This is a genomic window from Streptomyces sp. NPDC047028 (assembly GCF_040644095.1).
Taxonomy (GTDB): Bacteria; Actinomycetota; Actinomycetes; order Streptomycetales; family Streptomycetaceae; genus Streptomyces.
This window is the reverse complement of sequence record NZ_JBEYVS010000001.1, coordinates 1-53585: the sequence shown is the minus strand read 5'-3', so window position 1 is coordinate 53585 and position 53585 is coordinate 1. Positions and strand designations below refer to the sequence as shown.

The 53585-nt window shown below is 71.4% G+C and carries 57 protein-coding genes (1 of these 57 running past the window's edge); 20 read left to right on the top strand and 37 right to left on the bottom strand.

Going from position 1 to position 53585, the window contains the following annotated elements; translation table 11 throughout:
• Nucleotides 1-18, top strand: partial view of a hypothetical protein gene (locus ABZ854_RS00285; protein WP_361202122.1) — the 3' portion only. Its footprint begins 945 nt before the window's first position; 18 of the gene's 963 nt are visible here — the last part of the coding sequence; the start codon falls outside the window, past its left edge; its stop codon occupies nt 16-18.
• Nucleotides 19-94: 76 nt separating this feature from the next.
• Here ABZ854_RS00285 and ABZ854_RS00280 read toward each other — a convergent pair whose 3' ends face one another.
• A complete protein-coding gene (locus ABZ854_RS00280) occupies nt 95-550 on the bottom strand; it encodes a MarR family winged helix-turn-helix transcriptional regulator (protein ID WP_361202120.1) in 456 nt (151 codons plus the stop codon).
• A gap of 106 nt (nt 551-656) precedes the next feature.
• On the opposite strand from ABZ854_RS00280, the gene ABZ854_RS00275 reads away from it, so the two are divergent.
• Nucleotides 657-1520 (top strand): NAD(P)H-binding protein, encoded by an 864-nt coding sequence (locus ABZ854_RS00275; RefSeq protein ID WP_361202118.1) that lies wholly within the window; start codon nt 657-659, stop codon nt 1518-1520.
• Between the two features lie 67 nt (nt 1521-1587).
• On the opposite strand, the gene ABZ854_RS00270 is transcribed toward ABZ854_RS00275, so the two are convergent.
• Nucleotides 1588-2214: a TetR/AcrR family transcriptional regulator gene (locus tag ABZ854_RS00270; protein ID WP_361202116.1), complete on the bottom strand. Its 627-nt coding sequence runs from the start codon at nt 2212-2214 to the stop codon at nt 1588-1590.
• 108 nt (nt 2215-2322) lie between these two features.
• Here ABZ854_RS00270 and ABZ854_RS00265 point away from each other — a divergent pair, with 108 nt between their 5' ends.
• Nucleotides 2323-2982 carry a hypothetical protein gene (locus ABZ854_RS00265; protein WP_361202114.1) on the top strand — a complete coding sequence of 220 codons (660 nt, stop codon included), beginning with the start codon at nt 2323-2325 and terminating at the stop codon, nt 2980-2982.
• Between the two features lie 124 nt (nt 2983-3106).
• Here ABZ854_RS00265 and ABZ854_RS00260 read toward each other — a convergent pair whose 3' ends face one another.
• Genes ABZ854_RS00260 through ABZ854_RS00235 form a run of 6 tightly spaced genes read right to left on the bottom strand, consistent with a single transcriptional unit; the run spans nt 3107 to nt 7547 of the window.
• Nucleotides 3107-3682 carry a dihydrofolate reductase family protein gene (locus tag ABZ854_RS00260; protein ID WP_361202112.1) on the bottom strand — a complete coding sequence of 192 codons (576 nt, stop codon included), beginning with the start codon at nt 3680-3682 and terminating at the stop codon, nt 3107-3109.
• A 32-nt stretch (nt 3683-3714) separates the two neighbouring features.
• A complete protein-coding gene (locus tag ABZ854_RS00255) occupies nt 3715-4305 on the bottom strand; it encodes a hypothetical protein (protein ID WP_361202110.1) in 591 nt (196 codons plus the stop codon).
• Complete coding sequence (locus ABZ854_RS00250; RefSeq protein WP_361202108.1) at nt 4305-4943, bottom strand: hypothetical protein; 639 nt, start codon at nt 4941-4943, stop codon at nt 4305-4307. The genes ABZ854_RS00255 and ABZ854_RS00250 overlap by 1 nt, the downstream gene beginning before the upstream one ends.
• Complete coding sequence (locus ABZ854_RS00245) at nt 4940-5845, bottom strand: hypothetical protein (RefSeq protein ID WP_361202106.1); 906 nt, start codon at nt 5843-5845, stop codon at nt 4940-4942. Before ABZ854_RS00245 ends, ABZ854_RS00250 begins: the two co-directional genes overlap by 4 nt.
• Nucleotides 5842-7254 (bottom strand): hypothetical protein, encoded by a 1413-nt coding sequence (locus tag ABZ854_RS00240; protein ID WP_361202104.1) that lies wholly within the window; start codon nt 7252-7254, stop codon nt 5842-5844. Before ABZ854_RS00240 ends, ABZ854_RS00245 begins: the two co-directional genes overlap by 4 nt.
• Complete coding sequence (locus tag ABZ854_RS00235) at nt 7251-7547, bottom strand: hypothetical protein (RefSeq protein WP_361202102.1); 297 nt, start codon at nt 7545-7547, stop codon at nt 7251-7253. Before ABZ854_RS00235 ends, ABZ854_RS00240 begins: the two co-directional genes overlap by 4 nt.
• A 305-nt stretch (nt 7548-7852) precedes the next feature.
• Here ABZ854_RS00235 and ABZ854_RS00230 point away from each other — a divergent pair, with 305 nt between their 5' ends.
• The 4 genes from ABZ854_RS00230 to ABZ854_RS00215 all read left to right on the top strand — a co-directional run bounded on the left by ABZ854_RS00230 (nt 7853) and on the right by ABZ854_RS00215 (nt 10946).
• Nucleotides 7853-8521: a hypothetical protein gene (locus tag ABZ854_RS00230; RefSeq protein ID WP_361202100.1), complete on the top strand. Its 669-nt coding sequence runs from the start codon at nt 7853-7855 to the stop codon at nt 8519-8521.
• A 26-nt stretch (nt 8522-8547) separates the two neighbouring features.
• The gene (locus ABZ854_RS00225) at nt 8548-9534 is read left to right on the top strand and encodes a hypothetical protein (protein ID WP_361202098.1); all 987 of its coding nucleotides are present in this window, start codon (nt 8548-8550) and stop codon (nt 9532-9534) included.
• Between the two features lie 247 nt (nt 9535-9781).
• Nucleotides 9782-10462 (top strand): hypothetical protein, encoded by a 681-nt coding sequence (locus ABZ854_RS00220; RefSeq protein ID WP_361202097.1) that lies wholly within the window; start codon nt 9782-9784, stop codon nt 10460-10462.
• Entirely contained in the window at nt 10455-10946 is a 492-nt protein-coding gene (locus ABZ854_RS00215; RefSeq protein ID WP_361202095.1) for a hypothetical protein, read from the top strand. The genes ABZ854_RS00220 and ABZ854_RS00215 overlap by 8 nt, the downstream gene beginning before the upstream one ends.
• Here ABZ854_RS00215 and ABZ854_RS00210 read toward each other — a convergent pair.
• The 4 genes from ABZ854_RS00210 to ABZ854_RS00195 form a co-directional block, all read right to left on the bottom strand.
• Complete coding sequence (locus ABZ854_RS00210) at nt 10936-12417, bottom strand: putative T7SS-secreted protein (protein ID WP_361202093.1); 1482 nt, start codon at nt 12415-12417, stop codon at nt 10936-10938. The two genes, ABZ854_RS00215 and ABZ854_RS00210, sit on opposite strands and share 11 nt — an antisense overlap.
• Before the next feature lie 5 nt (nt 12418-12422).
• A complete protein-coding gene (locus ABZ854_RS00205) occupies nt 12423-13127 on the bottom strand; it encodes a hypothetical protein (protein ID WP_361202091.1) in 705 nt (234 codons plus the stop codon).
• Nucleotides 13117-13434: a hypothetical protein gene (locus tag ABZ854_RS00200; protein ID WP_361202089.1), complete on the bottom strand. Its 318-nt coding sequence runs from the start codon at nt 13432-13434 to the stop codon at nt 13117-13119. The genes ABZ854_RS00205 and ABZ854_RS00200 overlap by 11 nt, the downstream gene beginning before the upstream one ends.
• A 161-nt stretch (nt 13435-13595) precedes the next feature.
• Nucleotides 13596-13904 (bottom strand): WXG100 family type VII secretion target, encoded by a 309-nt coding sequence (locus tag ABZ854_RS00195; protein WP_361202087.1) that lies wholly within the window; start codon nt 13902-13904, stop codon nt 13596-13598.
• 275 nt (nt 13905-14179) lie between these two features.
• On the opposite strand from ABZ854_RS00195, the gene ABZ854_RS00190 reads away from it, so the two are divergent.
• Nucleotides 14180-18745 (top strand): FtsK/SpoIIIE domain-containing protein, encoded by a 4566-nt coding sequence (locus ABZ854_RS00190; RefSeq protein ID WP_361202085.1) that lies wholly within the window; start codon nt 14180-14182, stop codon nt 18743-18745.
• Here the strand turns inward: ABZ854_RS00190 and ABZ854_RS00185 are convergent.
• Nucleotides 18732-18884, bottom strand: a complete 153-nt coding sequence (locus ABZ854_RS00185) for a hypothetical protein (protein ID WP_361202083.1) — start codon at nt 18882-18884, stop codon at nt 18732-18734. The genes ABZ854_RS00190 and ABZ854_RS00185 overlap by 14 nt on opposite strands.
• 28 nt (nt 18885-18912) lie before the next feature.
• On the opposite strand from ABZ854_RS00185, the gene ABZ854_RS00180 reads away from it, so the two are divergent.
• Nucleotides 18913-19341 (top strand): hypothetical protein, encoded by a 429-nt coding sequence (locus tag ABZ854_RS00180; RefSeq protein WP_361202081.1) that lies wholly within the window; start codon nt 18913-18915, stop codon nt 19339-19341.
• A gap of 9 nt (nt 19342-19350) precedes the next feature.
• On the opposite strand, the gene ABZ854_RS00175 is transcribed toward ABZ854_RS00180, so the two are convergent.
• Nucleotides 19351-21294, bottom strand: a complete 1944-nt coding sequence (locus ABZ854_RS00175; protein WP_361202768.1) for a protein kinase — start codon at nt 21292-21294, stop codon at nt 19351-19353.
• Between the two features lie 385 nt (nt 21295-21679).
• Nucleotides 21680-22528: a menaquinone biosynthesis protein gene (locus ABZ854_RS00170; protein WP_361202079.1), complete on the bottom strand. Its 849-nt coding sequence runs from the start codon at nt 22526-22528 to the stop codon at nt 21680-21682.
• Nucleotides 22529-22815: 287 nt separating this feature from the next.
• On the opposite strand from ABZ854_RS00170, the gene ABZ854_RS00165 reads away from it, so the two are divergent.
• Nucleotides 22816-23019, top strand: a complete 204-nt coding sequence (locus ABZ854_RS00165; RefSeq protein ID WP_003974443.1) for a cold-shock protein — start codon at nt 22816-22818, stop codon at nt 23017-23019.
• Nucleotides 23020-23128: 109 nt separating this feature from the next.
• Here the strand turns inward: ABZ854_RS00165 and ABZ854_RS00160 are convergent, their stop codons facing one another.
• Nucleotides 23129-23695, bottom strand: coding sequence for an XRE family transcriptional regulator (locus ABZ854_RS00160; RefSeq protein ID WP_361202077.1), 567 nt, complete (start codon nt 23693-23695; stop codon nt 23129-23131).
• A 77-nt stretch (nt 23696-23772) separates the two neighbouring features.
• On the opposite strand from ABZ854_RS00160, the gene ABZ854_RS00155 reads away from it, so the two are divergent.
• From ABZ854_RS00155 to ABZ854_RS00140, 4 genes are all read left to right on the top strand, one after another.
• On the top strand, nt 23773-24519 hold the full coding sequence (locus tag ABZ854_RS00155) for an AzlC family ABC transporter permease (RefSeq protein WP_361202075.1): 747 nt from the start codon (nt 23773-23775) through the stop codon (nt 24517-24519).
• Nucleotides 24516-24830: an AzlD domain-containing protein gene (locus ABZ854_RS00150; RefSeq protein WP_361202073.1), complete on the top strand. Its 315-nt coding sequence runs from the start codon at nt 24516-24518 to the stop codon at nt 24828-24830. Before ABZ854_RS00155 ends, ABZ854_RS00150 begins: the two co-directional genes overlap by 4 nt.
• Before the next feature lie 90 nt (nt 24831-24920).
• A complete protein-coding gene (locus ABZ854_RS00145) occupies nt 24921-25595 on the top strand; it encodes a class I SAM-dependent methyltransferase (RefSeq protein WP_361202071.1) in 675 nt (224 codons plus the stop codon).
• 194 nt (nt 25596-25789) lie between these two features.
• Entirely contained in the window at nt 25790-25987 is a 198-nt protein-coding gene (locus ABZ854_RS00140; RefSeq protein WP_361202069.1) for a hypothetical protein, read from the top strand.
• 94 nt (nt 25988-26081) lie between these two features.
• Here the strand turns inward: ABZ854_RS00140 and ABZ854_RS00135 are convergent, their stop codons facing one another.
• The 5 genes from ABZ854_RS00135 to ABZ854_RS00115 form a co-directional block, all read right to left on the bottom strand.
• Nucleotides 26082-29102 (bottom strand): BTAD domain-containing putative transcriptional regulator, encoded by a 3021-nt coding sequence (locus tag ABZ854_RS00135; RefSeq protein ID WP_361202067.1) that lies wholly within the window; start codon nt 29100-29102, stop codon nt 26082-26084.
• Nucleotides 29103-29381: 279 nt separating this feature from the next.
• Nucleotides 29382-30176, bottom strand: coding sequence for a BTAD domain-containing putative transcriptional regulator (locus ABZ854_RS00130; RefSeq protein ID WP_361202065.1), 795 nt, complete (start codon nt 30174-30176; stop codon nt 29382-29384).
• Nucleotides 30177-30498: 322 nt separating this feature from the next.
• On the bottom strand, nt 30499-31320 hold the full coding sequence (locus ABZ854_RS00125) for a hypothetical protein (protein ID WP_361202063.1): 822 nt from the start codon (nt 31318-31320) through the stop codon (nt 30499-30501).
• 204 nt (nt 31321-31524) lie between these two features.
• On the bottom strand, nt 31525-32451 hold the full coding sequence (locus ABZ854_RS00120; protein WP_361202061.1) for a LysR family transcriptional regulator: 927 nt from the start codon (nt 32449-32451) through the stop codon (nt 31525-31527).
• Nucleotides 32452-32602: 151 nt separating this feature from the next.
• Nucleotides 32603-34555: an AMP-binding protein gene (locus ABZ854_RS00115; protein WP_361202059.1), complete on the bottom strand. Its 1953-nt coding sequence runs from the start codon at nt 34553-34555 to the stop codon at nt 32603-32605.
• Between the two features lie 531 nt (nt 34556-35086).
• Here ABZ854_RS00115 and ABZ854_RS00110 point away from each other — a divergent pair.
• Both ABZ854_RS00110 and ABZ854_RS00105 read left to right on the top strand, forming a co-directional pair.
• Nucleotides 35087-36403, top strand: a complete 1317-nt coding sequence (locus ABZ854_RS00110; RefSeq protein ID WP_361202057.1) for a 3-oxoacyl-ACP reductase — start codon at nt 35087-35089, stop codon at nt 36401-36403.
• Nucleotides 36403-37263: a MaoC/PaaZ C-terminal domain-containing protein gene (locus ABZ854_RS00105; protein ID WP_361202055.1), complete on the top strand. Its 861-nt coding sequence runs from the start codon at nt 36403-36405 to the stop codon at nt 37261-37263. Before ABZ854_RS00110 ends, ABZ854_RS00105 begins: the two co-directional genes overlap by 1 nt.
• 108 nt (nt 37264-37371) lie before the next feature.
• Here the strand turns inward: ABZ854_RS00105 and ABZ854_RS00100 are convergent, their stop codons facing one another.
• From ABZ854_RS00100 to ABZ854_RS00055, 10 genes are all read right to left on the bottom strand, one after another.
• Nucleotides 37372-38028 carry a TetR/AcrR family transcriptional regulator gene (locus ABZ854_RS00100; RefSeq protein ID WP_361202053.1) on the bottom strand — a complete coding sequence of 219 codons (657 nt, stop codon included), beginning with the start codon at nt 38026-38028 and terminating at the stop codon, nt 37372-37374.
• 57 nt (nt 38029-38085) lie between these two features.
• Nucleotides 38086-38385 carry a DUF4229 domain-containing protein gene (locus tag ABZ854_RS00095; protein ID WP_361202051.1) on the bottom strand — a complete coding sequence of 100 codons (300 nt, stop codon included), beginning with the start codon at nt 38383-38385 and terminating at the stop codon, nt 38086-38088.
• 85 nt (nt 38386-38470) lie between these two features.
• Nucleotides 38471-38995, bottom strand: coding sequence for a GNAT family N-acetyltransferase (locus tag ABZ854_RS00090; protein ID WP_361202049.1), 525 nt, complete (start codon nt 38993-38995; stop codon nt 38471-38473).
• A gap of 41 nt (nt 38996-39036) precedes the next feature.
• Nucleotides 39037-39690: a UdgX family uracil-DNA binding protein gene (locus ABZ854_RS00085; protein ID WP_361202047.1), complete on the bottom strand. Its 654-nt coding sequence runs from the start codon at nt 39688-39690 to the stop codon at nt 39037-39039.
• Nucleotides 39691-40234: 544 nt separating this feature from the next.
• Nucleotides 40235-41398 (bottom strand): aminofutalosine synthase MqnE, encoded by a 1164-nt coding sequence (gene mqnE / locus ABZ854_RS00080; protein WP_361202045.1) that lies wholly within the window; start codon nt 41396-41398, stop codon nt 40235-40237.
• A gap of 41 nt (nt 41399-41439) precedes the next feature.
• On the bottom strand, nt 41440-41895 hold the full coding sequence (locus ABZ854_RS00075; RefSeq protein ID WP_129307546.1) for an Lrp/AsnC family transcriptional regulator: 456 nt from the start codon (nt 41893-41895) through the stop codon (nt 41440-41442).
• Nucleotides 41896-41969: 74 nt separating this feature from the next.
• Complete coding sequence (locus ABZ854_RS00070; protein WP_361202765.1) at nt 41970-42614, bottom strand: UbiX family flavin prenyltransferase; 645 nt, start codon at nt 42612-42614, stop codon at nt 41970-41972.
• A gap of 209 nt (nt 42615-42823) precedes the next feature.
• Nucleotides 42824-43246 carry a hypothetical protein gene (locus tag ABZ854_RS00065; RefSeq protein ID WP_361202043.1) on the bottom strand — a complete coding sequence of 141 codons (423 nt, stop codon included), beginning with the start codon at nt 43244-43246 and terminating at the stop codon, nt 42824-42826.
• Nucleotides 43247-43363: 117 nt separating this feature from the next.
• Nucleotides 43364-44266 carry a menaquinone biosynthesis prenyltransferase MqnP gene (gene mqnP, locus ABZ854_RS00060; protein ID WP_361202041.1) on the bottom strand — a complete coding sequence of 301 codons (903 nt, stop codon included), beginning with the start codon at nt 44264-44266 and terminating at the stop codon, nt 43364-43366.
• Complete coding sequence (locus ABZ854_RS00055) at nt 44263-45714, bottom strand: menaquinone biosynthesis decarboxylase (RefSeq protein WP_361202039.1); 1452 nt, start codon at nt 45712-45714, stop codon at nt 44263-44265. Before ABZ854_RS00055 ends, mqnP begins: the two co-directional genes overlap by 4 nt.
• A 155-nt stretch (nt 45715-45869) precedes the next feature.
• Here ABZ854_RS00055 and ABZ854_RS00050 point away from each other — a divergent pair, with 155 nt between their 5' ends.
• Nucleotides 45870-46178, top strand: coding sequence for a PLD nuclease N-terminal domain-containing protein (locus tag ABZ854_RS00050; protein ID WP_361202037.1), 309 nt, complete (start codon nt 45870-45872; stop codon nt 46176-46178).
• Between the two features lie 24 nt (nt 46179-46202).
• Here ABZ854_RS00050 and ABZ854_RS00045 read toward each other — a convergent pair whose 3' ends face one another.
• A complete protein-coding gene (locus ABZ854_RS00045) occupies nt 46203-46529 on the bottom strand; it encodes a transcriptional regulator (protein WP_361202035.1) in 327 nt (108 codons plus the stop codon).
• A gap of 118 nt (nt 46530-46647) precedes the next feature.
• Here ABZ854_RS00045 and ABZ854_RS00040 point away from each other — a divergent pair, with 118 nt between their 5' ends.
• From ABZ854_RS00040 to ABZ854_RS00030, 3 genes are all read left to right on the top strand, one after another.
• On the top strand, nt 46648-47628 hold the full coding sequence (locus ABZ854_RS00040) for a zinc-binding dehydrogenase (protein ID WP_361202033.1): 981 nt from the start codon (nt 46648-46650) through the stop codon (nt 47626-47628).
• Between the two features lie 103 nt (nt 47629-47731).
• Nucleotides 47732-47986: a hypothetical protein gene (locus tag ABZ854_RS00035; RefSeq protein WP_361202031.1), complete on the top strand. Its 255-nt coding sequence runs from the start codon at nt 47732-47734 to the stop codon at nt 47984-47986.
• A gap of 80 nt (nt 47987-48066) precedes the next feature.
• Entirely contained in the window at nt 48067-48516 is a 450-nt protein-coding gene (locus ABZ854_RS00030; protein ID WP_361202029.1) for a nucleoside deaminase, read from the top strand.
• Between the two features lie 26 nt (nt 48517-48542).
• On the opposite strand, the gene ABZ854_RS00025 is transcribed toward ABZ854_RS00030, so the two are convergent.
• From ABZ854_RS00025 to ABZ854_RS00005, 5 genes are read right to left on the bottom strand one after another with little or no spacing between them, the layout of a single operon-like run.
• On the bottom strand, nt 48543-49007 hold the full coding sequence (locus ABZ854_RS00025) for a hypothetical protein (RefSeq protein ID WP_361202027.1): 465 nt from the start codon (nt 49005-49007) through the stop codon (nt 48543-48545).
• 25 nt (nt 49008-49032) lie between these two features.
• Nucleotides 49033-50136: a c-type cytochrome biogenesis protein CcsB gene (gene ccsB, locus ABZ854_RS00020; protein ID WP_361202025.1), complete on the bottom strand. Its 1104-nt coding sequence runs from the start codon at nt 50134-50136 to the stop codon at nt 49033-49035.
• The gene (locus ABZ854_RS00015; protein WP_361202023.1) at nt 50133-51962 is read right to left on the bottom strand and encodes a cytochrome c biogenesis protein ResB; all 1830 of its coding nucleotides are present in this window, start codon (nt 51960-51962) and stop codon (nt 50133-50135) included. Before ABZ854_RS00015 ends, ccsB begins: the two co-directional genes overlap by 4 nt.
• Nucleotides 51963-51966: 4 nt before the next feature.
• Entirely contained in the window at nt 51967-52731 is a 765-nt protein-coding gene (locus tag ABZ854_RS00010; protein WP_361202021.1) for a cytochrome c biogenesis protein CcdA, read from the bottom strand.
• A gap of 1 nt (nt 52732) precedes the next feature.
• On the bottom strand, nt 52733-53323 hold the full coding sequence (locus ABZ854_RS00005) for a TlpA disulfide reductase family protein (protein WP_361202019.1): 591 nt from the start codon (nt 53321-53323) through the stop codon (nt 52733-52735).
• Nucleotides 53324-53585: the final 262 nt, after the last annotated feature.

The following is a 53585-nucleotide window of genomic DNA, read 5'->3' as shown; positions in this document are numbered from 1 at the left end:
CAGGCCGTCAACAGGTAGTCCCCGGGCGGCAGTCGGCTCCAGGTTCCCTCAAGAGCCGGGCCGCACCATGAGCCCGTGAATTGCCCGGGAAAGCTCAGCCGCCGGCCGAGTCGCCGTAGTCGATCGGCTCTTTCAGCAGGTCGCTCGCCGCGCGGTGGACCTTGGCCAGGGCGGTCATGAGGGCTTCGCGTTCGGCCGCGGTGAGGTCCGCGGTGACCTTCTCCTCGATCAGGCGCCGTTCCGTCTCCACCGGCGTCCGCAGCGCGCGCCCCGCGTCGGTGAGCCAGAGGCGGACGAGGCGGTTGTCCCGGTCGTCTCGGCGACGGGTGAGGAGGCCGGCCGCCGTCATCCGGTCGGCCATCTTGACGACCGTGGGCGTCGTGACGTTCAGCGCGGCGGCGATCTCGCCAGGGGTGCTGCCGTCCCGGTCCCACAGCGCGGCGAGCAGGTGGTTCTGGCCGACGTGCAGGCCGTGGCGTCGCATGGCCGCGTCGGCCAGCGCTCGGAGCACCTTCGACGTTCGGCCGTGCAGGTCCAGGAACTCTGACATCGCGGCCCTTCGGTGACGACCCAGCATTTCGATTGACGGCTAATCATTCACCGGCTAACTTTCGCAGCGGCAGCTCGCTAGACGGCAAACGACTTTGGGAGCCACGATGATACTGGTCACCGGAGCAACCGGACACATCGGCCGGGAACTCACCCGCGAACTCGACGCGACCGGCGCGCCGTTGCGGCTCCTCGTCCGCGACCCCGCCCGCACCGTCGGACTGCCCGAGCGCGCCGAGCGTGCCGTCGGCGATCTCGGGGACCCCGCGACACTGACTCCCGCGTTCGCCGGCGTGGACAAGCTCTTCCTGCTCACCCAGGGCATGGGCACCGCCCACGCCGAGGCCGCCCTCGCCGCCGCTCAGGCCGCCGGGGTACGGCACATCGTGCACCTGTCCTCCGCGCACGTCACGTTCGATCCGATCCCCGCCATGGGCCGCTGGCACCACGAACGCGAGAAGCTGGTCCGCGCCTCGGGCATCCCCGCCACGTTCGTGCGACCGGGCGGCTTCATGACCAACGCCCTCGACTGGCTGCCCACCATCCGCGCGGACAACTACGTCCTCGACCCGGTGGGGCCAGGCCGCTACGCCCCGATCGACGCGGCGGACATCGCGGCGGTCGCCACCCTCGCCCTCACCGAGGCCGGGCACGAGGGCCAGGAGTACGTCATCACCGGCGACGAGACGTTCACCATCGCCGAGCAGGTCCGGATCATCTCCGAGACGATCGGCCGCGACATCGAGGTCCGGAAGGCGGCGACCCCGGCCGAGGCCGTACGGTTCCGCTTCCCCGACGGGGCTCCGCCGGCCCTCGCCGCAGCCCTCACCGAGGGGCTGACCCTCATGCGCGCGGACACCGTCGGCTTCCGGACGGACACCGTGGAGCGGCTGCTCGGTCGCCGGCCACGGACGTTCGCCGAATGGTGCACCCGTAACGCCCACGTCTTCCGGGCTACGGCGGCCGCCTGAACGGGCCGACGACCACACCTTCTTCCCCGCTCTTTGTTCCTCCTGCCCCTCTTCTCCCTTCGGCCGACTACGCGAGGGCGGTGAAGCCGGTGCAGAGCAGACGAACGCTCAGCGTGAACTTCTCGTCGGGGCTCAGGCGGGGGATCAGCGGGCCCATCACGAGCGGGAACCGCGCGCGCAGGTCGGCGTGGAGTTCGGCGGTGACGGCCGGTGGCGTCACCGGCTGGTTCTGCTCCTGGAGCACGAAGCCGGTGACGTGGCTGAGCAGCGTGTCGGCGGCGATGCCGCAGTGGTCGGCCGGCAGGCCCGCGTCGACGAGGGTGCGCAGCAGGCGTTCCATCAGCGAGAGGGCGCCGGGGCTGAGCATCCCTGGGCTCTCGGCGAGGAGTTGGGCGCCTCCGGGGTGCTGCTTGATGCTCAGGCGCAGGGCAGCGGTCTGGGCCTCGACCCGGTCCTGCCAGCCGACGGTGGGCGCGAGGGCGGCAAGGGCGGCGGTTCCGGCGTCGTAGGCCTGACGGCAGACCCGGTCGGCCATCAGGGCGAGCAACTCGTCCTTGTCGCGAACGTGGTAGTAGAGACTGCCCGCGTGGGCGTCCAGGCGCTCGGCGACCTGGCGCATGGAAAGGTTCTGATAGCCGACCTCGGCGAAAACGGCCATCCCCGCATCGACGATGCGCTCCTTGGTGAGCTTCATGCATACCACCGTACGCCTCTTTCAAACACTGTTCGAAAATCGTGCTACCTTGACGTCGACAGATTTTCGAACGGTGTTGGAATCACCGTGACAGGGGGAGGGGCCGACATGGAGGCGATCGTCTTCAACGTGACCACGGCCGCGCTGATGGTCATGATGTTCAACTGCGGGATGGGCGTCGTCGGCCGCGACACCCTGCGCGAACGGCCGCTACCCTGGGCGGCAATCGCCCTGACCACGCTCGCCGTGAGCGGTGTGCTGCTCCAACTGGCTTGGCCCGGCGCCATGGACGCGCTCGACGCGGACCCCTCCAAGTCCGGCTGGTGGCGCGAGCTCACCTCGGTGTTCATGCAGAACGGCGGCTTCTTCGGCGGCCTGTGGAACCTCGTCACCCTCGCCGCCGTCGCCGCACTCGCCCAGTGGTACTGGGGCGGCCCGCTCACCCTCACCTTCTTCCTCGCCGGGATCCTGCTGCCCGGCCGCATCGACACCCTGCTCGGCCTCGGTGACGGTCCCAGCACGGACCCCCGCAACTTCGCCGGCAGTTCCGGGGCCACCTACTTCCTCGGCGCCACCCTCGCCCTGGCGTTCCTCACCCGTACCCGCATCCCCAAGGAAATCGCCCTGGCAGCCGGCGTCCCGGCACTCGGCCTCGCGATGTGGATCGCCCAGGACAACGGCCACGGACTGGTGTCGGTCTACGGGTTCGCCCTCGCAGCGGTCGCCTGGGCCGTCCGACGCCGGGCCGGCCTGGTCCGCCCGGCCTGACCCGCGGCGCTCCCGCCCGCGGCGCTCCCGCCCGCGCCGGTTCAGCCGGCGGCCGCCCGACGTCCCACCGCGCCGACTACGGGGCCGGGGAGCCGCCCCCCTGCGCGGCGCGGAGGCAGCGTTCTCACGGCATGGGCCCGTGCACGACGCGGTGCCGGAGGTACACGACTCCCGAGGCGAAGGTGCGGGTCTCCACGAGTTCGAGATCGACCCGGCGCTCGTTCCGGGGGAAGAACGGGATGCCGCCGCCGAGCAGCACCGGGTGGACCCGGGCCCGGTACTCGTCGATCAGACCCAGCTCGGCCGCCCCGGCGGCGAGCATGGCGCCGCCGATCGCGATGTCGCCCTCCCCCGGCTCGGCCCGCAACCGCCCGATCTCCTCCGCCAGGCCGCCGGACGCCAGGCGGGCGTTGCCCTGGACCGCGGTCAGGGTGCGGGAGAACACCACCTTCGGGAGCGACGTCCAGAGGTCGGCCCACTCCAGCGTCGAGAAGCCGAGCGCGGGATCCTGGCCGGCGGTCTCCCAGTACAGCATCGTCTCGTACAGCCGCCGCCCCAGCAGGTGGACGCCGACCTCCCGGATCTCGTCGGTGGCGAACCGGAACAGCTCCTCGTCGGGCGCCGTCCAGTCGATGCCGCCGTCCGGCCCGACGATGTAGCCGTCGAGCGAGACGTTCATCGAATAGGTCACCCTGCGCATCAGCGGACCTCCTCCTCGGTGAGGAGAGCCTCTCAGATCCCGGCTGTGACGGTCGCCGCGAGCTCGTCCGTCAGGGCGCACAGTGCGTCCGTGTGGGCCAGCGCCCGCCAGGAGGCGAGGAGGACCAGCGCCCAGGTCTCGTCGGCGCGGATGCCGTACGCACACGTCTCCAGGATGGTCCCGGTGCCGTCGCGGCCGACGTCCTGGACGTAGGCGTGCCGCACGCGTACCGCGGGGCCGGCGGGCAGGGTGCGGTGCTCCGCCTCGGGCGGGCGGTAGGAGACGGGGGTAGGGGCGGCCAGGTAGCGGTGGAGCAGGTCGACGGTGAGCGTCGGGTGGGTGTCGTCGGCGACGAGCGCGGAGAGTTCGATCCGGGCCTGCTCGCCGAGCCGTGGCTCGGGGACGTACGACAGTGCCGTGATCGGAGCCCGGGTGCGGGAGTCGGCGGCGGCCTCCCGGAGTTCCTCGGCGAGAGCCGCACGCACTTCCGGGTCGTCGCCGCTCAGCAGCCGGCGCGCCTCGCCCGTGGCCCACGCGCCGAGGTCCACCAGCTCGCGTACCGGCAGGGAGACCGCCTCCTGCGGCGCGCTCATGCGGACGGTGGCGGCGGAGAGCGCGGGCATCAGGCCATCCATTGCAGGGTGCGGGCGACGGAGTCGAAGAGGGTGACCAGGGCGTCCGCCAGCGGCTCCATGGGCGTGGAGAAGGAGAGCAGCAGGCGCAGGTCGCTGTGCGGTACGGCGAGGTAGACGTCGAGGTGGGTGACGGCCAGCTTGTTGCCGTCGGGGTCGTCGGGGGCGGGTCGCCGCAGGTACCGGTGGCGTACGGCGGGCCCCGCGGGGAGGTCGGCCAGGGTGACGTCCTCCTCGCCCTTCATCCCGAGGGACAGCGCGATGTCCGACAGGTCTCCCGGCTTTGTGCCCGGTGACGGCCGTAGCACGCTGACGACGAGACCGGCGGAGACCGGCACCTGGCCGAGCACCTGGTTCATCACGTACAGCTCGACGCCGCCGTTCGCGTGCGCGGCCTCCGCCTGCTCCCGCATCCGCTCCGCGACCGCGGCCTTCAGCTGCGGGGTGGCCTTCGTACGGCGCAGACCGCGGTTGACCACCTTGTCGATGCGGTGCGTCCAGCGGTCGGGATCGAGAACGATGCGTTCCCAGCCCTCGGGGACGGCGAGGCGGTAATCAGAAGGCGGCGGGGGCGGATCGGCCGGTATTCGTTCCTCGGGCGATTCCGCGGCGGTCGTGTTCTCACTCATACGGTGGCTCCGCTCGCTCCGTTCCGTCGGGTCCGACTCCGGCCCAGCGCGACGGCGCACGCCGGAGCGAGGACGAGGACGCCGAGCGCGCCCAGCGCCACGACGGTCTCCACGGTGTCGTCGATCTCGGACTTGGTCCCCAGGAAGGGGCCGTAACGGCCGGACGGGTCGACGACAGCCGTCGTCCGCTCACCGACGCGGTCGGCGCAGTTCTCCCTGTTGCTGAACACCCGGTGCACCGAGCCGTCCGGCAGCCGCACCCTGCAGTAGGTCTGCCGGGCCCCGTGGGACCACTCGTGGCTCGGCTCGGCGACGGTGACCGTCTGTTCCGTGCCGCGCAGTTGCAGGTACCACTCCTGTGCGGCGTACGACGCCACGACGATCAGCACGAAGTAGGCGGCGACCGTCGCCCAGCGCAGGACCAGGCCGCCCCCCGACTCCCGGGTCCTGAGCGCCGCCATGATGACGCCGACCCCGCAGGCCACCCCCACGAGCAGGGCGAGCCCGCCGAGCACGAGGTGGAAGACCCCGCATACGACGGCTCCGGCGACGGCGACGAGGAACAGCCTCAGCCAGGGCCACACCGCGGCCCGTTGGACGGGCCCCTCGTCGTCGCCGCGCCGTCGTCGGTCCGCCGTCGCGGTGAACTCGGACAGGATGCCGCGCACCTGTCGCATGCCGCCCTCGCCGGCGGCGATGCGGCGCAGTTCGGGCAGCCCCATGCCGACCTGCTCCAGCGTGCGCCGCCCGTCCTCGGGCAATTCCGCGAAGAGGTCGTCGACGCTCCGCTCGTCCTCACTCGCCACGTCGTCCTGGCTTTCCTCGCCGAAGTGCTTTTCCTGCTCGAAAGGTTCTGTGGGTTGCGCCCTGCCGTCCTGGCGGCCGCGGCCGGTCGGGTTCATCCATCGGAACTGACGTTCCACTTGCCGTTGTAGAACGGAATGCCGTTCGCTCCCAGTCCCGGGATCTCCTTGACCCCGCTGAACATGTCGGGCCCGGTCACCCACGGCTCCCCGGAATGGACGTGCGCCAGGTTCAGCCAGCCGGCCGCGAGTGGCAGGGTCTGGCTGCCGTAATACAGGGCCTGGCCGGTGCGGGCCATGCTCTTGAACGAGGAGTCCGCGATCTGCGACAGCTTCGGGGCACTCTCGGTGAGAAGGCTTTCCTCACCGGGGAGTTTGCCCGCGGCGACCCGAATGTCGTCCAGATACGCCTTGGCGTTCAGCGATTCCTTGACCACCGAACGCATCCGCGGCAACAGCGTGGAGGGGCCCTCGGCGAGCGCCTTCCCGATCTGTCCGGGCTTGATCCCGTTGAGGGACTCGGCCAGGCCCCGAGCCGCCTCCGGGTTGAGCCCCACCTCCCGTGCCAGCTGCACGTCCTTGACGGCAGACGCTCCGCGCGCGGCGACCGAGGCTTCCTTGGCCGCCGTGCCCAGCACCCGGCCCGCGCCGAACGACAGCACGCCGACGGCGTCGATGGCGACGTCCAGCCAGGTGCCCTTGCCGTCCAGGGCGGAGACCGTGTCGCAGACGAGGGCGACGACCGAGGCGATCAGCGCCAGCGCCCCCAGCACCTCTCCGAGTACGGGGACCCAGCTCAGCACGAGCGCCAGCACACCGAGCGCCGCGGCGGCGACTCCGGCCCAGTGCCCGACCTCGGCGACCCAGTCCTTCCAGTTGTCCCACCAGTGGTGCTTGGGATCCTTCAGGCCGTCGTGGTCGGCGGCGTCGCGGATGGCCGAGGCCGCGTAGCCGGCCTGGGTGTCGCGGTAGTCCAGGGCGTGATCGAGGTCCTTCTTGGCGGCGTCCAGCGCGCTGTCCGCGGCCTCCTTCTGCCGTTTCAGTTTCTGCTTGTCGGGGTGGTCATCCGGTGCCGGGTGCTTGTCGAGCTGCCCCTGGTAGTGGCTGCTGTCCGCGTCCGCGGTCTTCGCCTTCTTCAACGCGGTGCGGACGAGGCTCTGGGCGTGTTCGAGGGCGGTGGCCCAGTCCACGTGGATCTGGTCGTCGGCGGGGGCGCCGCCCACCTTCGCGCCGAGGGCACCGCCGGCGGCGGCGTACCGCTTGTGCGTCTTGCCGAGCAGGCCGACCGTGTCCTCGGTCTTCTTCCTGAACTCCCTGCCGGCGTCGGAGTCCCAGCCCTTGCCGTCGACGAGGTTGTCCAGCTTGGTGGCCTGGTCCTGGATCAGCTTGGCCGTGTCGGAGATGCGCTTGCCGAGCCGGGCCACCTCGTAGGGGTCGCCCGGCGCGAAGTCCTTGTCGTCGTAGCGGGCCGTCTGCCAGTCGACACCGGAGAAGTCACGGTTGCTCACTTGCCCTTGCCCCCGTCCTTCGGCTGGGCCTTGAGCAGCGCGTCGGCGAGGTGCTGGTCGAGCCCGTCGTAGGCCTTGGCCGCGGTGCCGGCCGTCTTGCCCAGGAACTCCAGCCCGTCGCAGAGCTGCTTGCGCTTCTTCTTCCAGTCGTCCGCGAACTCGTCCAGCGCGGAGGCGACGTCACCGGATCCCATCTCGGTGTCGTACGAGTCCACGATGTCCTTGGCATGCTCGAAGTTCGACTTCAGCTTCGCCACGGACCGGCTGATCTCCTTCAGCTCCGACGTGGACACCCTGACGTGCTCCGCCACTTCGACCCCCGTGCACAGACAGCTTTCGGCCACCTCGGGCAGGGGGTGGCCGAAGTTACCATCCTTCGATGTTTTCGCTGCTGCAACCAACAAACCGCAAAGGGTCGGACTCAAGATGGACACGGGTCCACGTCGTCGGGACGGAGATTTCGGTAATTACGGTGAATCAGGCACGAGCCGGATGGGGAGATCCGGCGCACTTCGCTCCCCTGCCCTCACGGAACCAACTCCCGCCTCGATAACGTCTCTTTGCCAGCCCGAAGTCTCAGCCCCACCAGGAGTCATTCGTGAAGCCCCTCCGTTCCCTCTCACTCGCCGCTTCGCTGACGGCCGCGGCCGCATTGCTGCTCAGCGGGTGCGGGGGTGGTGACCACGACTCGGGCAACGGCAAGATCAAGGGGGCGTCGGAGAAGCCGTCCACTGCGGCGCCGTCGGCGTCGGCGAGCAAGGGGCCGAAGATCGACCGGCCGCGGATGGCCTTCCCGGCCGACGTGAAACTTGTCTTCGCCCCGGCTCAGGTGGGCCCCGGGCAGGAAGCTCCGCTCAACGACGCGGAGAACTATCTGAGGTCCATCGAATACGGCATCGTCAAGCAGGATCCCAAAGATCCGGCGCACACGTTCTACAGCGAGTTCGAGGGCACGGCCCTGAAGTATGCGCGAGATCAGATCCAGGGCCACGTCGACGCCGGCGTCACGGTCACCGGCGAGCGCGATTACTACAACGCCGCGGTCAAACTGTCGGACAGCAAGAGCACAGCGTTCGTGAGCATGTGCAGCGATGGCTCCAAGTACTTCAGCAAGGAGGTGAAGAGCGGGAAGGTCCACCGCACCCAGAAGAGCGTCAAGGACTTCTATCTCTGGCAGATCCAGATGGCGCCGTCCGAGAAGACGAAGGGGCTGTGGCGGGCCAAGGAGGTCCAGGTCACGGGGGAGGCAAAGCAGTGCGTGCGATAAACCGGCGCCGTGTATCGGCTGTTGCCGTGGCAGGAGCGATGGTCGCCTTGGCCACCATCGTGCCGGCGGCTGCCGAAGATGACTACGGAAGAGCAACGGGCACCGCGAAGCACAACGACAACGCCACCGGCACCATCGGCGCCCAAGTCAAAGTGCGGTACTCCGGGTCCACCCACTCGGGACACGGCTCCGGTGCGCTGACGTCCGCCGACAGCAACTGGACCCCGCCCGGCTGCTGGTACGCGCCGACCTACACATCCGCCGAGTTCCGGAAGGTCCGGCAGAGCATCTACTTCGCCGTCGTGCACGACCCCGACGGGGACGACTTCCGCGGCGAGATCTCCGACGAGAACCAGAAGTACGCCAAGGACGAGTACCACGACGGGGACAAGGGGAGGTACTGGGCCGCCGTCCAGAACCCGGACGCCCCGTACGAGGAGCAGTGGGCCTGCGACAAGCCGCCGTTCTGGGTTCCGCAGGGCAAGAAGCCGCCGGTGAAGGAGGCGGTCAGCCCGGAGATCCTCGCGGGGCTCGCCTACCAGCAGATCCAGGTGCCCGGCACCAGGGTGAGCCTGGCGCCCGCCAAGGCCAGCAAGGTGAACCTGCCGACGTGGGTCTGGCTGGACAAGGGCAGGTTCAAGCCGGTCTCCGTCACGGCGTCACTCAGCGTCCCCGGGTTCAGCATCTCGGCGACGACGACGGCCACACCGAGCGGTCTGACGATAGAGGCGGGCACCGACGACGCCGACCTGCTGCCGTCCTCCGGCACATGCCCGGCGAACAGCGACGGGTCCATCGGCCGGGAGTACACCGCGGGCAGCGCCGACGAGACGCCCCCGTGCGGGGTGACGTACCTGCGCTCGTCCGGCGACGGCACCTTCGACCTGCGCGCCACCGCCACCTGGAAGATCTCCTGGAAGGGCTCCGACGGCACCGGCGGCGACTTGCCCGACGGCCAGTACGGCAGGAATCAGGCGGTCAAGGTCCGGGAGGTGCAGGCGGTCAACCGCTGAGACTCCCCCCTCGCCACGATCGAACTGCAAAGGGAACGTTCAGCGGGCAGCACGCCGGGCGCAGGTCAGCCCAGCGGTTCTGGGGTTCCGGGTAGGGCCGGGTGCGGTCGTGCGCGCCTCTTCGCCCCATCTGGGCTGCAAACGTGCCTGCTGGTACCGTCGGCCTGTCGCGCGGCGGAACCTGGCGGTCCCCCGCCATGCCCGCGACGGTCGGATCAGACAGCCCAGCCGTGGGGAGGCTCACCGCATGGGGGACGAAACGCCCCGCAGTGCATTCGACGATCCGGGCACCTTGCGCGCGTGGCGGCGTGCGCGGCGTCACGCCATCGCGACCACGACCTTCTGGGTGCTGTCGCTGCCCGCCTTCTTCGTGGCGGCGACACTCTTCTGGGAATCACAAGTGGGTGGGTCACTGCCTGTCTACGTCATCGGCGCATGGGTGCTGGTCGCGGTCATCGGGATCGCCGTGTCCGATTCCCGTCGGGTGCAGCTCAAGACCATGCGCGGGATCCTGGCCACCTACCCCTGGCAGGACCATCCCGCGCTCAACGGCAGCGGCGCCCCGGACGTCACCTATCTCAAGCTTCCCAGCCCCGACGACCGTGACAAGGGTGTCAGTGTCGCGGTTCGGCGTTGCGGGCTCTCAGGGCGGCGCTGGCGGAGCGCGGTGGCCCATGCCAGAGCCCAGGGCTTCAGATATGCCGGTGATCCGCGGTTCGCGGCGGTTATTGCCCTGCGGGGAGTCGAAGAGCTGGGTGCGGCACGGCCCACGCACGCTCTCGCCCCGAGCAGGGGAGCCCGGCCGGACCAGGTCAGCGAGTCGGCCTGGCGGCATGCCCGGGCAGCCGGCATCTCCGGGGGATCGCCGTTCACCGAAGAACAGCAGCAGGAGCTGCGAGCTGTCGAGAAGCGAGATTCCCGTGCCTGAATTCGCTTTCACCCCACTCGCCGGTCAAGAGGACGTCCTCGACGGCATGTTCCTGGGGCACATCGACATCACGGGGAAATCCGGGTCCGCCACGACTCGCAGCCCCCGTGACCCTGACGGCGGTATGGGGATCCTCCTCCTGCCGGCCGTGGTGGATCTGCTCGACGGCGTAGCAGGTCTGCTGCGACGGGGCCGCGGCAGATTCACCTGCTCCGACGCCGGTGTGACGTTCAGGCAGAAGGAGCGGGTCCTGATGATCAGACGCATGTTCACGGTGCTCGACGATTCGTCTCCCCAGGCAGTCGCCGAATCCCTGGGGACAGCGGCACAGCGACTCTCGGACAGTCACCTGTCAGGAATCAAGGCACCGACTGAGGACACCACGGTCACAGAAGACGGCACCATCGAGTACGTCGACTACCGTTATCGGCTGCCGGAAGCCATCGCCGCATTCCAGGACGTACGCCGGTCACTCACTGGCTGAAGGCCGTCTTGGCGGGCAGGAGCCCGGGCTTGTAGCTCACACCACCGCCGCCGGCGCCACTCAATCCGTCCAGGATGACGCCATTCGTGTCGAAGTCCGCGCCGAAGAATACCGAACCCACGGTAGCTCGCGTCACGCTCTTCACGAAGCCCTCGGCACCCCCGACCAGGCTCTTGCCGACAGGGTTCTTACCCTTGAGGGTCGTGGCCAGGTGTGCGTATTCCTTTCGGCTCAGGTTCGTGAATCGGCTGTCATTGATGATTTTGGGCAACTTGTCCAGCCCCTTGCTGACCAAGGGGGTCATTCCCGCACCGATGGTGTTTCCGACGAAGTTCGAGAGAGCGTTCTTCTTGACCTCGCTCCAACCACCGTTGAAGGCATCCTTGAGTGTGGTCTTGAGTTCACCAGAGGCCAGCCCGTAGGCAACCTTCCGGAATCCCTTGAGGTCTTCGCCCATGCGCCACGCCTTGATGAGGCGGCTGCACGCGATCTCCGCCTTCCTGACCCTCAGCGCCATCCTGAAGCCACCGACCAACTTGCCGGCCTTGGCCAGCATGGCCACCTTGCCGACCAGGGGGATGCAGTCGAGCACCGCGAAGATGAGGTCTCCCCAACCCGCTTTCCCTTGGGTAAATTTGACGATGGTATCGGCCAGGACGACCAGTGAAGCGGCCACGATGAGGACCACAAGCCACGGGGCAGCCACGAAAAGCGCGATGATTCCTGCGACCGCGACGACAAACTTGCAGAGGGTGACGAAGCTGTCCCAGTGATCCCCCAGCCAGTCCCCCACCTTCTGGTACCACTTCTTGTTGTGGATCCCCGCGTCGGATGCGTCGTGAATGTCGCTCACGAGCTTCACGACGGCCTTGTCCTGGTCCGTGCCCGCCTTCTGCGCCTTGGACTTCAGCTCGGCGAGTTGGGCGTTCAGGTGGTCGACCTGGCCCTGGACGGTCTTTTGGTGACTGTTCGCGTGCTGGGCGTCGCGCGTGGCCTTGCGGACCTTGTCCGGGTCGGGCTGGGGGGTGTCGCCGGTGGGGTTGTTCAGCTTGTCCTGGGCCGAGTTGGCCTTGTTCGCCGCGGTGGTGGCGGTGGCCAGGCGCGTCTTGGCCTTGGAGAGGTCACCACGCAGGATCCGGGCCTTGGCGAGCGCGCCGTCCGCCGTCGACTGGGCGTGCTCCAAGGTCCCGGCATAGCTGAGCAGGGCGTCCGCGACCAGGTCGTAGGAGTCGTGCAGCTTCTTCAGCTGTCCCGGCAGCTTGCCGATCCGCTCCTTGAACTCCTTCATGGCCTTGCCCTCCGCGTGCTCCAGGGTGGAGTCCTTGGAGGCGGAGCGCATGCCCGTGAGGGCGGTGGACACGTCGGAGGCGAAGGTCTTGTAGCGCCGGCCCTGGAGCTTGACCTCGTGCGGGTCTCCGGGGGTCGGGTCCTCGCTCAGGTCGAGGTTGTGCCAGTCGGTGGGGCGGGCCATCGAACTCAGCTCTCCGGGTCGAGGTCGGCGCGGTGGACGAAGCGGAAGGTGCCGGTGACCAGGTCGAAGAGCTCCAGCATCGGCTCGACCAGGGCCAACTGGGGGGTGCTGGCGCTGATCACGGCGACCTTGGGATCGTCGCCGGGGAAGGGCACGAAGGTCTGCATCATCACGGCCCGGTAGCTGCGGTTGTCGTCGGGGATCTCGATGTCCTCGATGCCTTCGGCGCGCACCGCACGGCCCGCGTCGGGCAGGTCCACCAGGTGCACCCGGCGCCAGGGGTCCGTGGGCCGGCGGCCTGGCTCGATCGGCGTCAGTACTCCGAGGAGGGTGTCGAGGCCGGTCGGAGCGGTCTCGCCCGTGGCCTCGTTCACGGCCTGGTTCACGCTGACCGTCAGGCTGGCGACCATCGGTTCGCCGTCGACGATCTCGCACATGGAACCGGAGTACACCACGTGGTCCCGCCTGGCCTCCCGGGCGACCTTCTTCAGCGTTCTGACCAGATCGGCCTGACACGAGGCGAGTTCCGGCCGCTGCTTGACGCGCGCCGCCACCGCCTCGCGGATCGAGCGGTTCACCGTGGCCGGGTGGACGTCGAACTCGTACCAGGCGCTCGGCACCTGGATGTTGATGCCGATGACGTCCCCGGGAGCCGCGCCGGCGAAGGGGTCCTCCTCCGTGACGGCCGTCACGGGAATCTCAGTGGCCACCCTTGCCCTCCTTCTCGTGCTCGCGAAGGGCGTTCCTGAGGTCGACGTCGAGTTTCGTCATCTTGTCGACGATCGCCTGGGCCATTTCCGCCACGCCGTCGAGGCCTCCGTCGATCTCCTTGCGGCCGTCCTTCCAGCCGTGCATGAAGTCTTCCATCGCGTCGTACGCCGAACTGGAGCCCAGTTCACAGTGGCCCAGCTTGCGGTCGACCTGACCCGTGTCGTCCATACGTTTCTTGATCGACCGGAGATCGCCCGCCAGGGTGTCGAGCCCGGCCAGACTCACGACGAGGTCAGCCTTGGACATGTATGCGTTCCCCCATTGGTTCGGTTTTCCCCCAAGGGTTCGGTGTGCGTCGCGAACCGGACGTCCGTCTTTCGACGGCGACCCACCGGGCCTGACCCGGACCGGCCTTCATCGGCCGGCCCGGGTCAGGCCCGTCGAGCTCGTCGGGCTCGCGTCAGCGATCAGTGCTTGGCCTGCTGAGCGAGCTGCTCGTCCAGCTGCTCGTACGCGTCCTTCGCCTTCTTCAGGAAGGAGGACAGGCCGTGGAGGCCGTGGATGGTCTTGGCGGCGCCCTTGGTGAACTCCTTGACGGAGTCGTCGTAGGCACCCGAGGCCTTCTGGGTGGTGAAGCCCTGCTCGACCAGGTTGCCGACGCGCTTCTCGATGTTCTTGATCTTGTCTTCGAGGTCGTGCATGTCCTTGATCAGGTCACCCGCGACCTTCTCCATCTCGGCATATGTAAGGTCCGCGTCCTTGCCGGACTTGCCCATGACGGATCTCCCTCCCGTACGCAGTGCCGCAGGGACCGCCCCCGTGGCTGCTCCTGCGTCGGCCGGGGGCGAGCCGCCCGGCCGTCCGCATGCGCAAAGATCCTACGGGTGTGGCCTTTGGGACCACAGGGGCCCCGTGCGTGGGGTTGGTGAATCCGGGCGGCTCCCGTTGCAAAGCGGGAAGCGGGGGCGGTTAAGGTCGGTCGCACCGAGTTGAGTGTGAGCAGTGGGTTCCGCGTGCCGGGGGCGGCCTCGGAGTCACGAGGAGGACGAACGTGCGCCTGAGTCTGACCGTCGTCGACCCGGTCGCCGGGGGCAGTGCCGATGTCGTGCTCGACGCCGATCCCGAGACCACCGTCGGGGACGTCGCCCAGGAGCTGGCCCGGCAAGTGGGGTTCGGGGGGCAGGGCGGCGCCCAGGTCATTCCCATCGGGGGCCCCAGACAGCCGGCCGGCGGCGGGCCCCTCGCCTATGTCGACGGGTACGCCCTCGACCCCGCCGCCACCGTCGTCGGGTCTCCCTTGCGGGACGGCGTCGTGGTCAGCCTGCACGACCCGGCCGGGTGCCTGCTCGGGGAACCCACGGGCGTCGTCGAGTTCCGCGTCGTCGGCGGGCCGGGCGCGGGCGCGGTGCACCGGCTCGGGGTCGGGAAGTACGACATCGGCAGCGGGGGCGCCGCTCATCTGCGCGTAGACGACGCCGAGTTGGCGGACCGCGTCGCCTCCCTCGCCATCGCCATCGACGGCACCTGCCAGGTCACCCTGCATAAGGATGACAAGAGCGTCCTGCTCGACGGGGAGGAGTTCAGCGGCGGCGCCTGGCCGCTCGGCGGGCAGCTCGCCGTCGGCAACAGTCTGCTGGAGATCGTCGCGTACAGCCCGCCCGACGCGGCCCTGAAGTGGTCCGACGACGGGATCGGGCTGGACTACAACCGGCCGCCCCGGCTGCGTCCGCCCGTGCGGCAGACCTCCTTCTCGCTGCCCAACCCGCCCGGCACCTACGAGGCCCGGCCGCTGCCCTGGCTGATGGCGGTGCTGCCGCTGGTGGGCGCCGTGGTGTCGGTGATGATGTTCGGGCGCTGGTACTACCTGATCATGGCCGTGATGAGCCCGGTGATGCTCTTCGGCAACTACTTCATGGACAAGAAGCACGGCCGGAAGTCCCACGCGAAGCAGCTGAAGGAGTACAAGGAGCACAAGGCGCGGATCGAGGAGGACGCGCGGGAGGCGCTCGTCGCCGAGCGCACGGACCGCCGCGAGAGCGTGCCGGACCCGGCCGCCGTGCTTGCCTACGGCACCGGTCCGCGCACCCGCCTGTGGGAGCGCCGGCGCACCGACCCCGACCATCTGCGGCTCAGGTTCGGCACCGGACGGCTGCCCTCCGAGGTCGAACTGGACGACCCCGAGCAGGACGACCACAAGCGCAAGGTGCGGTGGTACATCGAGGACGCCCCGGTCGCCCTGTCGCTGCGCGACCTGGGCGTGGTCGGGGTCGCCGGGCCCGGGGACTCCGCGCACGCGCTCGGGCGCTGGGCGGTCGCGCAGACCGCCGTGCTGCACAGCCCGATGGACGTGCAGTTCTACGTCCTCACCGACAACTCCGCCGACACCCGCTGGGACTGGGTGCGCTGGCTGCCGCACGCCCGCCCGGCCGGCGGCCAGGACGTCAACGTCCTCATAGGAACCGACTCCGAGACCGTCGGCGCCCGCGTCGGCGAACTCACCCAACTGCTCGACGCCCGCCTGCAGGCCCTGCAGAAGGGCGGCCGGAAGAACGCCGAGGGGCCCCTCTTCTCCGACCCCGACATCGTCGTCGTCTGGGACGGCTCACGGCGGCTGCGGTCCCTGCCGGGTGTCGTACGGCTGCTGCGCGAGGGCCCGGACGTGGCCATCCGCTCGCTCTGCCTGGACGAGGAGGAGCGGTTCCTGCCCGGCGAGTGCCAGGCCGTCGTCGTCGCCGAACCGCACCACGGTCCCACAGCCCCCTCCACCGGTGGCGGGCTGCCGCCCGTGCCCTCCCAGGCGCCCGGGGGGTTCCCCTCCTTCCAGGCCTGGCACGCCGGTTCTCCGCAGGGGCGGGAACAGGCGGCACAGGACCAGGAGTTGCGGCTGCGGGTCGAGCAGAGCGGGGCACTGACGCAGCGGAAGGTGCGGCCGGACTTCGTCTCGCCCGCCTGGTGCCTGCGGCTCGCCCGCGCGCTGTCCCCGCTGCGGGACATCAGTGGTGAGGCCGAGGACTCGGCGCTGCCCGGCGCCAGCCGCCTGCTGGACGTCCTCCAGCTGGAACCGCCGTCGCGGGACGCGATCGCCGCACGCTGGCGGACGGGCGGCCAGTCGACGATGGCGGTCATCGGCGAGTCGTACGACGGCCCGTTCGGCATCGACCTGCGCCGGGACGGCCCCCACGGGCTGATCGCCGGTACGACCGGTTCCGGCAAGTCGGAGCTGTTGCAGACCATCGTGGCCGCGCTGGCCGTGGCCAACACGCCCGAGAACATGACGTTCGTCCTCGTCGACTACAAGGGCGGCTCCGCGTTCAAGGACTGCGTCAAACTCCCGCACACCGTCGGCATGGTCACCGACCTCGACGCCCACCTCGTCGAACGCGCCCTGGAGTCGCTGGGCGCGGAGCTGAAGCGGCGCGAGCACATCCTGGCCGCCGCCGACGCCAAGGACATCGAGGACTACCAGGACCTCGTGCGGCGGGACCCCTCGCACGCGCCCGTCCCCCGGCTGCTCATCGTCATCGACGAGTTCGCCTCCATGGTCCGTGACCTGCCGGACTTCGTCACCGGACTCGTCAACATCGCCCAGCGGGGCCGCTCCCTCGGCATCCACCTGCTGCTCGCCACACAGCGGCCGAGCGGTGTCGTCTCCCCTGAGATCCGCGCCAACACCAACCTGCGCATCGCGCTGCGCGTGACCGACGCCGGGGAGTCCACCGACGTCATCGACGCGCCCGACGCCGGGCACATCGCGAAGAGCACGCCGGGCCGGGCGTACGTACGGCTCGGGCACGCCTCGCTGATCCCGTTCCAGTCGGGCCGGGTCGGCGGGCGTCGGCCGGGTGCGGCGGACCCGAAGGCGCTCGCGCCCTGGGCGGCCCCGCTGACCTGGCAGGACCTGGGGCGAGCCGCCCTCGCGAAGCCCAAGACGGAGTCCCGCGAGGACGACGAGATCACCGACCTGAAGGTGCTGGTGGACGCCGTGCGCGAGGCCAACCGGGCGCTCGCCATCCCCGCCCAGCACTCCCCGTGGCTGCCCGCGCTCGACGAGACCCTGCTCCTCGACGAGATCCCCGCCGTCACCACCCAGGGCGAGCTGCCCGCCGCCCCGTACGGCGTCGAGGACCTGCCGGCCGACCAGGACCGCCGTCCGGTCGCCGTCGACTTCGCCTCCTTCGGGCACCTCATCGTCGCCGGCGCCCCGCGCACCGGCCGCTCGCAGCTGCTGCGCACGATCGCCGGTTCGCTGGCCCGCACCAACTCATGTGCGGACGTGCACCTGTACGGCATCGACTGCGGCAACGGCGCCCTGAACGCGCTGACCCGGCTGCCGCACTGCGGTGCCGTCGTCGGCCGCAACCAGCTGGAGCGGGTCGAGCGGCTCATGAACCGGCTGTCGGGGGAGATGACCCGGCGGCAGGACCTGCTCGCCGACCAGGGGTACGCCGACATCGGTGAGCAGCGGGCCGCCGTCGCCGCCGACGAGCGGCTGCCGCACATCGTGCTGCTGCTGGACCGCTGGGAGGGCTGGCTGCCCACACTCGGCGAGCACAACCACGGTGATCTGACCGACCAGATCATGGCGATGATGCGGGAGGGCGCGAGCGTCGGCCTGCACCTGGTCCTCACCGGTGACCGGCAGCTCCTGTCGGGCCGTATCTCCTCCCTCACCGAGGACAAGTACGGCCTGCGGCTCGCCGACCGCGGCGACTTCTCCATGCTGGACATCAACGCCCGCAAGGTGCCCGAGGAGATCCCGCCGGGGCGCGCGTTCCGCAGCGAGACGGCCACCGAGACCCAGTTCGCGCTGCTGGCGGAGGACACCACCGGCCAGGGGCAGGCGGCGGCGCTGCAGGCCATCGGCGAGGCGGCCGCGGCCCGGGACGCCGACGTCCCGCGCTCCCGGCGGCCGTTCCGGGTCGACGTCCTGCCGAGCCGGATCTCCTTCGCGGACGCGTGGGCGCTGCGCGACCCGGCCGTGACGGCCTCCCCGCTGTGGGCGCTCGCGGGCGTCGGCGGCGACGACCTCACCGCGTTCGGGCCCGACTTGAGCCTGGGCGTGCCGTCGTTCGTGGTCGGCGGGCCCGCCAAGTCGGGCCGCAGCACGGTCCTGCTGGGCATGGCCCGCTCCTTCCTGGCGCAGGGCGTCCGCGTCGTCCTGGCTGCGCCGCGTCCGTCCCCGCTGCGGGAACTCGACGGCCAGGACGGGGTGCTGAAGGTGTTCACCGGCCGTGACATCGACGAGGACGAGCTGGAGGAGCTGATCGGTACGGCCTCGCCCGAGGCGCCGGTGGTCGTCCTCGTCGACGACGGTGAGGTGCTGGAGGACTGCGACGCCGAGGACGTCCTGAAGCGGGTCGTGGAGCGGGGTGCGGAGGAGGGCCTCGCGCTGGTCCTCGCCGGGGACGAGGACGAGATCTGCGGCGGCTTCTCCGGCTGGCAGGTCGACGCGAAGAAGGCCCGGCGCGGCATCCTGCTGTCCCCGCAGGAGAGCGGTTCGGGCGACCTCATCGGCACCCGCGTTACCCGCAGCATGATCGGCGGTCCGGTCACCCCGGGCCGGGGCATGCTGCACCTGGGCGACGGGGAGCTGCGTACCGTGGTCATCCCCACGTGAGCGCGAGTTCCGGGTCGGCGAGGCCCAAGCGGGGCAGGGCGGCTCCGGCGGCGCTGCGGTACCCGCGCGGGAGCCGGAAGGGGCCGGCGGGGCCGAAGAAGCGGGAGTGGGGCGGGTGCCTGTTCGTCCCGCTGCTCATGCTGGTGTTCCTGGCTCTCCTGGTGCCGATGGCACTGGCGGACATGCGCTGGGGCGACCGGGTGTGGGCCGACCTGGCTCCCGCCTGGCCCGGCGGGGCGTACGCCTTCGCCGGCACGGTCGGCGCGGTCGTACCGCTCGGACTCGCGGCCCTCATCGCACCGCTCTCCCGCATGAACTGGAAGGCGGGCAGGGTCCGTTCGCTGGGGTGGGCGACGGCGGCCCTCCCCGGGCTCGCCCTGTGCTGGCTGCTGGCCGGCGTGATCCTCAGGACGACCCGGCCCAAGCACCGCCGCGACTGGACCAGCGACTGCTTCGACAGGGGCGGTCCCTGCTGGGTCCACCAGGAGTACCCGTGGCTGTGGGCGGTGGGGCTGGCGGGGACGCTGGTGGTGGGGGCGCTGGTCGTGGTCGCGCTGGTGAGGGTTGTGGACCGCGGGGAGACGTCCGCCGGGTGACCGGGGTCGCTACCCGACCTTGGACATCCTGGCCACCGGGTTGCCCTCGGCCGAGCTGTCCGCGGTGTATTTCAGGTCGTCGCCGACCGGGGTCAGTTGGACGGTGTGGGGCGCCGGGTCGCAGCCGCTGTGGTTGGTGCCGCTGCCCACCGAGGTGGCGAGGACCTGTGTCTTCGTCACCTGCTTCAGGGTGAGGACGTCGGTGCAGACGCCGCCGAGCTGGTCGGTCTGGATCAGGCGGCCCAACTCCTCGCCCACGCCGGCCCGGTGGACGGTGATGCGGAACGTGCCGATGGGCAGGTTGCCGTCGAGGGCGGTGGCCTGGCCCTCCCAGGTGCCGAGATAGCGGGCGGGGAGCGTGGGGGCCGTGTCGCCGCTCGCACTGGGGCTGGGCGAGCTGGGCGAGCTGGGCGAGCTGGGCGAAGGCGTCGTACCGGACGTCGCGCCGTCGCTCGGTTCCGGTGTCGTACCGGTGGCCGGGGAGTGGGCGTCCGCCGGCGGTGAGGCCTGGGCGCCGCCCTCGGTGTCGTGCCCGCCACCGGCCCACGGCCGCAGCAGCGCGCCGACGCCGAGGGTCGCCACGGCCAGCGCGCCCGCGACGGCCAGGGCCACCGTGCAGCTCACCCGGCGCCCGCGCCCGCCCTCGCCACGGGCGGAGTCCGCCGCGACGCTGACGGTCAGCCGGCCGGGGGGCGCGGGAGTTGAGGGGTCCCGGGGCCCGGGTACGACGCTCGACTGCCCCTGCGTCCCGGGTCCGTGTCCGGGTCCGTGCCCGGGACCGGTTCCAGGACCGGGCCCGTGTCCGTATCCGGGATCGGTTCCAGGACCGAGGCCGTGCCCGGGGCCGGTTTCGGATCCAGCGGTGGGGAGTGCCCCTTCCGCGCCGCCCGCCGTCATCACCGGAGCCGGACCGAACACGCCGAGGCCGCTCGGCGGTGCCGCCGCCGTCCCGCCCGCCGGGACGCCGCCCGGCAGGGCCTCCGGCATCCCGTCCACCGAGGGGCTGGTGAAGCCGACGAGACCCGAGGGGGCGGTGTCGGCCGGCTCCGTCGCCCCCGCCGTCTCCAGGTTCAGCAGGCGTACGGCGCTGCGGCTGACCTGTTCCACCAGCGGACCCGGCAGCCAGCCGGAGGCGACGAGCCGGGCCGCTCCCGAGTGGGCGAGGCGGTGGGCCACCTCGCCGGGGGCCGGCCGGTCCGCCGGGTTCTTGGCCAGGCAGGCGGCGGCCACGTCCCGCAGCTCTCCGCTGAGCGCGCCGAGTTCGGGTTCCTCATGGACCACCTTGTAGAGCAGGGCGGCCGAGGAGTCGCCGGGGAAGGGGGACGCGCCGGTCGCGGCGTAGGCCAGCACCGCGCCGAGGGAGAACACGTCGGCCGCCCCGGTGACGCCCTTGCCGAGGATCTGCTCGGGCGACATGTAGCCGGGCGAGCCGATGGAGACGCCGGTGGAGGTCAGGGAGGCCGTGCCGTCGGTCGCCCGCGCGATGCCGAAATCGATGAGCAGCGGGCCGTCGAGGGTGAGCAGCACGTTGGAGGGCTTCACGTCCCGGTGGACCAGGCCCAGTTCGTGGACAGCGGCCAGCGCCTCGGCGAGGCCCGCGCCCAGGACCCGTACGGTGTGGTCCGGCAGCGGGCCGCCGTCGGTGACGGCGGCCGTCAGGGAGGGGCCGGCCGCGTAGGCGGTGGCGACCCAGGGCACGGCGGCCTCCGGGTCCGCGTCCAGGACGGGCGCGGTCCAGGCACCGCCGACCCGGCGTGCGGCGTCCACCTCGCGCCGGAACCGGGCCCGGAACTCCTCGTCGAGCGCGAAGTGCGGGTGCACGATCTTCACGGCGACCGTGCGGCCCCCCGCGCTGCGACCCAGGTAGACCCGGCCCATGCCGCCGGAGCCGAGCCGGCCGAGCAGCCGGTACGGCCCGACGGCGGCTGGTTCGTCGGCCCCGAGCGGCTGCACTGCCTCCCGCGGCTGCTTGCTGGCGTCCACCGGCGTCCACCTCTCCCCCGCACCACGGCCTGCGGCATCAGCCTAGTGACGACCACCGAGCCGGCTCCACCGAGACGCCGCAAGCGAGTCCGCCGCCGACACACCGAATCCGGCCCCGCGCGGCCTTGCCGGGGCGCGCTTGTTCGGGGACGCGGTTGTGTCGGGGCGCGGTTGTGTCGGGGCGGCCCGCGCCGCACGCCGCAAGCACCCCGCAGGCACCCCCGCGGGCAGACACGCCGGACTCGGCCGTCCCGGTTCCAGAAGTCAAACCCCGCACGAAGCCGGCTTCGCCACGACGCCGGACGCCGGAGCGACTCCGGAGCACTTCCTGGCGGGGCCGCCAGGCGGGACGCCCTCAGTGCTGGAGCAGCTCCACCTTCACGTCCGCCGGGAATCCGGTCGTGGGGCCGACCCGGCGGGCGAACTCGGCGACCGCCGCCAGCTGGGGGGCGCCGAGGCTGAAGTCGAGGGTGGTGAAGTACTGGGCGAGCGTCGGCTCGTCGAAGGCCTCCCAGCGGGCCGCCTGCTCGGCGACCTTGGCGACCTCTTCCAGGGAGAGGTTGCGGGAGGCCAGGAACGCCTCGTGCACCTGGCGGGTGATGGCCGGCTCCCGCTCGGCGTACTCGCGCCGGGCCGCCCAGATCGCGAAGACGAACGGCAGGCCCGTCCACTCCTTCCACAGGGTGCCGAGGTCGTGCACGTCGAGGCCGTAGCGCGGGCCGTCGAGCAGGTTGGCCCGCAGGGCGGCGTCGCCGATGAGGACGGCGGCCTCGGCCTCCTGCATCATCAGGCTGAGGTCGGGCGGGCAGGTGTAGTAGTCGGGCTGGACCCCGTAGCGCTCGGCCAGCAGGAGCTGGGCCAGGCGGACCGAGGTGCGGGAGGTCGAGCCGAGGGCGACACGCGCGCCGTCGAGCCGGTCGAGGGGGACCTGCGAGACGATCACGCACGACATCACCGGGCCGTCGCAGCCGACGGCGATGTCCGGGAACGCGACGAGGTCGTCGGCGTGGCGCAGGTACTCCACCAGGGTGACGGGCCCGATGTCGAGGTCGCCGCGCACGAGCTGCTCGCTGAGCTTCTCCGGGGTGTCCTTGGTCAGCTCGAAGTCGAGGAGCGTGCCGGTTCTCGCGAGCCCCCAGTAGAGGGGCAGGCAGTTCAGGAACTGGATGTGGCCGACGCGCGGCCGGGTGCGAGAATTGTCCACATCGCGAGACTAGACCCCGTGCGATAGCGTGCCGTCACCCACCCCACCGTCAAACGGGCTACCCGGACGTTCAAACATCCGGGTGAAGTGATCTTGACCTCTATTGCTTTCGGCTGCCCCCATGCTAGGCTCGCCGCAAGTTGCAGTTTGGTTTCCCTTGCAGTACAGAGCCTGCGGAGCATGTGACCGCGGGCTCTCGTCGTTTTCAGACGAATGCAGTTGTGCAGCACCGTTTCGCACGTGCAGGTTCTGGAGCAGGGCAACCCTTTTGAGCCCAAGGAGGGCTTATGGCTACCGGAACCGTTAAGTGGTTCAACGCCGAAAAGGGCTTTGGCTTCATCGCCCAGGAGGGCGGCGGCCCCGACGTCTTCGTCCACTACTCGGCGATCAACGCCCAGGGCTTCCGCTCGCTCGAGGAGAACCAGCAGGTCTCCTTCGACGTGACGCAGGGTCCGAAGGGTCCCCAGGCGGAGAACGTCACCCCCGTCTGATCACTGCCTGATCGCAGAACCTGAGAGCAGTACCCAAGGAGCCCCGCGCCTTACGGCGACGGGGCTCCTGCCTTGCCCGGAGCCGACGCCGACCGGCCGGCCGGCCGGTTCAGGCGTGCTGCATGACGAGCACGAACCGCGTTCCGGCGGCGAGGGCCTCGTACGCGTGCGGCACGTCCCCGCGGTACGACATGTAGTCCCCGGGGCCCAGCTCGGCCGTTTCCCCGCGCGGGCCGGCCTTCACCTTTCCCTCGCTGACGACGATGTGTTCGACGGTCCCCGGAATGTGCGGCTCGGAATCCCGCACGGTGCCGGGCTCCAGCCGCACGGCGTACAGATCGCGGCGCGCGCCCGGCGGGCTCGCCGAGAGCAGGGTGGCCAGATAGCTGGACTGCTCGGAGTGGACGGTGGGTCCCTCGCCGGAGCGGATGATCTGCACGGCGGGCGTGGGCGGCTCCACGAGCGCGCTGAACGGCACGCCGAGCGCCACCGCGAGCGACCAGATCGTCTCCATGCTCGGATTGCCGCTGCCAGCCTCCAGCTGGGACAGCGTGGACTTGGCGATCCCGGCGCGCTTGGCCAGCTCGGACAGGGAGAACCCGGCGCGGGTGCGCTCGCGCCTGAGGGACGCGGCGATCCACTCCAGGGGGAGCCGGGCGGGTGCGGCCTCGGACATGACCTTCGCTCCGTTCGCTGTGTCGGTACGATCGTTCGGCTTGACGGACAGGGGCAGTGCTGTCCATTGTAGAAAACATGCGTTCGCTGTACCGAACACCCCGGCCCCCGCATCGACCGCGCCCGGCGCCCGACGCCGCCACCCCCCAGGGCGCCGCGGACCGGTCCCTGATCCGCGACAGCTCCCTCGTCTGGCTGGCCGGCGGCATCGTCGGGGTGTCCTTCGGCGCCGTGGCCGTCGCCGGCGGGCTGCCGCTGTGGGTGCCGGTGGTGATGTCGGTGGTGGTGTACGCGGGCTCGGCCCAGTTCAGCGCGGTCGGCGTGCTGCTCGCCGGGGGCGGACCGCTGGCCGCCGCGGCCACCGGACTGCTGCTCAACACGCGGACGGCCGCCTTCAGCCTCGCCGTCGCCGAGATCATCGGCACCGGCCGCGCGGCCCGCTTCCTCGGCGCCCACCTCGTCACCGACGAGACCGTCGCCTTCGCCCTCGCCCAGTCCGACCCCCGTCGGCGGCGGCGGGCGTTCTGGATCTCCGGGCTCGGCCTGTTCGCCGCGTGGAACACCGGCGTGCTGATCGGTGCTCTGGCCGGGAGCGCACTCGGCGACACCGCCCGCTGGGGCCTCGACGCGGCCTTCCCGGCCGTCCTGGTGGCGCTGGTCCTGCCCGTCCTGCGCACGGACCCGACGGTACGGCGGTGCGCCCTGCCCGGCGCAGCCCTGGCCCTGGCTCTCACGCCCGCCGTGCCGGCCGGGGTGCCGGTGCTGATCGCCCTGGCGGGGCTGCTGCTGCACCGCCGGCACGGGAACGGGGAGGCCGCCGCGTGAACGCCACCGTCGCGATGATCCTGGCCCTGGCGGTGGGCACGTACGCCTTCCGCCTGGTGGGACCCCTGCTGCACGGCCGGGTGACCGTCCCGGCCCGGGTCCAGGAACTGGCCTCGGCGGGCGCGGTCGTCCTGCTGGTCGCCCTGCTGGCCACGGGCGCCCTCACCGAGGGCGGCGCCTTCGCGGGCTGGGCCCGCCCGGCCGGGGTACTGACGGCGGGGCTACTGGCCTGGCGCCGGGCACCGTTCGCGGTGGTGGTCGTGGGGGCGGCCGTAGTCACGGCGGGGCTGAGGGCGGCCGGGGTGGGCTGAGCGCGGCTGCGGTGGCACGGGGGGCGCGGGCGAACCGGGTGGGCCGACGGCCACGGCGATTGTCAGTGGCGGCCGTTACCGTCCCGGCCCATGACCGACACCACGTCCGACACCGCGTCCGAATGCCCCGACTTCCTCGCCTCCACCCGGACCTTCTACGACGCCATCGCCGAGGACTACGCCGAGCACTTCCGGGCCGTGAACGTCGGCAAGGCCCTGGAGCGCGGGCTGCTCGCCGTCTACGCCGAGCTCGTCGGAGCGGGCGGCGGCACGGTGGCCGATCTCGGCTGCGGGCCGGGACGGGTCACCGGGCACCTCGCCTCCCTCGGACTCGACGTCTTCGGGCTCGACCTCTCCGAGTCCATGCTCGGGATCGCCCGCCGCGAGAATCCCGGGCTGCGCTTCGAACAGGGCTCGATGCTGGACCTCGACGTTCCCGACGGCACGCTGGCCGGGGTCGTCTCCTGGTACTCCTCCATTCACACCCCCGATGGCCAACTCACCTCCCTGCTCGACGAGTTCCATCGGGCCCTGGCCCCCGGCGGCCACCTCCTGCTCGCCTTCCAGGCCGGCGACCGGCCCCGCCGGCTGGAGCACCCCTTCGGCCACCCCGTCTCGCTGGACTTCCGGCGCCGCGACCCCGGCCGCATGGCGGAACTCCTCACCGGCGCCGGCTTCGCCCTCGTCTCCCGCACGGTCCGCGAACCCGACCCGGACCTCGCGGAATCGGTCCCGCAGGCGTTCCTTTTCGCACGCAAGGCGTAGGCGCGGGGCGCAAGGTGTAGAACGGCACTCAAGAGCCCCGAGAGGCACTTGAAACCAGGACTACCCGATGTTTCCCGGGGGCCGGTAACCAGCGGGGACGGCATTGGGATCGGTGCCATCGAGCATCGGTCGAGGCGCCGGGGAAAGGCCCGGCGACCGGATGACGATCCGTCTCTTCCTGGGGGATTACACCTATGCGCACCATCGCACTGCGTACGAAGACGGTTCTGGCCGCGCTCACCGGCGCCGGTGTCCTGGCACTCGGCACCGCGGCGGCCGTCCCGGCGACCGGCGTGGCCGACGCACTGGTGCACATCGCCTCCGGCGGGGTTCAGGGGCACGACGCTCCGGTACTGGCGAACGGCCAGGGGCCCGGCGTCGTGGGGGGCTGACCCCTCCGCTCCGCGCACAGCACGCTCTCCAGATCAACGGCACCGACCGGGCTCACACCCCGGCCGGTGCCGTTTCCACGTGAGCCGGGCCCGGCTACAGCCGCCGCCCCGCCTCCGTCACGCCCATCGCGTCGTACAGGGCCTCGGCCGCCAGCCGGTGCCGCCGGGCCGTCGCCTCGTCGCCGAGCGCCTGCGCCGCCATCGCCATACCGAGCAGGGCTCGGGCGGTCTCGACGTGGTACCCGAGACGGGAGGCCAGCTCGTGTCCACGGCGGTACATGTCCATCGCCCGGTCAGGCGCCCCCCGGTGCAGGTGGACCGAGCCGACGGTGTTCACAACGGCCGACTGGCGCAGGGCCGTCCCTTCGGCGGACACCAACTCCAGTGCCCGCTCGGCGTGTTCCACGACCGAGTCCCCTTCACCCAGGCGCTGACAAACCCGGGCCCAGTGAGCGAGGACCAGGGCCACGTTCCCCGGTCTTCTGGACTCGTCGCACAGTTCGAGGGCCTGCGCCAGACAGGCGCGCGCACGCTCATCCTCCCCGGTGCCGAGATGAGCCAGCGCCAGCCAGGTCAGCGACCAGATCTCATTGCCGTGTTCGCCCAGCCGCCGGTTCAGTTCCGTGGCCCGTGCGGCGTGCCGGACGGCGTCGGCATAGTGGCCCGTCCAGGTCTGCACGCTGCTGAGGTTGACCAGAGCCTGCGCTTCCATCCGGTACGCGCCCAGCTCGCGGTGCAGTGTGATGCCTTTACTGAGATAGGCACGGGCCTCGGCGAAGTTGCCGATGGCCCCGTACAGCAGGCCGAGTACACCGAGGCAGAAGGCCTGGGTACGGCCCCCGTCGTCGCACGTGACCTCCAGGGCCTCGTGCGCGGTGGTGATGCCGTCCTGGAAGTCCCCGAGCCACCAGTGGGCCACGGCCAGGTTGCCCAGGCTGAGGCTGAGCAGTGCCGGGTCCCCGAGCTGGCGGCAGGCACCGACTCCGATCCTGCTGACGACGCGGAACTCCTCGTAATGCCCGCACAGATCGAGGTAGAAGAGCAGGTTGCGGGCGAGCAGTGCGGCCGACCGGTGCAGGCCCTGGGTGCCGGCCTTCGCCACCACCGCGAGGATCGTCTCGCGTTCCCGGTGGAACCAGCGTGGCGCCCGGTCGTCCCCGTCCAGCCGGGGAAGTTCGGGCGCGCCCCCCTCGGGACGCAGGTCACCGTATGGGCTGCGCCCAGGGAACAGCACGTCGCACGCCAAGTCGGTGGCCAGCGCGTAGTACGCCACCAGCCGCTCGACCGCCCCCTCCTCGTCGTCCTCGGTCTCCCGGACGCTCATCGCGTACGTCCGCACCAGGTCGTGGAAGCCGTACAGCCCGGCCTCGTGCTGTTCCATCAAGTGGGTGTCGAGGAGGTGTTCCAGGATGTCCTCGGCGTCGTGGAGGTCGGCGTCGAGGAGCGCGGCGGCGGAGTGGACGTCGATCGTGCTGCCGGGGTGCAGGCCGAGGAGGCGGAACGCGGCGCGCTGGTCGGCGTCCATCGCCTGGTACGACAGCCGCAGCGTCGCCTCGACGCTGCGTTCCCCCGCGCTCAGCTCGCGCAGCCGGCGTGTCTCGTCGGCGAGCCGGTCGACGAGGTAGCGCACGGTCCAGCGGGGCCGGTTGCGCAGCCGGGCGGTGGTGATGCGCAGGGCGAGGGGCAGGCCCCCGCAGAGCCGGGCGAGGTCGTCGACGGCGCCCGGCTCGGCCGTGGTGCGGTCGGTGCCGAGCATGCGGGTGAGCAGCGTGGTGCTGTCGTCGGCCGAGAGCAGGCCGAGGGAGAGCCATTCGGCGCCGTCCAGGTCGAGCATGCGGACGCGGCTGGTGACGAGGGCCAGGCAGTCCTCGGAGGTGGGCAGCAGGGGCCGGATCTGGGCGGCGTCGGCGGCGTTGTCGAGGAGCAGCAGCAGCTTGCGCTGGGCGGAAACGGTTCGCCACAGCGTCGTACGTCTTTCCAGGTCATCCGGTATCCGGTCGTCCGGGACGCCCACGGTGCGCAGTAGGGAGTGCAGGACGGCGCCGGGTTCCTGGGCCTTCTCGCCGGGGCTGAAGCCGCGCAGGTCGACGAAGAGCTGTCCGCCGGGGTAGTCGGCGGCGAGGAGGTGCGCGGCGTGCACGGCGAGCGCGCTCTTGCCGCTGCCGCCCATGCCGTCAACGCCGATGATCCGGGTGCTGCCGGAGGCCGGGTCGCCGCCGACGGCGAGGATGCGGGACAGTTCGTCGTCGCGGCCGGTGAAGTCCGGCAGGTCGTACGGCAGGGTTGAGGGCGGGGGCTCGGTCGGGGACGGCTCGGGGTAGGGGGCCGGGACCAGCAGGGCGGCGCGTTCGGCGACGGACTGCGGCACGCGGGGCGCCACTTCGGGGCTGTCCCGCAGGATCGCCTCGTACAGCCGGGTCAGTTCGGCGCCGGGGTCGATGCCGAGTTCCTCGACGAGCAGGGTGCGGACCCGGCCGAACTCCTCCAGCGCCTCGGCCTGCCGGCCGGCCCGGTACAGGGCGAGCATCAGACGCCCGCGCAGGGTCTCCCGCAGGGGGTGCGCGGTCACCAGTTCCCGCAAGGGGCCGACGAGTTCGGCGGACTGGCCGAGTTCGAGCTGGAGCTCGAAGTACTGCTCGGCGACCGCCATCTGCCGTTCCTCCAGGGCGGCGGAGGCGGCGGAGATCACGGAGCCGCCCGCGCCGGCCATGACCGGTCCGCGCCACAGGTCCAGGCAGGCCCGCAGGTGCCCGACCGCCTCGCCGGCGTCGGAACCGGCCACGGCCTCCCGGGCCAGGGCGGCCCGCCGGGTGAACTCGTGCAGGTCCAGCTGGTGTTCCTTGAGGACGGCGCGGTATCCGGCGCCGTCGGTGAGGATCACGTCGGCGCCGTCGGGGACGCGGGTGCGCAGGGCCGCGACGGCCTTGCGGATCTGGTGGCCGGCCGTCTGCGGCGGCTCGTCGTCCCAGGCGGCGGCCACCAGCCTGGACACCGGCACCATGCGGCCCGGCTCCAGCAGCAGGGTGACGAGCACGCGCTCCTGGGTGGGGCTGCCGAGTCGCAGCCGCCGGTCACCGTGCCAGCCCTCCAGCGAGCCGAGGATGTTGAACCGCACGACCGGACGACCGGATGCCGCCGCCGACTCCACGAACCAGTCCCCCTGCCCCCGTTGCACTGCCCAGCCCGAGATACTCGGGACAATCCTAGGTTGCACCCGAACGAGCACCGCTGGAAGGCGACTTCACGCTTCCCGCGGTGCCCGGGGTCCGTACCGAAGGCTAGGGCCTGCCGGACGGATCGTGCCGCGGACCCGGGACTCCGGTGCACACGTCCGTGCTGCTGGAGTCACCGCCGAGCTGCCGCTGCCCGATCCGCCGGACGACCCTAACCGTCTTCACGCGAGCTGGAGGAGGGTAGAACGCGCATCGCCCGCCAGCGCCGGGTCGTGGCAGAGAATGGCGCTTTCCACCTGCCGCAGGGCCGGAGATGGCTCGATTCCTAGCTCCACGTCGAGGTGCCGGCGCATGCGGCGGAACACGTCGAGGGCGTCGGCCTGCCGGCCCGAGCAGTACAGGGCGATCATCAGCTGCTCGCAGAACCGCTCCCGCAGCGGGTGGTTGGTGTGCGCCTCGGTGAGTTCGGCGAGGACGGCGGCATGATGGCCGAGGCGCAGTTCGGCGTCGAAGCGCAGCTCCATGGCCCGCATCCGGTACTCCTCGTAGCGGGCGCCGGCCAGCTCGCACAGAGGTCCGCCGGGGAAGCCGCCGAAGACGGGGCCGCGCCACAGCGCCAGCGCCGCGCCGAGCAGCCGCGCGGTGTTCGTCGCGTCGACCGGGGCGGCCGTCTCGGCCAGCCGTACGCTCCTGATGAACTCGGCGGCGTCCAGTTCCCCCTCGGCCACGGTCAGCCGGTAGCCGGAGGGGTGGATGGTCACCCGGGAGGGGGCCCGCCCCGGCTCCAGGGCGCGCAGTTTGCGGCGCAGCCGGCTGACGTGGGCCTGGAGGGCGTTGGCCTGGTTGTCGGGCATGGCGGCACCCCACATCTCCTCGACCAGGCTCTCCCCGGAGACCGGCTGCCCCTCGCTGACCAGCAGCGTCTGCACCAGGGTGCGCTGCAGATCGCCGGAGATCTCCGCCGGGCCGGACTCGGTGCGGATCTGCAGTGCCCCGAGAATCGAGAACTTCAGCATCCTGACCCCGCCTCCCGTTGACGAACCGGCGTCGTCGTCCTTCTTCCGGCGACGTACCAACGATGCCGCGACCCTCTCCCGATCCGTTCCCGATCCGTTCCCGATCACAATCCGGTCGCCGACCGCCAAGTTCGATCAGCAGCGCGCCCCAAGGGGCGCGGGGAACTGCGCGACCAGCCACAGCGGCGCTGTACTCGCCGAACGACCTGTCCGACCGAACTGAACGGCGTGAACGGCCGAGCCGAACGGCGTGCACGGCCGAGCCGAACGGCGTGCACGGCCGAGCCGAACGGCGTGCACGGCCGAGCCGACGGCCAGTCCGTCAGCAGCCGTCCTCGACCAGCAGCCCCCGCACGGACGTCGCCCGCTGCGCGGCCACCTCGGGAGAGTCCGCGTGGACGACCACATGTCCGGGCCCACCCCCCGCACCCGGCGGCGACACGTGCCGCACGTGCGGCAGCACACCGACCTCCGCGGTCTCCAGGCGCCAGGGCGCGTCCAGTACGGCGGCCGCGGCGAACCGGCGGGGCCGTGCCGTGTCGACCAGCTGCCCGGAGAGCACCTCCACGGCCGCGGCGGCCAGATCGCAGCCGCCGGCCGCCTTGACCAGGTCGGGCACGGGGTCGTCGGCGAGGCCCTCCCGGCAACCGGTGATCACCGGTCCGCGCGGGGTGAGGGCGACGCTGGTGTGCGCCGGTCCGTACTGGTAGCCGGTGAGGTCCAGCAGCGCGGTCACCACCGCACGGACCTCGGCGGCCGTGTCGTCGGTCAGGGGGGCCGGGTGGAGCAGGCCGTAGGGCGTGTGGGCGGTGATGGCGACGGCCTGGTGCATGCCGTGCACGCTCAGGGTCTCCACGGTCAGCCGCGGGTCGTCCGGCGCCGCCTCTGCGCCGCCCGGGGACAGCCGGTTGTCGCGGACCAGGCGGGCCACGGCGGCCGGGGCGGCGAGGACGCTCAGGGCGCGGGCCGGGTTGACGCACAGCCCGGCCTCGGCCGCCTCGGCGAGCGAGGCGCGCAGCGCGGGCTCGTCGTGGGCGTCGACGCGGGCGGCGCGCACCTGGACGCCGGCCCGCGCGGCCTCGCGGACGAGGCGCTGGTCGGGGTTCAGCAGGAAGATCCGGCGGACGTCGTTGTGTTCGTTCATGCCTCTGCTCGTGGGACGGAGTCGGCGAGGGTGGAAAGGCAGGCTACGAGCGGGCGTTACCGATCCGGTCCCGACCGGTTCCCCCAGGCCTGTCGCCGGCCCCCCACCGCCCGCCCCGAAGCGGCCGACGGGCGTACGGCGACAGATTCTTGTTCCGTACGGTACAGCTTTCCCGCGTCCCGGCTTCCCTTGCCCGGGGCAGTTTCACCCGGGCCAGGTGACGGGGGCCGGCCCGGTCCCGTGGGACGGGTGGTGGCGTTCGGCGACCGTGTCGGCGAAGGCCCTGGCGGGCGGGCTGAGGGCGTCCCAGCGGCGCACGGCCCAGCCGACGGGGAGGGGCCGCAGGCCGGGGAGCGGGACGAGCCGCAGCGCTCCCCGGCCGGGTACGGGCAGTCCCGGTACGGCGGGGACGACGGCCCGCCCGGCCCCCAGCTCGGCGAGCAGCAGGGCGGTGTCCCAGTCGGCGACGCTGGTGTCGTGGGAGAACGTCACGCCCGACTCGGCGCAGGCGGCGTCGAGATGGGCGGCGGACGTGGAGTTGGGCGGCAGCCGGATCAGCCGTACGCCGCTCAGCTCGGCGGCGTCGAGCCGGTCCCGGCCGGCCAGCGGGTCGTCGGCGGGGACGGCGAGCACCCAGGGCAGTTCGACGACGGCCCGCTGCTCGATGCCGCGCACGGGAGGGCCGAGGGTGATCCAGGCGAGGTCGAGGGTGCCGTCGGCGAGCGCGTCGAAGCTGCCGCGGCCCGAACTGACCGTCTGAAATTCGAGGTTGACCCGGGGGTGGCGGCGCCGGAAGGTGACCACCGCGTCGGACATGAAGTGGCGGACGGTGGTGGCGCCGGTGGCCACGCGGACGTACCCGCTGTGTCCGTCGAGGAGTTCACGCAGCCGCCGTACGGCCAGGTCGAGGCCGGAGATGCCCTCTGCGGCGGCCGCTTGGAGGATCCGGCCGGCCTGCGTGGGCACGACCCCGCGCGGCTGCCGCTCCACCAGGGCGACGCCCGTCTCCTTCTCCAGCCGCCGGACGTGCTGGCTGACGGCGGACTGGGTGCGGCCGAGGTCGCGGGCGACGGCACTGAGGCTGCCGGCCCGGCACACGGCCACGAACACACGCAGGTCGTCCAGGGTCACAACACCCAAGCTGTCCCTTGGGTCTGGCGATTAAACCCAAGGATTGACCGGGCTCAGCGCGTGTACGACGATCGTGGGCGGGCAGGCCCAGGCGGCAACCCGCTCCTCGGCCGGGAGCGGGTGCCGACCGTCCCCGCGGGCACCGGGGACATCAGTGCTTCTCGTACAGCCCAGCGACGGCGGTGGCGAAGTCCGTCATGATCTGCTCGCGCCGCAGTTTCATCGACGGGGTCAGATGCCCGGCCTCCTCGGTGAAGTCCACGGGCAGGACGGCGAAGCGGCGGATGGACTCGGGGCGGGAGACGAGCTTGTTGGCCTCGTCCACGGCGCGTTGCAGCAGGGCCGTCAACTCGGCGTCGTCGGTCAGGAGTTCCGCCGGGACGGGGTGCTTGCCGTTCATCAGGCGCCAGTGGGTGATGCCGTCGGGGTCGAGGGTGAACAGGGCGGAGACGTACGGCTTTCCGTCGCCGACCAGCATGCACTGCGAGATCAGCGGGTGCTGGCGCAGCCAGTTCTCCAGCGGCGCCGGGGCCACCGACTTGCCGCCCGCCGTGATGAGCAGCTCCTTCTTGCGGCCGGTGATGGTGAGATAGCCCTCGTCGTCGAGTTCGCCGAGGTCGCCGGTGAGCAGCCAGCCGTCCTGGGTCGCCGGGACGACACCGCCCGCCTGCGGGTCCCAGTAGCCGCGCAGCACGTGGTCGCCGGCCAGCAGGATCTCCCCGTCGGCGGCGATCCGCACCCGGGTGCCGGGCAGCGGCCAGCCGACCGTGCCGAGGCGGGGTTTGAGCGGCGGGGTGACCGTGGAGGCGCCGGTGGTCTCGGTGAGGCCGTAGCCCTCGAAGATCTCTATGCCGGCGCCGGCGTAGAACGCGGCGAGGCGCCGGCCGAGCGGGGAGCCGCCGCAGATGGCGTACCTGACCCTGCCGCCCATGGCCGCCCTGATCCGCCGGTACACGAGCGGGTCGTAGAAGGAGCGGGCGGTCCTGAGGGCGCGGCCCGGGCCGCTGCCGGCGTTGGTCTGGCGGTCCTGCAGCGCCTCGCCGTAGCGCCGGGCGACGGACGCCGCCCGGTCGAAGGTGGCTGCCCGGCCGCCGGTCTCGGCCTTGGCGCGCGCCGAGTTGTAGATCTTCTCCAGCATGTACGGGATGGTCAGCAGGCAGGTCGGCCGGAACGCGTCGAGGTCGGGCAGCAGGTCCTCGGCCTTCAGGCTGGGCGCGTGGCCGAGGCGGACCCGGGCGCGGACGCAGGCGATGGCCACCATCCGGCCGAAGACGTGCGACATCGGCAGGAAGAGCAGGACCGACGGCTCCTCGCCGCTGTCCGCCTTGAAGACCGGGTAGAGGAGTTCGATGGCGTTGTCGACCTCGGCGAAGAAGTTGCCGTGGGACAGGGCGCAGCCCTTGGGGCGGCCGGTGGTGCCCGAGGTGTAGATGAGGGTGGCGAGGGTGTCGGGTCCGAGCATGCCCCGGCGTACGGCGACCTCGGCCTCCGGGGTGCCTGCGCCGGCGTCGGCGAGGCGGTCCACATGCCCGTCGTCCATCACCCACAGGTGCTTCAGGTCGGGCAGCCGGTCGAGTTCGGGGCCGAGGGCGGCGGCCTGGGCGCGGGTCTCGGCGACCAGGGCGACGGCGCCGGAGTCGTGCAGGATCCAGCGGGTCTGGAAGACGGAGGAGGTCGGGTAGACGGGGACCGTGACCAGGCCGGCCGCCCAGGCGGCGAAGTCCAGCAGCGTCCACTCGTACGTCGTCCTGGCCATGATCGCGATCCGGTCGCCCGGGACCAGGCCCTCCGCGATCAGACCCTTGGCCACGGCGAGCACCTGGGCGGCGAAACGTTCCGCCGTCACATCGGTCCACGTGCCGTCGGGGGCCCTGCGGCTGAGGACGACCGCGTTCGGGCCTGCGGCGGCGTTGTCGAAGGGGAGGTCGGCGAGGGAGCCGTGGGTGAGCGGGGGTGCGAAGGGGGGTACGGCCGCTTCCCGTACGGCGCCGCCGAGCCGCTTGGTCTCCGGTGTGACGAGGAGGGGGCGGCCGTCGTAGTCGGTGCTGGGGACGGTGGCCGTGCCGCGGGGGAAGGAGGGGTTCGGGTACGGCGGGGTGGACACGGGCGGCTCCTCGGGGGTGCAGCGGTGATGCGCTTGCTGCATGACGTACGTGCCTCGTGCACCGAGGCGTTCACCGTGCGGTGGGCCGGGGGCCGGGAATTGGTTACCGACGGTTAGGGGTGATCGTACGGGGGCTCTGTGGGGGGCTTGTGCGAGGTCGGAGGGGTTATGGGGCCGGGGGTGGGGGGGTGTTCGGGTGGGGTTCGGGTTGGCTGGGGGTGGGTCTGTGTTCCCTGTGCCACGAGGTGCCGCCGGCTGGTCCGGCCGCCACGGGGCTCCGCGGTGGGCCTGCGGCCGGCTCGGTCGGGCAGGCGGCACCGTCCCCCACCGCACCGCCACGGGGCTCCGCCCCGGACCCCAGCCTCGCCCACCCACCACCCGACTCGCCGGGTTGAAGGGGTGAGGCACTGCGGCCGGCTCGGTTGATCGAAGGGGCACTCATCTCGACCTGCTCTCACCCGTGACATAGACTTACCGTCGGTAACCTTACTCCAGAGTAAGCACTGTGACCGAGTCCCGTGGGAGATGGACGTGGCCGACCGCTACCTGAGCTTCACCGGCACGGCCCCCGGCCGTTTCCTCACCCGACGGCTGGGTCTGCCGCAACCCTCGACCCTGACCCGCTGGACGCCCGAACAGCCGTATCCGAAGGGTGAGTTGCTGCACCTGACGGCGGGCAGGTCGGTCCTCGCCCTCTCCCCCGTCCTGGCCCGCACCGGGCTCACTCCCGGCGACCGGGGCGAACCCGCGGCCGTCGTCCTGGACGCGACCGGCGTACGGGACGTCGACACGCTCGCCGAGGTCCACGCGGCTCTCCACCCCGTCGTACGGTCCGTCGCCCCGAGCGGCCGCGTCCTGGTGCTCGGCGCCCCGCCGGACCCCGCCGACCACCACCAGGCCGCCGCCCAGCAGGCCCTGGAAGGCTTCACCCGCTCGCTCGGCAAGGAGATCGGCCGGGGCAGGACGGTCAACCTCGTACGGCTCACCGACGCGTCCGCCGCCGAGTCGACCCTGCGCTTCCTGCTCTCCCCGAAGTCGGCGTACGTCAGCGGCCAGGTCATCGAGGTCAAAGACGGCGACGGTGCGGGCAGCGCGGGCGCGCCCGTGGACTGGGAGCTGCCCCTCGCCGGGCGGACCGCCCTGGTCACCGGGGCCGCGCGCGGGATCGGCGCGGCGGTCGCCGAGACGCTGGCCCGGGGCGGCGCGAAGGTCGTCGTACTCGACGTGCCCTCGGCGGAGGGCGACGCGCGCAAGGTCGCCGAATCGCTCGGCGGCACCGCCCTCGCCCTCGACATCAGCGCGGGCGACGCGGGCGAGCGGATCGCCGCCGAACTTCCCGACGGCCTGGACGTACTGGTCCACAACGCGGGCATCACCCGGGACCGCCGGCTCGCCAACATGCCCGCCGAGCTCTGGAGTTCCGTGCTGGAGGTGAACCTCGGCAGCGTCCTGCGCACCACCGACGCCCTGCTCGCCAAGGGCGTCCTGCGGACGGGCGGGCGGATCGTGGCCACCGCGTCCATCGCCGGGCTCGCGGGCAACGCGGGCCAGACGAACTACGGCGCGAGCAAAGCCGGCATCGCCGGACTCGTCCGGTCCCTGGCGCCGCGCGCACTCGCCGAGCACGGGGTGACGGTCAACGCCGTCGCGCCCGGGTTCATCGAGACGAAGATGACCGCCGCGGTCCCGCTGTTCATCCGGGAGGCCGGGCGGCGGATGAACTCCCTCGCGCAGGGCGGCCTCCCGGCCGACGTCGCCGAGACCACCGCCTGGCTCGCCCACCCGGCCTCCGGCGCGGTCAACGGCCAGGTCGTCCGCGTCTGCGGCCAGAGCCTGCTGGGGGCGTAGTGACCGACGTCGTCCTCTCCCGCTCCCCCGCGCCGGCGCCGCTCCTCGTGCGCGGCGCCCTGCGCTCCCCCTTCAAGCGGCCCCGCCCCGACGCGGATGTCCCCGGCACCCGCCTGGTCCTGCCCGCCGTCCGCGTCGACCTGGCCCGGCTCGCCGCGTACGAGCGGGTGTGCGGCTTCCCGACCGGTGCGGACGCGCTGCCGCTCACCTATCCGCATGTGCTGGGCTTCCCGGCCGCCATGCGGCTGATGAGCGAGCGGGACTTCCCGCTGCCGCTGCTCGGCCTGGTCCACACGTCGATCGAGATCACCCGGCACCGCACCCTGCCGGCCACCGGGGAGTACGCACTCGCCGTCCACGTCGAGGGCCTGTCCGCGCACCGCCGGGGCACCGAGGCGACGGTCCGCACGGAGGCACGGGCGGACGGGGACGCCCTCTGGGACTCCCGGAGCACCTACCTCGCCCGGCACCGGACGAGCGGCTCCGCGACGTCGCGCGGGGAACGCGGGGAAGATCCGGCTGCCGGGGAGCCGTTGCCGCAGGTCGCCGAGTGGCGGCTGGGCGGGGATGTCGGGCGGCGGTACGGGGCCGCGTCCGGGGACCGCAATCCCATCCACCTCCATCCGCTCACCGCCCGCCTGTTCGGCTTCCCCCGGGCCATCGCGCACGGCATGTGGACGGTGGCCCGCTGCCTCGCCGCGCACGGGACGCCGGAGGGGGCGGTGCGGATGCGGGCCGAGTTCCGGGCGCCGGTGCTGCTGCCGGGGACGGTCGCGTACGCGGCGAAGGACGGGCGGTTCGAACTGCGCGGCGGGGAGCGGGTACACCTGACCGGGGAGGTCGTGCCGACGGACGGCTGAGCGGGCGGACGGGGTGCCGACGGATGGCTGAGCGGGCGGACGTGGTGCCGGCGGACGGCGGCTGAGCGGGTGGCCTTCCTCCCGGGTGACCCCCTCCCGGACGGAGTCCTACCCCTCGGCCTGCTGGGCCGGCGGCTGCCAGCGCCGGCCCGCCATCAGGTTGCCCAGGCCGGACCAGGCGAAGTTCATCAGCGTGGCCGCCGCCTGCCGGGCCGTGACGCCGGGTGTCGTGTTCGCCCAGGTGGCGAGGGACTCGGCGGCGCCGACCAGGGCCTCGGCGAGCCCGGCGACCTCGCGCTCGGGCAGGTCGGGGTCGCGGTGCGCCTCACGGGCGGTGATCGCGATCAGGTGGGTCACGAACGCGACGGTCTCCGCCCGCATCGCCTCGACCTCGGCCGCGAAGAGATCACCGTGCGTACGGGCCTGGAGGTGCAGCACGGACCAGCCGTCGGGATGCTCGGCGGTGTGCGCGAAGAACGCCCGCAGGCCGTCCCACAGCTGCCGGTCGGCGGGCAGGGCGGGCCGGATGGCCGAGCGGACCGCGTCCGTCAGCGCGCGGGCCTCACGCTGGATGCAGGCCGAGAAGAGGTCTTCCTTCGAGTTCAGGTACAGGTACACCAACGGCTTGGACACACCCGCCAGTTCGGCGATCTCGTCCATCGAGGCGGCCATGTAGCCCCGCCGTCCGAAGGTCCGCACGGCGGCGTCGAGCATCTGCTGCTCCCGCACCGCACGCGGCACCCGCTTGGTCTTCACGGCACCCATGGGTGTCAGCCTAGTTGGGCGGTGGCGCCGTCGTGCGCCCCGTGTGCCGGCGGTCGGTCAGCCGGCCTGGCCCTGCGCGCGGGCGGAGTCGTCGGCCAGGTCCTCCTGGCTGCGGTTGGCCTCCAGGTTGGCTTTCATCCGGTCGACCTTGTTCACGATGTGCACGGAGGCCCTGTCCCGCTCCTTACGCAGCACCACCCAGCTGATCGGCGCGGAGAGCACGAGGCTGAGCAGCAGCATCCACAGTCCGTTGGACTCGCCGAAGCCGCGCGGGAAGATGCCGGAGTAGACGGCTCCCCAGACGACCACGAGGCAGCCGGCGAAGATGCCGAGGCGCATCAGCGTGTAGCGGAGCATCTCAATCCAGTCTTCCGAATCCGAAAATGGGACATCACCCAGTGAAGCACGCCCGGACCCCGATCTTGGCAGGGGGTGGGGGCGCTCAGCGAAGCGGGAGCCACAGGTGGATGTCGTCCCGGGTGTCGTCGGGGGCGACGCGGATGGCGTCCGGGATGCGGCCGACCTCCTTGTAGCCGCAGGAGGCGTAGAACCGCTCCAGGCCGAGGCCGCCTCGGCAGGTGAGGCGGATCGCCTCGATGCCGTCCAGGCCGCGGGCGGCTTCGGCGGCGGCCGTGAGCAGGTCGCGGCCGTGGCCCTTGCCCTGGTGGCCGGGGTGGACCATCACCGTGTAGAGCCACAGCCAGTGCGTCATCAGGCGGTGCGTGTTGAACGTGAGGAACGCGGCCGCGGCCACCTGCCCCGTCTCGTCCCGGCCGATCAGCAGCCGGCTATGGCCCTCGGCCATGTGCACGAAGTGGCGCACCAGCTCCGGGCGGATCTCGTCCCGGGTGACGGGGGCGACGAAGCCGACGGCGCCGCCCGCGTTCGTGACGTCCGTCCAGAGGTCGAGGATGCCGTCGCGGAGGTCGCGGTCGACGGCGGGGTCGAGGGTGAAGGTAAGGGGCATGTGGCAATAGTATCCATTACCTCGGGCCGCCGTCCGATCCCTCACCCCAGGGCTCGTGCGGCGACCTCCAGGTCGGCCAGCAGCCCCTGGTACGCCTGCTCGCGGTCGTCCGAGCGCAGTACGGCCGAGGGGTGCACGGTGGGGACCAGGCGCTCGGGGCGGCCGTGGATGTCCCGCTCCAGCACGGTCCCGCGTACCTGGGTCACCCGGAACGAGGATCCGAGCAGGGCCTTTCCGGCGGTCGCGCCGAGGATCACGATCAGTTCGGGCTCGACGAGGGCCAGCTCGGCGGCCAGCCAGGGGCCGCAGGCGGTCATCTCCCTCAGGCTGGGTGCCTTGTGGATACGGCGCTTGCGGGGCTCGGTGCGGGTGAACTTGAAGTGCTTGACGGCGTTGGTGATGTAGGCGTCCGCCGGGTCCAGGCCGGCTTCCTCCAGCGCGCGGTCCAGCAGTTTGCCCGCTGGGCCGACGAACGGCTTGCCCTGCCGGTCCTCCTGGTCGCCGGGCTGCTCGCCGACGAGCATCAGCCGGGCGCTGGTCCTTCCCTCGCCGAAGACGGTCTGGGTGGCGTCCCTGTGCAGGGGGCAGCCGCGGCAGCCGGCGGCGGCGTTCCGCAGCGCGGCGAGGCCGACACCGGGGCCCGGCACGAACGGCTCCGCCGTGTAGGCGTCCTCGGGGGCCCTGGTAGTCACCATGCCCACCGAGTACCCCTGCGGTGCGGGGCGGAACGGGGGGTGCTCCGTCACCGGGTGCGGACCGTGGCTGGCTGATCGCGCAGTTCCCCGCGCCCCTTGAGTGGGACCACTTGCCCCCCACCGATCAGCCGAGCCGAGTGGGTGCGATCCGCCGCCCAGTGCGGACCGTGGCTGGCTGAGCGCGCAGTTCCCCGCGCCCCTTGAGTGGGCTCACTCGCGCCCATGGAAGACCCCTGCGGTGCGGCGCGGAACGAGGGGCGCTCCCTCGCCGGGTGCGGACCGTGGCTGGCTGAGCGCGCAGTTCCCCGCGCCCCTTGGGTGGGCACGCTCGTCCCTACCCATCAGCCGGGCGAGTGCCGCCACATCGCCTCCGCGCGGCCAGACCGGCAGCTCCGCCTCCGCCCGGCAAGTCGGCTGTCGGATTGCCGACTTTTCAGCCCACCGAGTCGGGTGGTGGGTGGGCAAGGGCTGGGGGTCCGGGGGGCGGAGCCCCCTGGGGGCGCCTTCGGCGGGGCGCGGCGGCAGGTCGAGGGGGGTGGAGGTGTCAGAGGCGCATGGGCTGGGGGGACTCTCGGCGGAGGGGGTCGGGGGCGTCGTACTCGCGGATGATCTCGTACCGCGTGTTGCGCTCGACGGGACGGAACCCGGCGTCCCGGATGAGGTCGAGCAGGTCCTCGCGGGTGAGCTTGTTCGGCGTACCGTAATTGTCCGCGTCGTGGGTGATCTTGTACTCGACGACCGAACCGTCCATGTCGTCCGCGCCGTGCTGGAGGGCCAGCTGGGCCGTCTGGACGCCGTGCATGACCCAGAAGACCTTCACGTGCGGCACGTTGTCGAAGAGGAGGCGGGAGACCGCGAACGTCTTCAGCGCCTCGGCGCCCGTCGCCATCTGGGTGCGCGCCTGAAGACGGTTGCGTACCTTCCCGTCCTTCATGTCCACGAAGTCGTGCTGGTAGCGCAGCGGGATGAAGACCTGGAAGCCACCGGTCTCGTCCTGGAGTTCACGCAGGCGGAGGACGTGGTCGACGCGGTGCCGGGGCTCCTCGATGTGGCCGTAGAGCATCGTGCAGGGGGTCTTGAGCCCCTTCTCGTGCGCCAAGCGGTGGATCCGGGACCAGTCCTCCCAGTGGGTCCGGTGGTCCGCGATGTGCTGCCGGACCTCCCAGTCGAAGATCTCCGCACCGCCGCCGGTCAGCGACTCCAGCCCCGCGTCGATCAGCTCGTCCAGGATCTCGGAGGCGGACAGCCCGCTGATCGTCTCGAAGTGGTGGATCTCCGTCGCCGTGAAGGCCTTCAGGGAGACGTCCGGCAGCGCGGCCTTCAGCTCGCGCAGCGACCGGGGGTAGTAGCGCCACGGCAGGTTCGGGTGCAGCCCGTTGACGATGTGCAGCTCGGTGAGGTTCTCCGACTCCATCGCCTTGGCCAGCTTCACGGCCTCCTCGATGCGCATCGTGTACGCGTCCTTCTCGCCCGGCTTGCGCTGGAACGAGCAGTAGGCGCAGGACGCCGTGCACACGTTCGTCATGTTGAGGTGCCGGTTGACGTTGAAGTGGACGACGTCACCGTTCTTGCGGGTGCGCACCTCGTGGGCGAGGCCACCGAGCCAGGCCAGGTCGTCCGACTCGTACAGTGCGACGCCGTCCTCGCGGGTCAGGCGCTCACCAGCCCTGACCTTGTCCTCCAGCTCGCGCTTGAGCCCGACGTCCATCCCCACACACCCTTTCTACGACAGCTCGGCCAACGGTATCCCTAGACCTCCTCGGGCAGCTCCCCGACCCGGTTCTCCCATTTGGTGGAGAGCACGATGGTGGTACGCGTCCGGGAGACGCCCTTGGTCCCGGACAGCCGCCGGATGATCCGCTCCAGCCCGTCCACGTCGGCGGCCCGCGCCTTGAGCATGAAGGAGTCGTCGCCGGCGATGAACCAGCAGTCCTCGATCTCGGGGAGTTCCTTCAGCCGCTGGGCCACGTCCTCGTGGTCGGCGGCGTCGGAGAGGGAGATGCCGATCAGCGCCGTGACGCCGAGGCCGAGGGAGGCCGCGTTCACGGTGGCGCGGTAGCCGGTGATGACGCCGGCCGCCTCCAGCCGGTTGATGCGGTCGGTGACGCTGGGTCCCGACAGACCGACGAGGCGCCCCAGCTCGGCGTAGGAGGCCCGGCCGTTCTCTCTCAGAGCCTGGATGAGCTGCCTGTCCACCGCGTCCATGCGATCGAAGCCTTCCGCTGAAGAGTTCCTGAAGTGATGGGGAAGTGATGAGGGGTTGTGGAGCGCCGGGCCGGCTACGACGTACCGCCGCCCAGTTCGCCCTTCCACCGCCGGTACAGGCCGTGCTCGACGCCCGCCGCGTCGAGCACCCGTCCGGCGACGAAGTCCACGAGGTCCTGGATGTGGGTCGCGCCCGCGTAGAACGCCGGGGACGCGGGCACCACGCTCGCCCCGGCGTCGTCCAGGGCGACGAGGTGCCGCAGGGTCTGGCCGTTCAAGGGGGTCTCCCGTACGGCGACAACGAGGGTGCGGCGCTCCTTGAGCGTGACGCTCGCGGCCCGTTGCAGCAGGTCCTTCGACAGGCCGAGGGCGACACCTGCGACGCACGCGGTGGAGGCCGGCACGACGAGCATCCCCTTGGCCGGGTACGACCCCGAGGACGGTCCGGCCGCGAGGTCGCCCGCGCTCCAGTACCGCACGTCGCTCACGTCGGCCTCGAAGGCGCCGGGCTTGCCGTCGGCGCCCCGGCCCAGCCATTCCCGCAGGTCGTGCTGCCAGTGGCCGTCCCGGAAGGCGATGCCGGTCTCGTCGAGCAGGGTGAGCCGCGAGGCCCGGCTGACCACCAGGTCGACCGCCTCTCCGGCGTCCAGCAGCGCCCGCAGCACGGCAGCCGCATACGGGGTCCCCGAGGCTCCGGACACCCCCACGATCCAAGGCACACGCTGCGTTTGTCCTGCGTTCACACGTTGAGCCTACCGGCGAGTCCCCTGCGGACCGCACCCAGGCGAGTCCCGCGCGGAGCGCAAAAGGTGGATCACCGGCCCGTCGGCCGGTGATCCACCCCTCATGCACGGCAGACCGGTGACGCTTTCACCAGAACGAATTCAGGGAAGAGACTTTTCCGGTTGCTTATCCGGCTTGTTGTCCGCTACGACTTGACCTTGTAGATGTCGGAGCAGACGAGACCACCGGTGTCCGTGCCGATGCAGGCCCAGAACGTGTAGGTGTGGTTTTCCGGAAGATTCCCGCCCTTGGTCGTCCGGTAGGGCGCCTTGTGGCCGTACGTGCTCAGTTCCCGGACCGGGCTCGTGCCGAGGTAGCCGTACACACCGAATCCGTCGCCGTTCACGTCGACCGCTTCGAGCGTGTCCCCGTTCGGGTGCCAGTACACCTCGCCGGAGTGCTTGCCGTTGACGTAGATACCGATGCCCTGGAAGCTGCCGCCGGTGCCGGTCCAGAAGAACTTGACGTTCTGCGGCGTGGCCGCGGAGGCGCCGGTCGCGCCCACCGACAGGGTCAGTCCGGTCAGGACCGCCGCGGCGGCGAGAATGGTCTGAGCGCGTTTACGCATAGAGGCTTTCATTTTCCCCCTCAGTGCTTTTTTTGAACGGTCAAGCAGACCCTAACCCGCTTCGAACAAATGCACTGTGAGAGGGGATTGTTTTCGGCCACTTCCGGGCCGGTTCCGCTATACCGTCAGCCCCCGCACCAGGAGATCCAGCAGCGCGCACGCGAACAGGGCGATGCCGATGAACCCGTTGACGCTGAAGAACGCCCTGTTCACGCGGGACAGGTCGTGCGGGCGGACGATCGTGTGCTCGTAGAGGAAGGCGCCCGCGACGACGACGAGGCCCAGCCAGAAGAAGGCGCCGGCGTGGGTGGCCAGCGCGTACCAGACGAACAGGGCGGTCGTGATCGTGTGGCAGACGCGCGCGCCCCACACGGCCGCCGGGACGCCGAAGCGGGCCGGGACCGACATGACGCCGGTCTCCCGGTCGGTCTCCACGTCCTGGCAGGCGTAGATCAGGTCGAAGCCGCCGATCCAGACGCCGACCGCGAGGCCCAGGATCACCGCCTCCCAGGACCACTCGCCGCTGATCGCGAGCCAGCCGCCGACCGGCCCCATCGCCTGGGCGAGCCCCAGGATGGCCTGCGGGAAGTTCGTGAACCGCTTGCCGTACGGGTACACCACCATCGGGATCACCGCGATGGGCGCGAGCGCCAGGCACAGGGGGTTCAGCAGGGCCGCCGCGCCGAGGAACACCACGAGGGCGATCAGCGCGCCGGTCCAGGCGTGCCGCACGGACATCGCGCCGGTGACCAGTTCACGGTGCGCGGTGCGCGGGTTACGGGCGTCGATCTCCCGGTCGATGATCCGGTTGACGGCCATCGCGAAGGTCCTGAGGCCCACCATGCAGACGGTGACCAGCAGCAGCCGCCCCCAGTGGATGTTCTTGTCCCACTGGAACATCGCGGTGAGCGCGGCGATGTAGGCGAAGGGCAGCGCGAACACGGAGTGCTCGATCATCACCAGGCGCAGGAACGCCTTGGTGCGCCCCGGCTGGGCAATCGCGGCGGACGCGGAACTCACAGGCCGTACTCCTTCCAGCGGCGGTCCACCAGGGCCGCCGTATCCGGGTCGGACAGGACCATGTCCGGCCAGCCGCCGTCGCGCGTGTAACCCTCCTCGGGCCACTTGCGTGTCGCGTCGATCCCCGCCTTGCCGCCCCAGAACTGCTGGTAGGAGGCGTGGTCGAGGTGGTCGACGGGGCCTTCGACGACGGTGAGGTCGCGGGCGTAGTCCGTGTTCCCGAGAGCCCGCCACGCAACCTCGTGCAGGTCGTGGACGTCGCAGTCGGCGTCGACGACCACGATCAGCTTCGTCAGGGACATCATGTGCGCGCCCCAGACGGCGTGCATCACCTTCTGGGCGTGCTTCGGGTACTTCTTGTCGATCGAGACGATCGCGCAGTTGTGGAAGCCGCCGGCCTCGGGCAGGTGGTAGTCCACGATGTCCGGCACGATGATCTTCAGCAGCGGCAGGAAGAAGCGTTCCGTGGCGCGGCCGAGCGGCCCGTCCTCGGTCGGCGGACGGCCGACCACGATGGACTGGAGCAGCGGACGCCTGCGCATGGTCACGCAGTCGATGGTCAGGGCCGGGAAGGGTTCCTGGGGCGTGTAGAAGCCGGTGTGGTCGCCGAAGGGGCCCTCGGGGAGCATCTCGCCGGGCTCCAGCCAGCCCTCCAGGACGACCTCGGCCTGTGCGGGCACCTGCAGCGGCACCGTCTTGCAGTCGACCATCTCGATCCGCTTGCCGGCGATGAACCCGGCGAACAGGTACTCGTCGATGTCGCCGGGCAGCGGGGCCGTGGAGGCGTACGTCACGGCGGGCGGGCAGCCGAAGGCGATCGCGACCGGCAGCCGCTCGCCCCGCCTGGCCGCCACCTGGTAGTGGTTGCGGCTGTCCTTGTGGATCTGCCAGTGCATGCCGATGGTGCGCCGGTCGTGCCGCTGGAGCCGGTACAGGCCCAGGTTGCGGACGCCGCTCTCCGGGTCCTTCGTGTGGGTGAGGCCCAGGTTGAAGAAGGAGCCGCCGTCCTTGGGCCAGGTGAACAGGGCGGGCAGCGCGTCGAGGTCGACGTCGTCGCCGCGCAGCACGACCTCCTGGACGGGCGCCTCCTTGACCTTGCGGGGCGGCACGTGCGCCATCGCGCCGAGCTTCCCGAACGCCTCGCGCACTCCCACGAACCCGTGCGGCAGTTCGGGCCGCAGCAGCCCGCCGATCTTCTCGGAGATCTCGCCGTACGACTTCAGGCCCAGCGACTTCAGCAACCGGCGGTCGGTGCCGAAGACGTTCATCGCGAGCGGCATGGCGGAGCCGCGCACGTTCTCGAAGAGCAGCGCGGGGCCGCCGGACTTCTGCACCCGGTCGACGATCTCCCCGACCTCCAGATACGGGTCGACCTCGGCCTTGATGCGCTTGAGGTCGCCCTCGCGCTCCAGCGCCCGCAGCAGGGAGCGAAGATCGTCGTAAGCCATGCCCACCAGTATCGGCCACGGGCCCCCGCGGCCCGGCCACCGGGGGCCACCAGGGGCCGTCAGGGGTACCCCGCGCCGTCCGCCGTCCTCGTGGCCCTGGCCGGTAGCCTGTCCCCGTCACCGGGCCGTCTCATCCGTCGGGAGTGCGCGCGACCATGCTCAGGTATCTGCCGTTCCTGCTGGTCCTGGCGCTGTGGATCTACGCCTTCGTGGACTGCCTGAACACTCCGGAGGACGAAGTCCGCCATCTGCCGAAGGTGGTGTGGGTGATCGTCATCCTGCTCTTCGGCGAGGTGCTGGTGGGACCGGTCGCCTGGCTGCTCACCGGCCGGGTCCGGCGGACGGCCGCCGCCGGGGGCGCTGCGGCCGACGGCCACCCCGGTCCGGGGACCGGCTGGGTCGCGCCGGACGACAACCCCGAGTTCCTCAAGTCGCTGGAGCGGGACGACCCGAAGACGGACTGAGCAACCGGCGGGACCGCCTACCGCTCACTCCCCATCCCCCTGGAGCACCAGGGCCAGCAGCCCCGGGAACCGGGCCTCGAACTCGGCCCGCCGGAGCCGGTTGACCCGCCTGGGTCCCTCGTCGCGCTGCTCGACCAGGCCCGCCCCGCGCAGCACCGCGAAGTGGTGGCTGAGGGCCGCCTTGCCGACGGGCACGTCGAAGCTGCCGCAGCTGCGCGACCAGTCGGCGCTGCCGGCCAGGTCCCGGACGAGGGCGAGGCGTACCGGGTCGGCGAGGGCGGCGAGGACGGTCTGGACCGGCACGTCCTCGGGGTGGGTGTGCTCCGGGGCGGAGCGGTGGCTGGGGGCCATGCCGTCCTCCTCGCTTCCTGGGAGACCGCTTGCTGGAACACCACTTGCAGAGTGTTCGACGAAAACCATACACTCGCGAGTGTTCGCTTCTCGTTGAACACCAGGCCGGAGGTACGGCATGCGCGCGGTCCAGTTCCAGGAGTACGGCGGTCCCGAGGTGCTGCGGGCGGTGACGGCCGAGGTGCCCGAGCCGGGCCCCGGCCAGGTCGCCGTCGACGTGGCCTACATCGGGGTCAACTTCGCCGACGTCAAGGCCCGCGCGGAGGGGTACCTGGTGGAGCGGCTGCCGTACGTCCCCGGCCTGGAGGTCTCCGGCCGGGTGCGGGCGCTCGGCGCGGGCGTCACGGGGCTCACCGTCGGCCAGGAGGTGGCCGCCCTGACGCGGGGCGGCGCCTACGCGGAGGTGGTACTCGCCGACGCCACGACCGTCTTCCCGCTCCCCGCCGGCGTGGACCTGCGCACGGGCGCCACGCTGCCGACGGTGCTGCCCACCGCCCACGCCCTGCTCCACTCCGTCGGCCGTCTCCGGGCCGGCGAGTCGGTCCTCGTGCACGGCGCGGCCGGCGGAGTCGGCACGGTCGCGGGCCAGTTGGCCCGCGCGGCGGGCGCCGGGGCGGTGTACGGCGTGGTGTCCTCGGCGGCGAAGGCGGCCTACGCCAAGGAGTACGGCTACGACGACGTGTTCGTCGGCGCCTTCGAGGAACCGGTACGGCGGGCGACCGGCGGCCGGGGCGTCGACGTGATTCTCGACCCCGTCGGCGGCGACACCCTGCGGGCGGGGCTGGCCTCGCTGGCCGTCTTCGGCCGCCTGGTGTCCTTCGGCAACGCCAGTTCGGCCGAGCCGTGGACCGCGGGCCCGGCGGAGCTGTACGGGCTCAGCACCTCGGTCTCCGGCTTCTCCATCCTGCACCTGGCCCGGACCGCGCCGGACGCCCTGCGCCGGCTCTCCGAGGAGGCCTTCGCGAAGGCGGCCGACGGCACGGTGTCACTGCCCGTGACCGCCGAGTTCCCGTTGGAAGAGGCCGCCGAGGCACACCGGCTGCTGGGCGGCCGGACCAGCACGGGCAAGCTGCTGCTGCGGGTCCGCGGCGAGGGCTAGACCCGGCTCCAGCGCTGAGGCGGCGCCGGACGTGCAGGTCTGGGTGGAGACGCCGCCACCGAAGGCCAGGTCGAGGCAGCCGCCGTTGAAGACGCTGTGCAGGGTGCCGCCGGAACCGGTGCGCCACTGGCGGGAGCTGCCGCCGGTGGCGCAGTCGCCGGTGGCCGGCGTGCGCCGGCACGTGGAGTCCGGTGAACTGGCCGCGCCGCCCCTGCCGTTGATCGAGGCGCTGGTCCTCGGGCCGGTCATCGCCGTGACCCCGCGCTGGCTGTCGGCGGGGGACGCGGTGGACCTCGACGAGGTGGCCCTGGTCCTGCCGGACCGGATCTGGCGTGCGGTCGCCGCGCGCCCGGACTGAGGGGCACGCGCGCCGGGGCGAGGGCACGGGCGACGGCCGGGGCGGTGGCCGGCGCGGCACGGGGGCGGCACAGTGGCGGCATGGATCCACGACAGGCGCGCGTCTGGCTCGGTACCGCCCTCACCGAGGCCCGCACCGGCCGCGCCGAGGGCGGCGTCCCGGTCGGCGCCGCGCTCTACGGCCCCGACGGCGCCCTGCTCGGCCGGGGCCGCAACCGCCGCGTCCAGGACGGGGACCCGTCGCTGCACGCGGAGACGGCCGCGTTCCGGGCGGCGGGACGGCAGCGGTCGTACCGCGGGACCACGATGGTCACGACCCTGTCCCCCTGCTGGTACTGCAGCGGGCTGGTCCGGCAGTTCGGCATTTCCCGGGTCGTGATCGGCGAGGCCACCACCTTCCACGGCGGGCACGACTGGCTGGCCCGGCACGGCGTGGAGATCGTCCTGCTGGACGACGGCGAGTGCGTCGAGCTGATGCGGGGCTTCGTCGCCGAGCACCCCGATCTGTGGCGGGAGGACATCGGGGAGTAGCCGCGCCCGGGGCCCGGTGGTGCCGGTCAGGTGAGCTGGCCCGGCAGGGGTTCTACGGGGCCTTCGGGCTCCGTCGGCGAGGTTCCGGACGCGGACACCCCCAGAGTGCCGAGCAGGCGTTCGAATCTCGTCCGCCACTGCTCCTCCGCCCCGTCCTCGCCCCGGAACTCCTGGGTGAAGCGCAGCACGCACGCGGTGGCGCCGTCCCGCTCCAGGTGGAACCGGATCCGGCCGGCGCCGTCCACCGTGTACTCCGCGACCCGGTCGACGTCCCACGCGGTGACCCGGCCGGCGCCCAGCTCGCGGAACCGGACCTCGCCGTCGAGCCGGGGTTCGAGAACGTCGACGGCGGCGCACCACCCGGAGAGCCCCTCCGGAGTGGCCACCGCCGGCCAGACGTCTTCCATGGACCTCGGGACCCGCACCAGGAAGTGGAGTATGTGCGCGTTCCCCTGGGTCCGGCTGGTGCCCTGTGCGATGGAACCGCTCATGACACCAGTGTCCCCGACGGGCGGCTCAGACGCCCGCGTACGAGTGCTTGCCGGTCACGAAGATGTTGACGCCGTAGTAGTTGAACAGCCAGCAGGCGAAGGCGAGCATCGCCAGGTAGGCGGCCTTGCGGCCCTTCCAGCCGGCCGTGGCGCGCGCGTGCAGGTAGCAGGCGTAGCCGATCCAGGTGATGAAGGACCAGGTCTCCTTGGGGTCCCAGTTCCAGTAGCGGCCCCAGGCGTCGCCCGCCCAGATCGCGCCCGCGATGATCGTGAACGTCCACAGCGGGAAGACGGCCGCGTTGACGCGGTAGGCGAACTTGTCCAGGGAGGCCGAGGCGGGCAGCCGCTCCAGCACGGAGGTGGCGAACTTGCCGGGGGTGCCGCCGGTCTGGAGCTTGTTCTCGTACGAGTCCTTGAACAGGTACAGGATGGTGGCGACCGCGCCGACGTAGAACACCGCGCCGCAGAAGATCGCGGTCGAGACGTGGATGTAGAGCCAGTACGAGTGCAGGGCCGGGACCAGCTGGTCGCTCGCGGTGTACAGCACGGTGACGGCGAGGCCGAGGTCCAGCAGGACCGTGGTGACCAGGAACAGGCCGAGCCAGCGCACGTTCTTCTTCAGGGCCAGCAGCCCCAGGTAGACGGCGACGGCGACCGTGGAGAACGTGATGTTGAACTCGTACATGTTGCCCCACGGCGCCCGCTGCACGGAGGCCGCGCGGGCGACTACGCCCGACAGCTCCACGAGGAAGGCGAGCACGGTGAGGGAGATCGCGATCCGGCCGTACAGGTCGCCCTGCTCGTCGCCGCCGTGCGCGCCGGGGCCGTCCGGCACGTCCCGCGCGCCGGACTGGGACCGCACGACGACCTTCGGCCGCTCCAGTACGGCGGTGCCGCCGGCCTTCTGCACGGTGACCGCCGGCCCGGCCGCCTCGCGCTCGGCCTCGTCGGCGGTCAGCGCGGCGGCCGTACGGGCCACCTTGCTGCGGCTGCCGAACAGCCACTCGGCGATGTAGGCGAAGAAGGCCAGCGTGTAGACGGCCATGGACGAGTAGATCAGCGTGTTGCTGATGCTCGCCAGGTGTTCGTTGGTGGCGACGGCGAGGTCGGTCGCGGCGGCGAGAGTCACTTCTCAGCCCCTTCGGCAGGTACGGCTTGGGGGTCGGGGGAGGTGGAAGGGTCGTCGTCGGGGTGGGAGGCCCCCGGCGCCGGTTCGTTGGCCGGGTCCTGGTCCGGATCCGGGTCCTCGGCAGGGTCCTGGTTTTCGGCAGGGTCCTGGTCCTCGTCGGGGGCCAGTTCCGGGTCGTACAGGGTGCCGGCGAGGTCGCCCAGTTCCTCGGGGACCTTCGCGGACTCGCTGCGGCCGAGGCCGGCCATCTCGACGACCGTGACGCCGTCGGCGCCGCGCACGGCCCGCACCCAGACGCGGCGGCGCTGGATGAACAGCGACCCGGCGAGACCGAAGATCGCGGCCAGGGCGCCGCCGAGCGCCCAGCCGCTGCCGGGCTCCTGGACGATCTCGAACCCGGCCCACTCCTTGATCTCCTTGTCGAAGGTCAGGGAGCCGGCGCCGTTCGGGAGCTTCATGGTGTCGCCGGGCTGGAGCAGCTTCTTCAGCAGCTTGCCCTTGCTGTCCTTGAACTCCTTCATGTCCGTCTTGTCGAGCTGGTACACGCTCTGCGGGACACCGGCGTTCACGCTGCCCAGGTCACCGTGGTAGGCGTTCACCGCGAGCAGCGGGTTCAGCAGCGAGGGGAACGCCGAGAGCATCGTGCCGCTCTTGGGGTCGAACGTCGGCACGAAGAAGGCCTGGAAGCCGAGTTGCTCCTTCTTCCCCTGCGGGTTGCGGTATCCGTCCAGCACCTTGATCACGCCGTTGGAGGTGACGTTGCCGTCGAGCGGCAGCAGCGGTACGGCGTCGTGGTAGACGACCTTGCCCTTGCCGTCCCGGACGGTGATCACGGGCGCGTAGCCGTGGCTGACGAGGTAGACCTTGGAGTCGTCGATGTGCAGCGGCTGGTTGACCTTGACGGTCGTCGACTGCTCCTTGCCGTTCGCGCCCTTGCTGTAGGTGATCCTCGCCTCGTAGGTGCGCGGGGTGCCGCGGTTGGGGCCGGTCAGCTCGTAGGTGCCCTTGAAGTCCTTCAGGTCGAAGCTGAACGGCACCAGGTCGTCGCCCTTGAACAGGCTGCCGGAGCGGAAGTCGTCGTACATCGGGATGGCGTTGGCGAAGCCGTCGCCCTCGACGACCAGCTTGGTGCCGTCCGACTTGTACAGCTGGCCGGAGGCGAAGGCGACCAGCAGCACGATCAGCGCGATGTGGAAGATCAGGTTGCCCAGCTCACGCACGTAGCCCTTCTCGGCGGCCACCGCGTCGCCGGTGACGTGGGCCCGGAAGCGGCGGCGCTTGAGCAGGGCGAGCGCGGCCTCGCGTACCTGCTCGGGCTCGGCGGTGGTGCGCCAGGTGGTGTAGGCGGGCAGCCGGTTCAGCCGCTTGGGCGCGGCCGGCGGGCGGCCGCGGAGCTGGCCGACGAACTGCCAGGTGCGCGGGATGATGCAGCCGATGAGGGAGACGAACAGCAGGATGTAGACGGCGGAGAACCACACCGAGCTGTAGACGTGGAACAGGCCGAGCTTGTCGTAGACCGGCGAGAGCGTCTTGTGCGCCTTGCGGAAGTCGTCGACCTTGTTGATGTCGGCGCCGGTCTGCGGGATCAGCGAGCCGGGGATCGCGCCGAGGGAGAGCAGCAGGAGCAGCAGCAGCGCGACCCGCATGGAGGTCAGCTGCCGCCAGAACCAGCGGGCCCAGCCGATGACGCCCAGCCCGACCGTCGCACCGGGGGCCTCCTCCTGGGGGGCGGTGGACAGCTGGGAGCCGGCCGCGCCGAGGTCCTCGCCGTCCTGGCCGGTGTCGGGGCCCTTGCCGGCGCCGTTGTCCGTTTCGGTCGTGCTCATCGCGTCAGATCCCCACAGTGAAGCCGTCGGACCACGTCTGCATCTCATGTACCAGGCGGTCCCAGGCCCCGGTCAGCAGCAGCACACCGGTCACGATCATCATCGTGCCGCCGATGCGCATCACCCAGACATAGTGGCGCTTGACCCAGGCGAAGGCGCCGAGGGCCTTGCGGAAGGCGACGGCCGCGAGCACGAACGGCAGGCCGAGCCCCAGGCAGTACGCGATCATCAGCACCGCGCCGCGCCCGGCGCTGGACTGGTTCATGGCCAGGAAGTTCACCGAGCCGAGGGTGGGGCCGATGCAGGGCGTCCAGCCGATGCCGAACAGGGCGCCCAGTATCGGCGCGCCGGCCAGGCCGGCGGCGGGCCGCTTGTGGAAGCGGAACTCGCGCTGGGTGAACCAGGGCATCAGGCCCATGAAGAAGACACCCATGGCGATCATGAGCACGCCGAGCACCTTGGACAGGGTGTCCTTGTGCTCCTGGAGGTTCGCGCCGAAGTAGCCGAACAGGGCTCCGCCGGAGATGAACACGGCGCTGAAGCCCAGCACGAACAGGGCGGCGCCGGTGACCATCCGGCCGCGTCTGGCCTCGCCCAGGTCGGTGCCGGCGACCCCGGTGACGTAAGAGAGGTAGCCGGGGACGAGGGGCAGGACGCACGGGGAGAAGAAGGAGACGAGCCCGCCGAGCAGGGCGACCGGCAGGGCGATCAGCAGGGTGCCGTGCAGCACGGTCTCGTTCTGCGCGGCCACCGTCACGAGTGCGCTCACGTCACTTCTCCGCCAGCACCGGTTGGATCATCTCGGTCAGGGAGGTCGCGTCGAGCTGCTCCAGCGCCCGCGCGGCGACCTTCCCGTGCCGGTCGAGGATGAGGGTGGAGGGGATCAGCTGCGGGTTGAGCGTGCCCTTCCTGAACCGGAGCATCAGCTTGCCGGTCGGGTCGTACAGGCTCGGGTAGGTGATCCCGGCGTCCTTCTCGAAGGAGACGGCCGAGGTGACGTTGGTGTCGCGGGTGTTGACGCCGACGAACTGCACGCCCTTGTCCGCGTATTCCCTGGAGACCTTGGCGAAGTACTTGGCCTCTGCCCGGCAGGGGCCGCACCAGGAACCCCAGAAGTTGAGGACGACGACCTTGCCCCGGTAGTCGCCGACGGTGAGGGTCTTGCCGTCGATGGTCTTGCCGGACAGGTCCGGAGCCGCGCCCCTCTTGCCCTGCGGGACGGTGGAGACGCCGTGGTCGCCGGTGACGAAGTTGGTGTCGCCCCCGCCGCCCGAGATGCCGCCCGAGCCGCACGCGGACAGGGTCAGGGCCGCGACGGCGGCCACGGCACCGATCAGGGAGGCACGGCTACGGGTACTCATGTGAAAAGTTTCGCATGCCTGTTCCGGGGATCTTTCGCGCCCCCCTGCCGGGAGGAAACCCGCATTTCAGGGCGTATTTACACCGGACATTTCAGGCGCCGGTACCTGCGGTGGAGTTGACCCCGGAGCCGGCGTTGCCGCTGCCCTTCGTGCTGCCCTTCGCGTCCGCCAGGAAGGACTTCCAGCCGCCGGCGGGTGCCTGGCCCACGGGCAGGGTGCGGAGCTTGGCGAGGACCTCCGGCTTCTGCACGTCCATCCAGTC

What these genes read in the sequence shown, in the direction of transcription:
- mqnE (WP_361202045.1), bottom strand. Translation starts at nt 41,398, where the DNA reads ATGGACGTCGGGCTCAAGCGCGAGCTGGAGGACAAGGTCAGGGCTGGT.
- ABZ854_RS00250 (WP_361202108.1), bottom strand. Translation starts at nt 4,943, where the DNA reads ATGAGTGAGAACACGACCGCCGCGGAATCGCCCGAGGAACGAATACCG.
- ABZ854_RS00050 (WP_361202037.1), top strand. Translation starts at nt 45,870, where the DNA reads ATGCTCAGGTATCTGCCGTTCCTGCTGGTCCTGGCGCTGTGGATCTAC.
- ABZ854_RS00140 (WP_361202069.1), top strand. Translation starts at nt 25,790, where the DNA reads ATGCGCACCATCGCACTGCGTACGAAGACGGTTCTGGCCGCGCTCACC.
- ABZ854_RS00200 (WP_361202089.1), bottom strand. Translation starts at nt 13,434, where the DNA reads ATGTCCAAGGCTGACCTCGTCGTGAGTCTGGCCGGGCTCGACACCCTG.
- ABZ854_RS00155 (WP_361202075.1), top strand. Translation starts at nt 23,773, where the DNA reads ATGCGTTCGCTGTACCGAACACCCCGGCCCCCGCATCGACCGCGCCCG.
- ABZ854_RS00025 (WP_361202027.1), bottom strand. Translation starts at nt 49,007, where the DNA reads ATGAGCGGTTCCATCGCACAGGGCACCAGCCGGACCCAGGGGAACGCG.
- ABZ854_RS00065 (WP_361202043.1), bottom strand. Translation starts at nt 43,246, where the DNA reads ATGCGTAAACGCGCTCAGACCATTCTCGCCGCCGCGGCGGTCCTGACC.
- ABZ854_RS00180 (WP_361202081.1), top strand. Translation starts at nt 18,913, where the DNA reads ATGGCACTGGCGGACATGCGCTGGGGCGACCGGGTGTGGGCCGACCTG.
- ABZ854_RS00040 (WP_361202033.1), top strand. Translation starts at nt 46,648, where the DNA reads ATGCGCGCGGTCCAGTTCCAGGAGTACGGCGGTCCCGAGGTGCTGCGG.
- ABZ854_RS00075 (WP_129307546.1), bottom strand. Translation starts at nt 41,895, where the DNA reads ATGGACGCGGTGGACAGGCAGCTCATCCAGGCTCTGAGAGAGAACGGC.
- ABZ854_RS00185 (WP_361202083.1), bottom strand. Translation starts at nt 18,884, where the DNA reads ATGAGCAGCGGGACGAACAGGCACCCGCCCCACTCCCGCTTCTTCGGC.
- ABZ854_RS00255 (WP_361202110.1), bottom strand. Translation starts at nt 4,305, where the DNA reads ATGCCCGCGCTCTCCGCCGCCACCGTCCGCATGAGCGCGCCGCAGGAG.
- ABZ854_RS00130 (WP_361202065.1), bottom strand. Translation starts at nt 30,176, where the DNA reads ATGCTGAAGTTCTCGATTCTCGGGGCACTGCAGATCCGCACCGAGTCC.
- ABZ854_RS00085 (WP_361202047.1), bottom strand. Translation starts at nt 39,690, where the DNA reads ATGGTGACTACCAGGGCCCCCGAGGACGCCTACACGGCGGAGCCGTTC.
- ABZ854_RS00015 (WP_361202023.1), bottom strand. Translation starts at nt 51,962, where the DNA reads ATGAGCACGACCGAAACGGACAACGGCGCCGGCAAGGGCCCCGACACC.
- ABZ854_RS00195 (WP_361202087.1), bottom strand. Translation starts at nt 13,904, where the DNA reads ATGGGCAAGTCCGGCAAGGACGCGGACCTTACATATGCCGAGATGGAG.
- ABZ854_RS00055 (WP_361202039.1), bottom strand. Translation starts at nt 45,714, where the DNA reads ATGGCTTACGACGATCTTCGCTCCCTGCTGCGGGCGCTGGAGCGCGAG.
- ABZ854_RS00045 (WP_361202035.1), bottom strand. Translation starts at nt 46,529, where the DNA reads ATGGCCCCCAGCCACCGCTCCGCCCCGGAGCACACCCACCCCGAGGAC.
- ABZ854_RS00125 (WP_361202063.1), bottom strand. Translation starts at nt 31,320, where the DNA reads ATGAACGAACACAACGACGTCCGCCGGATCTTCCTGCTGAACCCCGAC.
- ABZ854_RS00260 (WP_361202112.1), bottom strand. Translation starts at nt 3,682, where the DNA reads ATGCGCAGGGTGACCTATTCGATGAACGTCTCGCTCGACGGCTACATC.
- ABZ854_RS00275 (WP_361202118.1), top strand. Translation starts at nt 657, where the DNA reads ATGATACTGGTCACCGGAGCAACCGGACACATCGGCCGGGAACTCACC.
- ABZ854_RS00220 (WP_361202097.1), top strand. Translation starts at nt 9,782, where the DNA reads ATGGGGGACGAAACGCCCCGCAGTGCATTCGACGATCCGGGCACCTTG.
- ABZ854_RS00165 (WP_003974443.1), top strand. Translation starts at nt 22,816, where the DNA reads ATGGCTACCGGAACCGTTAAGTGGTTCAACGCCGAAAAGGGCTTTGGC.
- ABZ854_RS00005 (WP_361202019.1), bottom strand. Translation starts at nt 53,323, where the DNA reads ATGAGTACCCGTAGCCGTGCCTCCCTGATCGGTGCCGTGGCCGCCGTC.
- ABZ854_RS00090 (WP_361202049.1), bottom strand. Translation starts at nt 38,995, where the DNA reads ATGCCCCTTACCTTCACCCTCGACCCCGCCGTCGACCGCGACCTCCGC.
- ABZ854_RS00030 (WP_361202029.1), top strand. Translation starts at nt 48,067, where the DNA reads ATGGATCCACGACAGGCGCGCGTCTGGCTCGGTACCGCCCTCACCGAG.
- ABZ854_RS00265 (WP_361202114.1), top strand. Translation starts at nt 2,323, where the DNA reads ATGGAGGCGATCGTCTTCAACGTGACCACGGCCGCGCTGATGGTCATG.
- ABZ854_RS00245 (WP_361202106.1), bottom strand. Translation starts at nt 5,845, where the DNA reads ATGAACCCGACCGGCCGCGGCCGCCAGGACGGCAGGGCGCAACCCACA.
- ABZ854_RS00100 (WP_361202053.1), bottom strand. Translation starts at nt 38,028, where the DNA reads ATGGGTGCCGTGAAGACCAAGCGGGTGCCGCGTGCGGTGCGGGAGCAG.
- ABZ854_RS00160 (WP_361202077.1), bottom strand. Translation starts at nt 23,695, where the DNA reads ATGTCCGAGGCCGCACCCGCCCGGCTCCCCCTGGAGTGGATCGCCGCG.
- ABZ854_RS00210 (WP_361202093.1), bottom strand. Translation starts at nt 12,417, where the DNA reads ATGGCCCGCCCCACCGACTGGCACAACCTCGACCTGAGCGAGGACCCG.
- ABZ854_RS00095 (WP_361202051.1), bottom strand. Translation starts at nt 38,385, where the DNA reads ATGCTCCGCTACACGCTGATGCGCCTCGGCATCTTCGCCGGCTGCCTC.
- ABZ854_RS00270 (WP_361202116.1), bottom strand. Translation starts at nt 2,214, where the DNA reads ATGAAGCTCACCAAGGAGCGCATCGTCGATGCGGGGATGGCCGTTTTC.
- ABZ854_RS00145 (WP_361202071.1), top strand. Translation starts at nt 24,921, where the DNA reads ATGACCGACACCACGTCCGACACCGCGTCCGAATGCCCCGACTTCCTC.
- ABZ854_RS00280 (WP_361202120.1), bottom strand. Translation starts at nt 550, where the DNA reads ATGTCAGAGTTCCTGGACCTGCACGGCCGAACGTCGAAGGTGCTCCGA.